The organism is Massilia sp. YIM B02763, from assembly GCF_030412015.1.
Lineage (GTDB): Bacteria > Pseudomonadota > Gammaproteobacteria > Burkholderiales > Burkholderiaceae_D > Telluria.
Map to the genome: position 1 here is coordinate 172,503 of NZ_JASNRD010000004.1, position 56,497 is coordinate 228,999.

At 68.3% G+C, this 56,497-nt stretch carries 52 protein-coding genes (1 of these 52 running past the window's edge); 35 read left to right on the forward strand and 17 right to left on the reverse strand.

Annotated elements, in window-relative coordinates; translation table 11 throughout:
- A protein-coding gene (gene pgmB, locus QPK32_RS08285) for a beta-phosphoglucomutase (RefSeq protein WP_290412320.1) crosses the window boundary here: on the forward strand, positions 1-167 show its end. It extends 487 nt beyond the left edge of the window; only the last 167 of its 654 coding nucleotides appear in the window; its start codon lies beyond the left edge, outside the window; the stop codon is at positions 165-167.
- Positions 168-223: 56 nt separating this feature from the next.
- A complete protein-coding gene (locus QPK32_RS08290) occupies positions 224-1,486 on the forward strand; it encodes a sugar MFS transporter (protein WP_290412321.1) in 1,263 nt (420 codons plus the stop codon).
- A 130-nt stretch (positions 1,487-1,616) separates the two neighbouring features.
- Here the strand turns inward: QPK32_RS08290 and QPK32_RS08295 are convergent, their stop codons facing one another.
- Both QPK32_RS08295 and QPK32_RS08300 read right to left on the reverse strand, forming a co-directional pair.
- Positions 1,617-3,740, reverse strand: coding sequence for an EAL domain-containing protein (locus QPK32_RS08295; protein WP_290412322.1), 2,124 nt, complete (start codon positions 3,738-3,740; stop codon positions 1,617-1,619).
- Positions 3,741-3,882: 142 nt separating this feature from the next.
- Positions 3,883-4,665 carry a hypothetical protein gene (locus QPK32_RS08300; protein ID WP_290412323.1) on the reverse strand — a complete coding sequence of 261 codons (783 nt, stop codon included), beginning with the start codon at positions 4,663-4,665 and terminating at the stop codon, positions 3,883-3,885.
- 257 nt (positions 4,666-4,922) lie between these two features.
- Here QPK32_RS08300 and QPK32_RS08305 point away from each other — a divergent pair, with 257 nt between their 5' ends.
- The 7 genes from QPK32_RS08305 to QPK32_RS08335 all read left to right on the forward strand — a co-directional run bounded on the left by QPK32_RS08305 (position 4,923) and on the right by QPK32_RS08335 (position 14,278).
- Positions 4,923-5,981 (forward strand): aldose epimerase family protein, encoded by a 1,059-nt coding sequence (locus QPK32_RS08305; RefSeq protein ID WP_290412324.1) that lies wholly within the window; start codon positions 4,923-4,925, stop codon positions 5,979-5,981.
- A 111-nt stretch (positions 5,982-6,092) separates the two neighbouring features.
- Entirely contained in the window at positions 6,093-6,971 is an 879-nt protein-coding gene (locus QPK32_RS08310; protein ID WP_290412325.1) for an SMP-30/gluconolactonase/LRE family protein, read from the forward strand.
- A gap of 123 nt (positions 6,972-7,094) precedes the next feature.
- Positions 7,095-8,837: an IlvD/Edd family dehydratase gene (locus QPK32_RS08315; RefSeq protein ID WP_290412326.1), complete on the forward strand. Its 1,743-nt coding sequence runs from the start codon at positions 7,095-7,097 to the stop codon at positions 8,835-8,837.
- A 37-nt stretch (positions 8,838-8,874) separates the two neighbouring features.
- Positions 8,875-9,867, forward strand: coding sequence for an AraD1 family protein (gene araD1 / locus QPK32_RS08320; protein ID WP_290412327.1), 993 nt, complete (start codon positions 8,875-8,877; stop codon positions 9,865-9,867).
- Positions 9,868-9,915: 48 nt separating this feature from the next.
- Positions 9,916-10,683, forward strand: a complete 768-nt coding sequence (locus tag QPK32_RS08325; protein WP_290412328.1) for an SDR family NAD(P)-dependent oxidoreductase — start codon at positions 9,916-9,918, stop codon at positions 10,681-10,683.
- An 80-nt stretch (positions 10,684-10,763) separates the two neighbouring features.
- Complete coding sequence (locus QPK32_RS08330; RefSeq protein ID WP_290412329.1) at positions 10,764-12,692, forward strand: glycoside hydrolase family 97 protein; 1,929 nt, start codon at positions 10,764-10,766, stop codon at positions 12,690-12,692.
- 41 nt (positions 12,693-12,733) lie between these two features.
- Positions 12,734-14,278 carry an alpha-N-arabinofuranosidase gene (locus QPK32_RS08335; protein ID WP_290412330.1) on the forward strand — a complete coding sequence of 515 codons (1,545 nt, stop codon included), beginning with the start codon at positions 12,734-12,736 and terminating at the stop codon, positions 14,276-14,278.
- 15 nt (positions 14,279-14,293) lie between these two features.
- On the opposite strand, the gene QPK32_RS08340 is transcribed toward QPK32_RS08335, so the two are convergent.
- Positions 14,294-15,514, reverse strand: a complete 1,221-nt coding sequence (locus tag QPK32_RS08340) for an SGNH/GDSL hydrolase family protein (RefSeq protein WP_290412331.1) — start codon at positions 15,512-15,514, stop codon at positions 14,294-14,296.
- Between the two features lie 106 nt (positions 15,515-15,620).
- On the opposite strand from QPK32_RS08340, the gene QPK32_RS08345 reads away from it, so the two are divergent.
- The 10 genes from QPK32_RS08345 (at position 15,621) to QPK32_RS08390 (ending at position 26,361) form a co-directional block, all read left to right on the forward strand.
- Positions 15,621-16,550, forward strand: a complete 930-nt coding sequence (locus QPK32_RS08345; protein WP_290412332.1) for a LysR family transcriptional regulator — start codon at positions 15,621-15,623, stop codon at positions 16,548-16,550.
- Between the two features lie 63 nt (positions 16,551-16,613).
- Positions 16,614-17,000 (forward strand): putative quinol monooxygenase, encoded by a 387-nt coding sequence (locus QPK32_RS08350; protein ID WP_290412333.1) that lies wholly within the window; start codon positions 16,614-16,616, stop codon positions 16,998-17,000.
- A gap of 100 nt (positions 17,001-17,100) precedes the next feature.
- The gene (locus QPK32_RS08355) at positions 17,101-18,063 is read left to right on the forward strand and encodes an ABC transporter substrate-binding protein (RefSeq protein ID WP_290412462.1); all 963 of its coding nucleotides are present in this window, start codon (positions 17,101-17,103) and stop codon (positions 18,061-18,063) included.
- Between the two features lie 7 nt (positions 18,064-18,070).
- Positions 18,071-19,600, forward strand: a complete 1,530-nt coding sequence (locus tag QPK32_RS08360; protein WP_290412334.1) for a sugar ABC transporter ATP-binding protein — start codon at positions 18,071-18,073, stop codon at positions 19,598-19,600.
- The gene (locus QPK32_RS08365) at positions 19,597-20,622 is read left to right on the forward strand and encodes an ABC transporter permease (RefSeq protein ID WP_290412335.1); all 1,026 of its coding nucleotides are present in this window, start codon (positions 19,597-19,599) and stop codon (positions 20,620-20,622) included. The genes QPK32_RS08360 and QPK32_RS08365 overlap by 4 nt, the downstream gene beginning before the upstream one ends.
- Complete coding sequence (gene yjfF, locus QPK32_RS08370) at positions 20,619-21,599, forward strand: galactofuranose ABC transporter, permease protein YjfF (RefSeq protein ID WP_290412336.1); 981 nt, start codon at positions 20,619-20,621, stop codon at positions 21,597-21,599. Before QPK32_RS08365 ends, yjfF begins: the two co-directional genes overlap by 4 nt.
- A 92-nt stretch (positions 21,600-21,691) precedes the next feature.
- Positions 21,692-22,633, forward strand: a complete 942-nt coding sequence (locus QPK32_RS08375) for a LysR family transcriptional regulator (RefSeq protein ID WP_290412337.1) — start codon at positions 21,692-21,694, stop codon at positions 22,631-22,633.
- A gap of 160 nt (positions 22,634-22,793) precedes the next feature.
- Entirely contained in the window at positions 22,794-24,530 is a 1,737-nt protein-coding gene (locus tag QPK32_RS08380) for a methyl-accepting chemotaxis protein (protein WP_290412338.1), read from the forward strand.
- A 200-nt stretch (positions 24,531-24,730) separates the two neighbouring features.
- Positions 24,731-25,426 carry a fumarylacetoacetate hydrolase family protein gene (locus tag QPK32_RS08385; protein WP_290412339.1) on the forward strand — a complete coding sequence of 232 codons (696 nt, stop codon included), beginning with the start codon at positions 24,731-24,733 and terminating at the stop codon, positions 25,424-25,426.
- Positions 25,423-26,361, forward strand: coding sequence for a 2-hydroxyacid dehydrogenase (locus tag QPK32_RS08390; RefSeq protein WP_290412340.1), 939 nt, complete (start codon positions 25,423-25,425; stop codon positions 26,359-26,361). The genes QPK32_RS08385 and QPK32_RS08390 overlap by 4 nt, the downstream gene beginning before the upstream one ends.
- A 207-nt stretch (positions 26,362-26,568) precedes the next feature.
- Here the strand turns inward: QPK32_RS08390 and QPK32_RS08395 are convergent, their stop codons facing one another.
- The 4 genes from QPK32_RS08395 to QPK32_RS08410 are packed head-to-tail and all read right to left on the reverse strand — an operon-like array spanning position 26,569 to position 31,210.
- Positions 26,569-27,723, reverse strand: a complete 1,155-nt coding sequence (locus QPK32_RS08395) for an HlyD family efflux transporter periplasmic adaptor subunit (RefSeq protein ID WP_290412341.1) — start codon at positions 27,721-27,723, stop codon at positions 26,569-26,571.
- Entirely contained in the window at positions 27,720-29,174 is a 1,455-nt protein-coding gene (locus QPK32_RS08400) for an efflux transporter outer membrane subunit (RefSeq protein ID WP_290412342.1), read from the reverse strand. The genes QPK32_RS08395 and QPK32_RS08400 overlap by 4 nt, the downstream gene beginning before the upstream one ends.
- Positions 29,175-29,204: 30 nt before the next feature.
- Positions 29,205-30,764 (reverse strand): MDR family MFS transporter, encoded by a 1,560-nt coding sequence (locus QPK32_RS08405; RefSeq protein ID WP_374046712.1) that lies wholly within the window; start codon positions 30,762-30,764, stop codon positions 29,205-29,207.
- The gene (locus QPK32_RS08410; protein WP_290412343.1) at positions 30,761-31,210 is read right to left on the reverse strand and encodes a MarR family winged helix-turn-helix transcriptional regulator; all 450 of its coding nucleotides are present in this window, start codon (positions 31,208-31,210) and stop codon (positions 30,761-30,763) included. The genes QPK32_RS08405 and QPK32_RS08410 overlap by 4 nt, the downstream gene beginning before the upstream one ends.
- 133 nt (positions 31,211-31,343) lie before the next feature.
- Between QPK32_RS08410 and QPK32_RS08415 the strand changes: the two genes are divergently transcribed.
- A complete protein-coding gene (locus QPK32_RS08415; RefSeq protein ID WP_290412344.1) occupies positions 31,344-32,201 on the forward strand; it encodes a hypothetical protein in 858 nt (285 codons plus the stop codon).
- Between the two features lie 34 nt (positions 32,202-32,235).
- On the opposite strand, the gene QPK32_RS08420 is transcribed toward QPK32_RS08415, so the two are convergent.
- Positions 32,236-33,252: an SDR family oxidoreductase gene (locus QPK32_RS08420; RefSeq protein WP_290412345.1), complete on the reverse strand. Its 1,017-nt coding sequence runs from the start codon at positions 33,250-33,252 to the stop codon at positions 32,236-32,238.
- Between the two features lie 424 nt (positions 33,253-33,676).
- Here QPK32_RS08420 and QPK32_RS08425 point away from each other — a divergent pair, with 424 nt between their 5' ends.
- Entirely contained in the window at positions 33,677-34,048 is a 372-nt protein-coding gene (locus tag QPK32_RS08425; protein WP_290412346.1) for a hypothetical protein, read from the forward strand.
- Positions 34,049-34,116: 68 nt separating this feature from the next.
- On the opposite strand, the gene QPK32_RS08430 is transcribed toward QPK32_RS08425, so the two are convergent.
- Positions 34,117-34,974 (reverse strand): pirin family protein, encoded by an 858-nt coding sequence (locus QPK32_RS08430; RefSeq protein WP_290412347.1) that lies wholly within the window; start codon positions 34,972-34,974, stop codon positions 34,117-34,119.
- A 140-nt stretch (positions 34,975-35,114) separates the two neighbouring features.
- Between QPK32_RS08430 and QPK32_RS08435 the strand changes: the two genes are divergently transcribed.
- The 13 genes from QPK32_RS08435 to QPK32_RS08495 all read left to right on the forward strand — a co-directional run bounded on the left by QPK32_RS08435 (position 35,115) and on the right by QPK32_RS08495 (position 48,819).
- Positions 35,115-36,662, forward strand: coding sequence for a dipeptidase (locus tag QPK32_RS08435; protein ID WP_290412348.1), 1,548 nt, complete (start codon positions 35,115-35,117; stop codon positions 36,660-36,662).
- 234 nt (positions 36,663-36,896) lie between these two features.
- Entirely contained in the window at positions 36,897-37,118 is a 222-nt protein-coding gene (locus QPK32_RS08440; RefSeq protein WP_290412349.1) for a sulfurtransferase TusA family protein, read from the forward strand.
- Positions 37,119-37,136: 18 nt separating this feature from the next.
- The gene (locus QPK32_RS08445; protein WP_290412350.1) at positions 37,137-37,499 is read left to right on the forward strand and encodes a DsrE family protein; all 363 of its coding nucleotides are present in this window, start codon (positions 37,137-37,139) and stop codon (positions 37,497-37,499) included.
- Between the two features lie 21 nt (positions 37,500-37,520).
- Positions 37,521-38,405, forward strand: coding sequence for a phosphate/phosphite/phosphonate ABC transporter substrate-binding protein (locus tag QPK32_RS08450; RefSeq protein ID WP_290412351.1), 885 nt, complete (start codon positions 37,521-37,523; stop codon positions 38,403-38,405).
- A 13-nt stretch (positions 38,406-38,418) separates the two neighbouring features.
- Positions 38,419-39,174 (forward strand): phosphonate ABC transporter, permease protein PhnE, encoded by a 756-nt coding sequence (phnE, locus tag QPK32_RS08455; RefSeq protein ID WP_290412464.1) that lies wholly within the window; start codon positions 38,419-38,421, stop codon positions 39,172-39,174.
- 10 nt (positions 39,175-39,184) lie between these two features.
- Positions 39,185-39,940 (forward strand): phosphonate ABC transporter ATP-binding protein, encoded by a 756-nt coding sequence (phnC, locus tag QPK32_RS08460; RefSeq protein ID WP_290412352.1) that lies wholly within the window; start codon positions 39,185-39,187, stop codon positions 39,938-39,940.
- Positions 39,937-41,463, forward strand: coding sequence for a 5-methyltetrahydropteroyltriglutamate--homocysteine methyltransferase (locus QPK32_RS08465; RefSeq protein WP_290412353.1), 1,527 nt, complete (start codon positions 39,937-39,939; stop codon positions 41,461-41,463). The genes phnC and QPK32_RS08465 overlap by 4 nt, the downstream gene beginning before the upstream one ends.
- Before the next feature lie 3 nt (positions 41,464-41,466).
- A complete protein-coding gene (locus QPK32_RS08470) occupies positions 41,467-41,805 on the forward strand; it encodes a DsrE family protein (RefSeq protein ID WP_290412354.1) in 339 nt (112 codons plus the stop codon).
- A gap of 395 nt (positions 41,806-42,200) precedes the next feature.
- Complete coding sequence (gene galT, locus QPK32_RS08475) at positions 42,201-43,289, forward strand: galactose-1-phosphate uridylyltransferase (RefSeq protein WP_290412355.1); 1,089 nt, start codon at positions 42,201-42,203, stop codon at positions 43,287-43,289.
- Complete coding sequence (locus QPK32_RS08480) at positions 43,286-44,413, forward strand: Xaa-Pro peptidase family protein (RefSeq protein ID WP_290412356.1); 1,128 nt, start codon at positions 43,286-43,288, stop codon at positions 44,411-44,413. The genes galT and QPK32_RS08480 overlap by 4 nt, the downstream gene beginning before the upstream one ends.
- Positions 44,410-45,504, forward strand: a complete 1,095-nt coding sequence (gene galK / locus QPK32_RS08485; protein ID WP_290412357.1) for a galactokinase — start codon at positions 44,410-44,412, stop codon at positions 45,502-45,504. Before QPK32_RS08480 ends, galK begins: the two co-directional genes overlap by 4 nt.
- Positions 45,501-47,312: a glycoside hydrolase family 2 protein gene (locus QPK32_RS08490; protein ID WP_290412358.1), complete on the forward strand. Its 1,812-nt coding sequence runs from the start codon at positions 45,501-45,503 to the stop codon at positions 47,310-47,312. The genes galK and QPK32_RS08490 overlap by 4 nt, the downstream gene beginning before the upstream one ends.
- Positions 47,313-47,565: 253 nt before the next feature.
- A complete protein-coding gene (locus QPK32_RS08495) occupies positions 47,566-48,819 on the forward strand; it encodes a glycosyltransferase (RefSeq protein ID WP_290412359.1) in 1,254 nt (417 codons plus the stop codon).
- A gap of 70 nt (positions 48,820-48,889) precedes the next feature.
- Here the strand turns inward: QPK32_RS08495 and QPK32_RS08500 are convergent, their stop codons facing one another.
- The 7 genes from QPK32_RS08500 to QPK32_RS08530 form a co-directional block, all read right to left on the reverse strand.
- The gene (locus tag QPK32_RS08500; protein ID WP_290412360.1) at positions 48,890-49,531 is read right to left on the reverse strand and encodes a hypothetical protein; all 642 of its coding nucleotides are present in this window, start codon (positions 49,529-49,531) and stop codon (positions 48,890-48,892) included.
- Between the two features lie 188 nt (positions 49,532-49,719).
- Positions 49,720-50,151: a VanZ family protein gene (locus QPK32_RS08505; RefSeq protein ID WP_290412361.1), complete on the reverse strand. Its 432-nt coding sequence runs from the start codon at positions 50,149-50,151 to the stop codon at positions 49,720-49,722.
- Positions 50,152-50,208: 57 nt separating this feature from the next.
- Positions 50,209-50,442: a hypothetical protein gene (locus QPK32_RS08510; protein WP_290412362.1), complete on the reverse strand. Its 234-nt coding sequence runs from the start codon at positions 50,440-50,442 to the stop codon at positions 50,209-50,211.
- A gap of 626 nt (positions 50,443-51,068) precedes the next feature.
- Complete coding sequence (locus QPK32_RS08515) at positions 51,069-51,836, reverse strand: SDR family NAD(P)-dependent oxidoreductase (protein ID WP_290412363.1); 768 nt, start codon at positions 51,834-51,836, stop codon at positions 51,069-51,071.
- 59 nt (positions 51,837-51,895) lie between these two features.
- Positions 51,896-52,405, reverse strand: a complete 510-nt coding sequence (locus QPK32_RS08520) for a TPM domain-containing protein (protein WP_290412364.1) — start codon at positions 52,403-52,405, stop codon at positions 51,896-51,898.
- The gene (locus QPK32_RS08525; protein ID WP_290412465.1) at positions 52,405-53,235 is read right to left on the reverse strand and encodes a YgcG family protein; all 831 of its coding nucleotides are present in this window, start codon (positions 53,233-53,235) and stop codon (positions 52,405-52,407) included. The genes QPK32_RS08520 and QPK32_RS08525 overlap by 1 nt, the downstream gene beginning before the upstream one ends.
- A 25-nt stretch (positions 53,236-53,260) precedes the next feature.
- Complete coding sequence (locus QPK32_RS08530) at positions 53,261-53,839, reverse strand: LemA family protein (RefSeq protein ID WP_290412466.1); 579 nt, start codon at positions 53,837-53,839, stop codon at positions 53,261-53,263.
- Between the two features lie 200 nt (positions 53,840-54,039).
- On the opposite strand from QPK32_RS08530, the gene pyrF reads away from it, so the two are divergent.
- Positions 54,040-54,861, forward strand: coding sequence for an orotidine-5'-phosphate decarboxylase (gene pyrF, locus QPK32_RS08535; protein ID WP_290412365.1), 822 nt, complete (start codon positions 54,040-54,042; stop codon positions 54,859-54,861).
- 116 nt (positions 54,862-54,977) lie between these two features.
- Here pyrF and sbcB read toward each other — a convergent pair whose 3' ends face one another.
- Positions 54,978-56,426, reverse strand: coding sequence for an exodeoxyribonuclease I (sbcB, locus tag QPK32_RS08540; protein WP_290412366.1), 1,449 nt, complete (start codon positions 56,424-56,426; stop codon positions 54,978-54,980).
- Positions 56,427-56,497: the final 71 nt, after the last annotated feature.

Genomic DNA, 56,497 nt, shown 5'->3' on the forward strand with positions numbered 1-56,497 from the left:
TCGGCGTGGCGCCGGCCGATTGCCTGGGCGTGGAGGACGCGGCGGCCGGCGTGGCGTCGATCAAGGACGCGGGCATGTTCGCCGTCGGCGTGGGCGACCCCCAGGTGCTGGCGCGGGCCGACCGGATCATCCGCTCGATGGAGGAGTTCGACCTGTTCGCATACTGAAGAGCGCGCCGCTGAAGCCCCGTAACGGTCATCATAAAAACATACTGGAGACACCGTTGAACAAGCATCGCATCCTGCTGGCCCTGTTTCTCATCTACTTCGTGTTCGCCATCCTGCTCAACAGCGTGGGAACGGTGATCCTGCAGATGATCCACAACTACGGCATCGACAAGGGCGCGGCCAGCGTCCTGGAAGGGTTCAAGGACCTGCCGATCGCTGTCGTCTCCTTCTTCGTCGCCGCGAGCCTGCCGCGCTTCGGCTACAAGAAGGCGATGCTGGCGGCGCTGGCCATCGTGGCCTGCGCCACGCTGGCGATGCCGCTGCTGCCCGGCTTTGCCACCGCCAAGCTGCTGTTCCTGTGCGTGGGCGTGGCGTTCGCGCTGGCCAAGGTGTCCGTGTATGCCACCGTGGGCCTCGTCGCGCGCGACCGCAAGCAGCATGCCGGCATCACCAATACGCTGGAAGGCTTCTTCATGGTCGGCGTGCTGAGCGCCTACTGGATCTTCGGCCTGTTCATCGATTCGGCGAATCCGCGCGCGACCGGCTGGCTGAACGTGTACTGGCTGCTGTCGGCCCTGTGCGCCGCCACCTTCGTGCTGGTGCTGGCCACGCCCATCGACGAAAGCGCGGCCGCGGCGCCCGACAGCCGCGGACCGGCCGCCGACTTCGTCGCCATGCTGCGCCTGTTCCTGCGGCCCCTGGTGTGCGTGTTCGTGCTGACCGCCTTCCTCTACGTGCTGGTCGAACAGGCGCTGGGAACCTGGCTGCCCACCTTCAACAACGAGATCCTCAAGCTCCCCACCGCGATGAGCGTGCAGGTCACCAGCATCTATGCGGGCTGCCTGGCGGTGGGGCGGCTGTCGGCGGGCATCGTGATGCGCCGGCTGAACTGGTATCCCGTGCTGTCCTTCTGCATGCTGGCGATGGGGGCGATCGTGCTGCTGGCGCTGCCGCTGGCGCGCGACATCGCCCACGACCCGCACGTGGGCTGGGCGACGGCCCCCGTCGCCGCCTTCCTGTTCCCGCTGATCGGCCTGTTCATGGCGCCGATCTACCCGGGCATCAATTCCGTGATGCTCAGCTCCCTGCCGCGCCACCAGCATGCGCCGATGACGGGCCTGCTGGTGATCTTCTCGGCGCTGGGCGGCACCACGGGCTCCCTGATCACGGGCTATGTGTTCGGCCGCTTCAACGGGCATTTCGCGTTCTACCTGACGCTGGTGCCGGTGGCGCTGATGCTGGGCAGCCTGTACCTGTTCAAGCGGCAGGTCGACAGGGCGCCGGCGCAGGCGCTGGAGGTGGTGGCGGAAACGGCCTGATCGTCGTCCCCGCGCAGGCGGGGACCCATGCCGAGCTGCCGTAGTCCGGATGTGTGAGATTGCACGACTGCGTTGAGGTGTTGACTTCGGATTGTCAGCATGGGTTCCCGCCTTCGCGGGAACGACGGTGTCAAGGGTTATCGCATCCCGGCTCGGCCTGTTGCGGCGTCGCGCTCTGCGCCAGCAGCAGGTCGCTGAAATCCTCCGCCCGCATCGGCTTGCCGATCAGGTAGCCCTGCAGCACGTCGCACCCCGTCGAGCGGATCGCCGTCTTCTGCGCTTCCGTCTCGATGCCTTCGCAGATCACGGACAGCTTGAGCGACTTGGCGAATGCGATCACGCCGTTGACGATGTCCAGGCAGCGCCGGTCCTGCTCGATCTCGGCGACGAAGGAGCGGTCGATCTTGATGGCCGTGATGGGGAACTGGCGCAGGTAGGTCAGGTTCGAGTAGCCGGTGCCGAAGTCGTCGAGCGCGATGTGGAAGCCCTCGTCCTGCAGCGTGCGCAGCACGGCCGCGGCCTTGTCGATGTCCTGCATCAGCATGCTCTCCGTGACTTCGAGCTTGATGCATTCCGGGTCCAGGCCGTAGCGCCCGACCAGGTTCTTCAGCAGGGGCGGCAGGTTCTCGTCGGTGAGCTGGCGCGGCGACACGTTCACGGCCATGCGCAGCCGGTAGCCCAGCAACTCCCATTCGCGCGCCTGGCGGCAGGCTTCCTCGCAGACCCAGGCGCCCACCGCCGAGATGGCGGGCGAGTCCTCCAGCATCGGCAGGAAGGCGTTCGGGCCCAGCACGCCCAGGCGCGGATGGTCCCAGCGCAGCAGCGCCTCGGCACCCACCACGGCGCCGTTGGCGGCGCTGATCTGGGGCTGGTAGTACAGCACGAACTGGCGCCGGTCGAGCGCGGAAAACACTTCCTGGCGCAGCTGCAGGCGCTGCTTGAGCAGCTGCCGCGCGCCGGGCGAGAACACGGCGAAGGTGTGGCGGCCGTTGTCCTTGGCCTCGTACATGGCGGCGTCGGCATTGTTGAGCAGCTCGTCCGGCGTGGCTTCCTCGCCGCTGCCGATCGCGATGCCGATGCTGGCGCCGATCGTCACCTGGTGGCCGTCGACCTGGATCGGCATGGACAGGCGCTGCAGCACGGAGGAGGCGAGGGCGCGGGCGGCGTCGCCGTCGGCATGCTCCAGCACGAACACGAATTCGTCGCCGCTGATGCGCGCCACCGTCACGTCCGGCGCCGCGAAGGCGTGCAGGCGGCGGCCGATCTCCTGCAAGGCCTGGTCGCCGAAGCGGTGGCCGTGGGCGTCGTTGACTTCCTTGAAGTGGTCGAGGTCGACGAACAGCACGCCGACGGCCGCACCGTTGCCGGCGGCCCGCTGCATGGCCGTGTCGAGCGCGCGCATGCAGCTGAAGCGGTTGTGCAGCCCCGTCAGGCTGTCGTGGGTCGCCTCGTGCACCAGGCGCGCCTCGGCTTCCTTGCGCGCCGTGACGTCGGCGAAGAAGATGGTCAGGCCATCCGGCGAAGGATAGGCGCGGCCCTCGATCCAGATGCCCAGCGGTTGGTAGAAGGCCTCGCAGCTGGCCGGTGCGTGGGCCGTCATGGCGCGCACGTAGGCGCCGTGGAACGGCCCCCCGACGGCTTCCGGAAAGGTTTCCCAGATATTCCTGCCGACCAGTTCATCGGCGCTGCGGCCCGCCAGCGCGGCGCCCTTGGCGTTGATGTAGGTGAAGCGCCATTCGCGGTCGAGCGAGAAGCAGCCGTCGGCGATGCTTTCCAGAACGGCGCTGAGGTGTTCGCGCGCCTGCCGCATGGCGCGCTGGGCCTCGACCGTTTCCGTCACGTCCTCCAGGAAGGCCACGAAGCGGGTAACGCCGTCGCCGTCCTCGCGCACGGGGAACAGGTGCATGCGGCACCAGAACATGCTGCCGTCCTTGCGGTAGTTGCGCAGCGTCGTGCAGCAGATCTCGGCTGCCTCGATGCAGTGGCGGATATAGGCGATTTCGGGCTGGCCCCGGTCGTCGCGCTGGAGGAAGCGGCAGTTCCGGCCGCGCACCTCGTCGAGGCGGTAGCCCGTCAGCTTTTCGAAGGCCGGGTTGGCGTACAGGATCGGGTTGTCGTATTCCACGGGGTCCGTGATGAGGATGCCGGTGGTGCTCGATTCGATAACCTGCTTGAAGAAGGCGGGGGGCTCGCGCTCGAAATAGTCAGCGTGTTTAACATTTGATGACACGATTTCCCGGGAATGGTTTCGCATGATCGGCACCTGTACACTGGACGATTCCAGTGTAACGCCGCGCATGCCGCGCACGCTTCAAGCCCGGGTGATCGGCGGGGATTTTCTCCCGCCGCCGCGCTCTTCCTGACGTTGCAGGACCGTTTGCGCGGCAGCGGGGCCTTCAGGGCAGCGCCGCCAGCCGCTCGAGCAGGGCGGCGCGTTCGGCGTCGATGCGCGGGCCGTTGGTGCGGCTCGACAGCGTGGCCCTGTCCTTGCGGCCCAGGAAATAGGCGACACGCTCGGCGTTGGCGCCGGACGGATGCGGGATGCCGTGCAGGATGCGGCGTCCGTCCAGCACCCCGCGCGCGGCCAGCCAGTCCAGCGCCAGGCCGACCTTCGGCCCCATCGGCACGTAGACCGCATCGCCCAGCGGCGCCACCTCGCGCGCGAAATAGCCGAGCATCTGCTCCTGCAGCAGGGGCGTGGTCAGCATGTTCGGCGCCGCGCCGCTGTAGTTCCTGCCGTTCACGAACACGGGATTGCGCAGCACCCCCGTCACGTGCATCAGGTCCGCATGCGCATCGAACAGCGTGGCGCAGCTGGCGATGCCGAGCCAGCGCTGCAGGCCCACGTGGTCGAGCAGGGCGACGAGGTTGGGCCGGATCGCGCCGCTGAAGGCGCCCGTGTACTTGGCGGCGCGCAGCACCTCCGCGCGCGGCGCGCCCGCCATCAACTGGCGCCGCGCTTCGCGCACCGCGTTCTTCCATTGCACGAAGCCGGGCGAAATGCCCACCAGGACCACCCGCGCCGCCGGGTTCACGTAGTCGAACGGGATGTAGTGGGCGCTGACGGCGCCGGCGCGTGCCAGCAGGAAAGCGTCGGGAATCGCTTCCGGCGCGGCGACGGCGTCCGGATCGGTGGCCAGCAGCAGGTCGCGGAAGTCGTCGAAGGTGGCGAGTTGCATATTGTTAATATCGATACGTAAAACGGTATCGACCCAGCGGAAAAATTGATTGGATACTGTCCAGTGTAGCCGCTACCATGCGTGCCGGCATGCCGCGCGAACCGTGCCGGGACACGGCCGGACCGCGCGCCGCCCCATCCGTCCCCGGCCCATGCCGCGTGCATGCTACGATCACGGCATCCACGGCCCGGCGGCGATGGCTGCACCGCGAACGGCATGCCGGTGTTCGGGCCTTCACCCTTTGAGGAAACCATAACGTGCGTATGGACATCACGCAGCAAGCATTCGGGACGCTGCCGGACGGCCGGCAGGTCCAGCAGTACACGCTGAAGAACAAGAACGGCATGGTCGTCAGGATCATCGACTTCGGCGGCATCGTCACCGAGATCCACGTGCCCGACCGTGACGGGAACTTCGCCGACGTGGCGCTGGGCTTCGAGACCGTCGAGCCCTACCTCGAGGACAGCCCCTACTTCGGCGCCCTGATCGGCCGCTACGGCAACCGCATCGGCAAGGGCCGCTTCACGCTGGACGGCAAGACGTACCAGCTGCCGACGAATAACGGCGAGAACCACCTGCACGGCGGTGCCCCGGGCTTCGACAAGGTGCTGTGGACGGCCACGATCCAGGACGACGGCCTGGCGCTGCGCTACCGCGCCGCCGACGGCGAGCAGGGCTATCCGGGCAACCTGGACGCCACCGTCGTCTACAGCCTCACGGACGACAACGAGATCGTGATGCGCTTTTCCGCCACCTGCGACCAGCCGACGCCCGTCAACCTCACCCAGCACAGCTATTTCAACCTGGCCGGCGCGGGGCAGGGCGACATCCTGGCGCACGAGATGACGATCGACGCCGACAAGTTCGTGCCGGTCGACGCGGGCGCGATCCCGCTGGGGCCCCTGGCCCCCGTGACGGGCACCCCGTTCGACTTCCGCAAGCCGCGCCCCATCGGCGAGCGCATCGGCCAGCCGGACAAGCAGCTGCGCCACGGCACCGGCTACGACCATTGCTGGGTGCTGAACAAGCCGGATGCGGGCAAGGAACTTACGCGCGCCGTCCACGTGTGCGAGCCGGCGACGGGACGCGTGCTGGAACTGTTCACGCAGGAGCCGGGCGTGCAGTTCTACAGCGGGAACTTCCTCGACGGCAGCTTGACGGGCAAGGGCCATGCGTATGCCTTCCGCGGCGGGTTCTGCATCGAGCCCCAGCATTTCCCGGATTCGCCGAACCAGCCCGAGTATCCGAATACGATCCTGCGGCCGGGGGAGGTGTACCGGACGGAGTCGCGCTACAAATTCTCGGTGGCGCAATAAAACCACCGTCGCCCCTGCGCAGGCAGGGGCCCAATGTCGCATGAGCCGTCGCGACGCAAGCAGAATTGGGCCCCTGCCTGCGCAGGGGCGACGGTGTTGGAGACAACGACAATGACAATGGAACTGATCCTCGACGCCCGCAACACCCTCGGCGAAGGCATCCTGTGGGACGATCGCCAGCAACGCCTGCTGTGGACCGATATCGAAGGCAGCGAACTATGGTCCTACGTGCCCGAGACGGGTTTTACCAAGCGCTGGGTCCTGCGCGAGCGCCTGTGCTCGATGGCGCTGACCGGCCGCGACGAGCGCCTGCTGCTCGGATTCGCGTCCGGCCTGTCCTTCTTCGACATCGCGACCGGCACCTTCGAGCGCCTCCACGACGTCGAGCCCCACCTGCCCACCACGCGACTGAACGACGGCCGCGTCGACCGCGAGGGCCGCTTCGTGTTCGGCATGTTCAACCAGGCCGAGAATCCGAAGCACCCGGTCGGCGGCTTCTACCGCCTGAACCGCGACCTGTCGCTGGAAGCGCTGCCGCTGGGCGGCGTGGCGATCGCCAACAGCATCTGCTTCAGCCCGGACGGCCGCACGATGTACTACGCCGACTCGGGCACGCGCGCCATCCGCTGCTGCGATTACGCGCGCGACGGCACCGTCTCGCACCAGCGCGTGTTCGCGCAGCCGGATGCCGCCGCGGGCGATCCGGACGGTTCCACGGTCGATGCCGAAGGCTTCCTGTGGAACGCGCGCTGGGGCGCCGGCCAGGTCGTGCGCTTCGCCCCCGATGGCCGGATCGACCGGATCCTGACCTTGCCGGCCCTGCAGCCGACCTGCGTCGCCTTCGGCGGACCGGACCTGGACGTGCTGTACGCGACCTCGGCCACCGTCGGCCTCGCGGACCCTGCCGCCGGCGCGGGCGGCCTGTTCGCGCGCCGGCTGGACGTCAGTGGCCTGCCGGAGGAGCGCTTCGGACGCGCGACCGATGCATAAATCGATATCGATAACGTCAAAAAATTGATTGGAAAGTTATCTGGGCGTTCTTTAGACTTTCCTCATCGCTGAGCTCGACCCCGGCATCCGTCGCTCGGCCAGGAACAACGACGAGGAGATCACGTGTCCGAGACAAAGAAGAAGCCCACCCTGCGTTCCGCGGCGTGGTTCGGTACCCAGGACAAGAACGGCTTCATGTACCGGAGCTGGATGAAGAACCAGGGCATCCCGGACCACGAGTTCCAGGGCAAGCCGATCATCGGCATCTGCAATACCTGGTCCGAACTCACGCCCTGCAACGCCCACTTCCGCAAGCTGGCCGAACACGTCAAGCGCGGCATCCTGGAAGCGGGCGGCTTCCCCGTCGAATTCCCCGTCTTCTCCAACGGCGAGTCGAACCTGCGCCCCACCGCCATGCTGACCCGCAACCTGGCCAGCATGGACGTCGAGGAATCCATCCGCGGCAATCCGATGGACGGCGTGGTGCTGCTGGTCGGCTGCGACAAGACCACGCCGGCCCTGCTGATGGGCGCGGCCAGCGTCGACATTCCCGCCATCGTCGTCACGGGCGGCCCCATGCTGAACGGCAAGCTGAACGGCAAGGACATCGGTTCCGGCACCGCCGTGTGGCAGCTGCACGAGCAGTTCAAGGGCGGCCAGATCACGATGCACGATTTCCTGGCGGCGGAAAGCGGCCACTCGCGCTCGGCCGGCACCTGCAACACGATGGGCACGGCGTCGACGATGGCCTGCATGGCCGAGGCGCTGGGCACCTCGCTGCCGCACAATGCCGCCATTCCCGCCGTCGACGCGCGCCGCTACGTGCTGGCGCACATGTCCGGCATGCGCATCGTCGAGATGGTCAATGAGGACCTGAAGCTGTCGAAGATCCTGACGCGCGCGAATTTCGAGAACGCGATCCGCGTGAACGCGGCCATCGGCGGCTCCACGAATGCCGTGATCCACCTGAAGGCGATCGCCGGCCGCATCGGCGTGCCGCTCGAGCTGGAAGACTGGACGGCCATCGGCAAGGGCACGCCGACCATCGTCGACCTGCTGCCCTCGGGCCGCTACCTGATGGAGGAGTTCTACTACGCCGGCGGCCTGCCGGGCGTGATCCGCCGCCTGGGCGAGGGCGGCCTGCTGCCCCATCCGGACGCGCCCACCGTCAATGGCCGCACGCTGTGGGAAAACACGCAGGACGCGCCGATCTACAACGACGAGGTGATCCGCAAGCTGGACGCGCCGCTGATCGACGACGGCGGCATCTGCATCCTGCGCGGCAACCTGGCGCCGCGCGGCGCCGTGCTGAAACCCTCGGCCGCCTCGCCGCACCTGATGACGCACCGCGGCCGTGCCGTCGTGTTCGAGGACTTCGAGCACTACAAGGAGCGCATCAACGATCCGGACCTGGACGTCGACGAGAACTCGGTGCTGGTGATGAAGAACTGCGGCCCGAAGGGCTATCCGGGCATGGCCGAAGTGGGCAATATGGGCTTGCCGCCCAAGCTGCTGGCGCGCGGCATCAAGGACATGGTGCGCATCTCGGACGCGCGCATGAGCGGCACCGCCTACGGCACCGTCGTGCTGCACGTGGCGCCGGAGGCGATGGCGGGCGGCCCGCTCGGTATCGTCAAGGACGGCGACTTCATCGAACTCGATTGCGCCAACGGACGCCTGCACCTGGACGTCCCGGACGAGGAGATCAGGACGCGCCAGGCCGACCGCGCCGAGAACCAGCCGGCGCTGCCGAAGACGGGGTATGCCGGGCTGTACATCGACCACGTGCTGCAGGCGGACGAAGGATGCGATTTCGATTTCCTCGTGGGCTGCCGCGGGTCCGCCGTTCCGAAGCATTCGCATTGATGTCGGCCGCATGAAAACACGCACAACGGAGACACCCATGCTGCTCATCCAATACACTACCGCCGGCGGCGAGCGCCGTGTCGGCATCCTGAACGGCGACACCGTCACGCCCATCGATGGCTACGCCACCACGCTGGAACTGGCCAGGGCGGCCATTGCCCAGGGCAAGGGCCTGGCCGCGCTGGCCGATGCCGGGGCCGGCAAGGACGCCGAATCCTACGAGGCGATCGCCGCGCAAGGCCGCGTGCTCCCGCCGCTGGACCACCCCGATCCCGCCCATTGCTACGTCACCGGCACGGGCCTCACGCACCTGGGCAGCGCCGACACGCGCGACGCCATGCACAAGAAGATCGGCGGCGACGTCGAGAACCTGTCCGACTCCATGAAGATGTTCCGCATGGGCGTCGAAGGCGGCAAGCCGCAGGCGGGAACGGCCGGCGTGCAGCCGGAGTGGTTCTACAAGGGCGACGGCTCGATCGTGCGCGCGTCCGGCCAGGCGCTGGACATGCCGGCATTCGCGCTGGACGGCGGCGAGGAGCCGGAGATCGCCGGCCTGTACGTGATCGGCGACGACGGCCAGCCCTGGCGCGTCGGCTTCGCCCTCGGCAACGAGTTCTCCGACCACGTGACGGAGCGCCAGAACTACCTGTACCTCGCGCATTCGAAGCTGCGCAGCTGCGGCGTCGGCCCGGCGCTGCTGGTGGGCGAACTGCCCGCCCACGTCGAGGGCGTCTCGCGGGTGCTGGACAAGGACGGCCGCGTGCGCTGGGAAAAGGCCTTCGTGTCGGGCGAACAGAACATGTCGCATACCATCGCCAACCTGGAGCACCACCATTTCAAGTACGGCCTGTTCAAGCGGCCCGGCGACGTGCACGTGCACTTCTTCGGCACGGCGACGCTGAGCTTCGCCGACAATGTGCGGGTGGAGGCGGGCGAGACCTTCGAGATTGCCTCTCCCCAGTTCGGGCCGGCGCTGCGCAATCCGCTGGCCATCCACCCGGCCCCGTACGCGCAGGTGAGGACGCTGTAGGCCGGGCCGCGCAAGGCACCATAAAACATAAACGAGACGGAGACACGCATGACAAAGTGGGCCAAGTACCCGAGCCTGGAGGGGCGGCGGGTATTCGTGACGGGAGGCGGCAGCGGTATCGGCGAGGCGATCGTGGCCGCGCTGGTGGAGCAGGGCGCCGTGGTCGGATTCGTCGACATCATGGTCGAGGCGAGCGAGGCGTTGGTCGCGCGCCTGTCCACGGCCGGCCGGCGGGCGCCGCTGTTTCGCCGCTGCGACATCACCGACATCCCCGCGCTGCAGGCCGCGATGGCCGAGATGGCGGCGGAACTGGGCGACTTCGACGTGGTGGTGAACAACGCCGCCAACGACCAGCGCCACCGGATCGACGACGTCACGGTCGACTACTTCGACGAGCGCATCGCCATCAACCAGCGTCCCATGTTCTTTACCGTGCAGGCCGCGCTGGAAGGCATGAAGCGGCGTGGCGGCGGCTCCGTCATCAACTTCAGCTCGATGTCCTTCCACGCCAAGAATCCGGGCTACCCGGTCTATGCGGCCACCAAGGCCTCCGTCATCGGCCTGACGCGCTGCCTGGCGCGCGACCTGGGCAAGTTCAACATCCGCGTCAATACCGTCACGCCGGGCTGGGTCATGACGCAGCGCCAGATCGACCTGTGGCTGGACGAGGCCGGGGAGGCCGAGATCGCGCGCGCCCAGTGCCTGCCCGGCAAGCTCATGCCCGACGATATCGCGGCCATGGTGCTGTTCCTGGCCGCCGACGACAGCAAGATGTGCACGGGCCAGGATTTCGTCGTGGACGCCGGTTGGACCTGACGGCATCGCGCCGAGCCGTACCCGTCGCCGTCGTCCCGCGCAAGCGGGGCGTCGGGATTCAACCATGTCGCGGAGCCGCCATGACCAAATTCGTTCCGATCGTCCTCGCATTCGCCCTACCCGCCGCCGTCGCCGTTCCCTTCGACGCTCCCCTCGCGAGCCCCGACCGCCACTTGAGCGTCGACGTGCGCGTGACGCCCGCCGGCACCCTGGAATATGCCGTGCAACGCGACGGCAAGCCCGTCATCCTGCCGTCCCCGCTGGGCCTCGTGCTGGAAGGCGCCGACCTCGCCAACGGATTGACGCTGGCGCAGGCGTCGCCCGTGCGCGCCATCGCCGACGACTACGAGCTCGCCGCCGGCAAGAAGCGGCACATCCGCTACCGTGCCAACGAACGGGTGGTCACGGTGCGCAACCCGAAGGGGCAGGCGATGGATGTCGCGTTCCGCGTCTCGAACGACGGCGTCGCCTTCCGCTACATCGTCGCCGATGCCGGCTTGCCGCTGAAGACCTTCGTCAGCGAGTCGACCGGTTTCGCGTTCGCCCAGGACGCGAAGGCCTGGCTGCAGCCGGTCGCCGTGGCGCAAGTCGGCTGGGGCCGCGCCAATCCCTCGTACGAAGAGCATTACCAGCGCGGCATTCCCGTCGGCACGCCGTCGCCGATGGCGGGCTGGGTGTTCCCCGCGCTGTTCCGCACGGGCGACACCTGGGTCGCGCTGACCGAGGCCGGCATGGACGGCAGCTGGCATGCGTCGCGCCTGGATGCGCGCTCGCCGGGCGGCGTCTACCGCCTGGGCACGCCGATGGCCCCGGAAGTGGCCGAGGCGAGGATGGGTGGCGGGCTGCTGGCCTCGGCCCGCGGCACGCTGACCTCGCCCTGGCGCGTCGTTGCCATCGGCAGCCTGGGCACGCTGGTCGAATCGACCCTCGGCACCGACCTCGCACTGCCCGCGATCGCGTTCGACCGCGCCAAGGCGGTACCCGGCCACGCGTCCTGGAGCTGGGCGCTGCTGAAGGACGATGCCACCGAGTTCGACACGCAGAAGCGCTTCATCGACTACGCCGCCGACATGGGCTGGAACTACACGCTGGTCGATGCCGAGTGGGACAAGCGCATCGGCTACGAACGGATGGCCGAGCTGGCGCGCTACGCGCAGTCCAAGCGGGTCGGCCTGCTGGCCTGGTACAACTCCTCGGGCGACTGGAACGACGTCCCGTTCACACCGAAGAGCAAGCTGCTGACGCACGCGCAGCGCAAGGCGGAGTTCGCGCGCATCGCAGGGATGGGCATCAAGGGCATCAAGGTCGATTTCTTCAACGGCGACGGCCAGTCGATGATCCGGTACTACGTCGACATCCTGAACGATGCGGCGGCGGCCGGCCTGCTGGTGAACTTCCACGGCGCGACGCTGCCGCGCGGCTGGGCGCGCACCTATCCGAACCTGATGACCGCGGAAGCCGTGCGCGGCTTCGAATACACGACCTTCGAGCAGAAGGACCAGGATGCCGTGCCGGCCCACGCGGCCATGCTGCCCTTCACGCGCAACCTGTTCGACCCGATGGACTTCACGCCCATGGTATTCGGCGACATCCCGAAGATCCGCCGCGTCACGCGCAACGGCTTCGAGCTGGCCGAGTCCGTGCTGTTCCTGTCCGGGATCCAGCACTACGCCGAGATGCCCGAGGGCATGGCCAAGGCGCCGCCCTACGTGAAGGCTTTCCTGCGCACGCTGCCGCGCAGCTGGGACGACGTGAAGTTCGTCGCCGGCGACCCAGGCCGCCACGCTGTCGTCGCCAGGAAGGCGGGCAGCGCGTGGTACATGGCCGGCTTCAACGGCACGGACGAGGACGCGACGCTCGACCTCGACCTGTCCTTCCTCGCCGGCCGCACGGGCCAGCTGATCACGGACGGCGCCGGCCCGCGCGACTTCGCGCAGGGCACGCTCGCCGGCGGCAGGCAGAAGATCGTCGTCAAGGCGCGCGGCGGCTTCGTCGCGCGCTTCGAGTAATCCAGTCACATGAACATATCAACAACAAGGGAGACCCATCGATGAAAGCATTCCGACCCGCCATCCTCGCACTCGGCATCCTGGCCGCGTTCCCCGCCTTCGCGCAGGTGAACGTCACCGTCGACGCCGGCAAGCCCGGCGCCACGATCAACAAGAACGTCTACGGCCAGTTTGCCGAACACCTGGGGACGGGCATCTACGAAGGCATGTGGGTCGGTCCGGAGTCGAAGATCCCGAATACGAAGGGCTGGCGCAACGACGTCGTCAAGGCACTGAAGGAACTGCACGTGCCGCTGGTGCGCTGGCCGGGCGGCTGCTTCGCCGATGAATACCACTGGCGCGACGGCATCGGCGCGCGCAACAAGCGGCCCGTGAAGGTGAACACGAACTGGGGCGGCGTCCCGGAGAGCAATGCGGTCGGCACCCACGAGTTCTTCGACCTCGTCGAGATGCTGGGCGCGGACGCCTATGTCAACGGCAACCTGGGCACGGGCACGCCGCAGGAGATGGCCGAGTGGATCGAGTACATGACCTCGGAGGGCGATTCCTCGCTGGCCCAGCTGCGCGCGAAGAACGGCCATCCGAAGCCGTTCAAGGTCGACTATTTCGCCGTCGGCAACGAGACCTGGGGCTGCGGCGGCAATATGCGGCCCGAATACTACGCGGACCTGTACAAGCACTACACGACGTTCATGAAGGCGCCCAAGGAGCGCCTGCCTAAATTCATCGCCAGCGGCGGCCACGACGACGACACCACCTGGACCGACGTCCTGAGCCGCGAGGCCGCCCGCGGCACCGACGCCATCAGCTTCCATTACTACACGCTGCCGACGGGCGTATGGGAAAGGAAGGGCGCCGCCGTCGGCTTCCCGGAATCCGAGTGGTTCTCGACGATGGCCAGCACGCTGCGCATGGACGACCACATCAAGCGCAACGTCGCCGTCCTCGACAAGAACGACCCGCAGAAGAAGATCGGCTTCTACGTGGACGAGTGGGGCACCTGGTACGACGTGGAAGCGGGCACCAACCCGGGCTTCCTGTTCCAGCGTAATACGATCCGCGACGCCGTCGTGGCCGCCCTCAACTTCAACATCTTCCACCAGTACGCCGACCGCGTGCGCATGACGAACATCGCGCAGATGGTCAACGTGCTGCAGGCCATGATCATTACCGACAAGGACCGGATGCTGCTGACGCCGACCTACTACGCCTTCCAGATGTACGTGCCGTTCCAGGATGCGACCTCGCTGCCGGTGGCGCTGTCGAACAACGCGACCTACGCCGTCAACGGCCGGGGCGTGCCGGGCATCAGCGCCTCGGCGGCGCGCGGCAAGGACGGCAAGACCTATGTCGCACTGGTGAACACCAACCCGCACGATGCGACCGACGTGGTGTTGAACGTCGCCGGCCGGTCCGTGAACGGCGTGCGCGGCCAGGTCCTCACGGCCGACGCGATGGACGCCCACAACACCTTCGAGCGCAAGGACGCCGTCAAGCCGGCCCCGTTCAGCGCCGCCGCCGCCGGCGGCAAGCTGACGATCAAGGTGCCGGCGAAGTCCGTCATGGTCGTGGCCGTCGAAGGCTGATCCACGCGGGCGGCATCAGCGGCGCCGTGCGAACACGCGGATGTCGATCGCATTCGCCATCGCCGCATAGCCGCTGTCGCCCGGATGCAGGTGGTCGCCCGAATCGTAGGCGGGCAGCAGGCGCCGCGGATGCCGCGGGTCGCGCAGCAGGGCGTCGAAGTCGACGACGGCATCGAACGGCGCGCTGCCGCGTATCCACGCGTTGACCCGCTGCCGCAACGCTTCCTTCGCGGCGCTGTAGTGGCCCGCGTAGGGCGTGCCTTCCAGCGCATGCTCGAACGGCGGCACGGTGGCGCCGGTGACGCGCAGGCCGCGCGCGTGGGCCGCCGCGACCAGCTGCGCATAGCCGTCCGCGAGTTCATCGAAGGACATCGGTGCCTCGTTCGGCGCGAACGGGCTGCCCGGCCAGCCGATGTCGTTCGTCCCGAGCAGCACGACCAGGTCGGTGGCGCCGGGCAGGCCGAACACGTCCTGCTCCAGCCGCGCCAGCGCATGCACGCCCATGCCGTCGCGCAGCAGGCGCGCGCCGGAGATGCCGGCATTGGCGACGGCGATGCCGTGCGGCGCCAGCCGCCGCGCCAGCGCGTCGGGCCAGCGCCGGTCGCGGTCCGCGGTCGAGCCGTTGCCGTCGGTGATCGAGTCGCCCAGCACGACGACCGTGCGCGCTTGCGCCGGCGGCGTCTCGACCAGCACGGCGTTCAGGAACAGGCGTCCCGGGATCCGCGTGTCCGCCGCGAAGCCGGGCGTGCCGGTCCGGTCGCCGCCCGCGATGGCGACCGTCTGCTGGGCGCCCCAATGGAAGCTGTCGACGGCGACCGGTCCGGGAAACCAGGTGAGGACATCCAGCCGCGACAGCGGCGCCACCGCGAACGCGACGGGATCGCTGACGAGCTGCGCGCCGGGCCGGATGACGGCCGCGGCCTGGCCGGCGAAGGTCACGCCGGCGCTGCGGCCGTCCTGCGCGATGCCGATCTTGCCGATGGCGACGGGCGCATGGCCGTAGCGGTTGGAGAAGACGAGGCGCAGGCGCGCGCCGCCCGTGCTGAGGCGCACCGTCTCGCGCGTCGTCTGCCGTTCCAGATGGGATGGAACGCCCGTGGGAAGGATGAAGTCCGGTCCCCAGGCCGGCTGCGGACTGGCGTGCCAGGATGTCGCCCAGCTTTCCTGGGCCGCCGCGTTGGCTCCCAGTGCCATGGCCAGTGCGAACAAGACCGTCTTCGTCAACGATGTACTCATGTGCTGCTCCTTTATCGATGGAGCGGCCACGATATCTTCTTCCCGAGTGACATGGAACGGCCCGGAATCGACTCTAGTTCATGCCATTTCGGAATGAAGGGCCGGCATGGATACCTTGAGGGCGATGCAATTCCTCGTGCGGACGATCGAGCTCGGCAGCCTGACGGCCGTCGCGCGCGAGTTCGGGACGACGCAGCCGACCGTGAGCAAGGTCATCGCCCAGCTGGAAGCGCAGCTGCAGGTGCGACTGCTGGAGCGCAGCACCAAGGGGCCCGTCGCGACCGAGCACGGCCTGCGTTTCTACGACCACGCCAAGGTCATGACGGAACAGTACGAGGCGGCCGTCGGCGAGATCCAGGGCGCGAGCGGCCAGCCGGCGGGCTTCCTGCGCATCCATGCGCCGGTCGGCCTGGGGCAGTTCCGCGTCAACGCGCTGGTACAGGAATTCATGCGGCTGTATCCGGGCGTCGAGGTGGAGCTCATCCTCGATGACCGCTTCGTCGACCTCGTGGCGGAGGGCGTCGACGTCGCCCTGCGGCTGGCGGCGCCGGGGCCGGTCCAGCATCTTTCCCAAACCGCAGTGGGACGGCACCTGGCCGTGGTGCCGCGCTTCCTCGTCGCGGCCCCGGCCTACTTGGCCCAGCATGGTGTGCCGCTGCAGCCGGACGACCTGGATGCGCACGACTTCGTCCGCTTCGCCACGGGCGCCGCCGGTGCCGGCGCGGCGCTCGACCTGACGCGATCCGGAGAACACGTCCGCGTGGAGACGCGCAGCCGCTACCGCATCAACAACGCGCTGGCGATCCGGGACGTGCTGGCGTCGGGCGGCGGCATCGGCCTGTGCCCCGAGTGGCTGGTGCGCGACCTGCTCGACGGGGGAGGGCTCGCGCGCGTGCTGCCCGACTGGTGGGCCACGCCGCAGGACCTGTACCTGCTGTATCCGTCGCGCCGCTACCAGCCGCTGCGCGCCAAGCTGTTCGTGCAGTTCGTGGCCGACCGGTTCCTCGCCTTGCCGGGGTTTTGCAAGCCTTTCTGAAATCGTTGCCCCGCGCTTGTTCCTGTGACAAGATGGAACGTCTTCAACCCACGTCCACCCGCCATGCCCGCAGACCGCCGTGACTTCATGATCGCCGTCGCCGCGACCGGCGCCGCCGCCTTGTCGCTGCCCTTGCCGGGCCTGGCCCAACCAGGAAACGCCATGTACGGATTGATTGGAAAGATGCGCACGGCGCCGGGCAAGCGCGATGCCGTCGTCGCACTGTTGCTGGAAGGTACGAAGGACATGCCGGGCTGCCGCAGCTACATCGTCGCCCGCGACCCGGCGGACGCCGATGCGATCTGGATCACGGAAGCCTGGGACAGCAAGGAGAGCCACAAGGCCTCGCTGGCGCTGCCCGGCGTGCAGAAGGCCATCGGCCAGGCGCGGCCGATGATCGCCGGCTTCGGCGAGCGCTTCGAGACGATGCCCGTGGGCGGCCAGTTCTGATATCGAAACGCGTATTACATACATCAAAAAATTGATTGGTTGAGCATCACTTTCTGTCATAGTATCTCGACACTAGACAGAAAAAATCGGAGACAACGTGATGACCCTCACCCGCAGGACGTTCCTGGGTGCGGCGGCTGCCGCATCGTGCGCCGCCGCCCTCCCGGCCATTGCCGCCAAACCCCTCACCATCGGCTTTTCGCAGGTCGGCGCCGAAAGCGAATGGCGTACCGCGAACACCGCCTCGATCAAGGACGCGACCAGGCGCGCCGGCATCAACCTGAAATTCGCGGACGCCCAGCAACAGCAGCAGAACCAGGTCAAGGCGATCCGCTCCTTCATCGCCCAGCGCGTCGACATCATCGCGTTTTCCCCGGTCGTGGAGACGGGCTGGGAGACCGTGCTGCGCGAAGCGAAGAACGCGAAGATCCCCGTGATCCTGACCGACCGCGCGGTCAAGGTCAGCGACCCGTCGCTGTACGTCAGCTTCATCGGCTCCGACTTCGTCGAGGAAGGCCGGCGCGCCGGCAAGTGGCTGCTGGACTACGCGAAGAAGAACGGCGACAAGCCCCTGAATATCGTCGAGCTGCAGGGCACGACGGGGGCGGCGCCGGCGAACGACCGCAAGAAGGGTTTTGCGGAAGCCATCGCGTCCAATCCGAAGCTGAAGATCATCCGCTCGCAGACGGGCGACTTCACCCGCGCCAAGGGCAAGGAGGTGATGGAAGCCTTCCTGAAATCCGAAGGCAAGCATATCAACGTGCTGTACGCCCACAACGACGACATGGCGATCGGCGCGATCCAGGCGATCGAGGAAGCGGGCCTGAAACCGGGCAAGGACATCGTCATCGTCTCGATCGACGGCGTGCGCGGCGCGTTCGAGGCGATGAAGGCCGGCAAGCTGAACGTCACCATCGAGTGCAATCCGCTGCTCGGGCCGATCCTCGTGCAGACCGCCCAGGAGGTCGCGGCCGGCAAGCCCGTCTCCAAGCGCATCACCGTCAACGAGGGCGTGTTCCCGGCGGAGGTGGCGGCCAAGGAACTCCCGAACCGCCGCTACTGAGGCGGCCATGGTCGCCGCCAGCCAGCCGGTCCTCGAGGTCACCGGCATCCACAAGCAGTTCCCCGGCGTGAGGGCCTTGTGCGACGCCGGCCTGCGCCTGTTCCCAGGCGAAGTCCACACGCTGATGGGACAGAACGGCGCGGGCAAGTCCACGCTGATCAAGGTGCTCACGGGCGTCTACCAGCCCGACGCGGGCGGCATCGTGCTGGACGGCCGGGCCATCCGGCCGCGCTCCACGCAGGACGCGCAAGACCTGGGCATCAGCACCGTGTACCAGGAAGTGAACCTGTGCCCGAACCTGTCGGTCGCGGAAAACATCTTCATCGGCCGCTATCCGCGCCGCTTCGGACTGGTCGACTGGCGCACGATGAGAGCGCAGGCAAGCGCGCTGCTGGAACGCCTGCAGATCCGCGTCGACGTGGCCCGGTCCCTGGCGGATTATCCGCTGGCGATCCAGCAGATGGTCGCCATCGCGCGCGCCCTGAACACGCGGTCGCGCGTGCTGATCCTCGACGAGCCCACGTCCAGCCTCGACGAAGCCGAGGTGCAGACGCTGTTCGCCGTGCTGCGCCGCCTGCGCGAGGAGGGCATGGCGATCCTGTTCGTCACCCACTTCCTGGACCAGACCTATGCGATCTCGGACCGCATCACGGTCATGCGCAACGGCGAGCGCGAAGGCGAGTACGCATGCACCGAACTCTCGCGCCTGGCGCTGGTGAACAAGATGATCGGCGCCCCGGCCGACGGCGCCGGGCCCGAAGCGGAGGAAGCGGCGCCCACCGGACATGAGGCGGGCGAGGTGTTCCTGGCCGCGCGCGGCATCGCGCGCAAGGGCGTGCTGTCGCCCGTCGACCTGGACGTGCGGCGCGGCGAGCTGCTGGGCCTTGCGGGCCTGCTGGGCTCCGGCCGCACGGAGACGGCGCGCCTGCTGTTCGGCGCCGACCGGCTCGATGCCGGCGCGATCCACGTGGGCGGCAGGGAGCGCGGCTTTTCGAATCCGCGCGACGCCATCGCCGCGGGCATCGCCTTCTGTTCGGAAGACCGCAAGCACGAAGGCGCGATCCTGCCGCTGTCCGTGCGCGAAAACGTGGTGCTGGCGCTGCAGGCCAGGCAGGGCATCTGGCGCGCGATCCCGATGAAGCGCCAGCAGCAGCTGGCCAGCGACTACGTCAAGCGGCTGGGCATCAAGACGGCCGGCATCGAGACGCCGATCGGCCTGCTGTCCGGCGGCAACCAGCAGAAGGTATTGCTGGCGCGCTGGCTGGCGACGGATCCGTCCCTGCTCATCCTCGACGAGCCCACGCGCGGCATCGACGTGCGCGCCAAGCAGGAGATCATGGACACCGTGAGCGCGCTGTGCCGCAAGGGCATGGCCGTCCTGTTCATCTCGTCCGAGCTGCCCGAGGTGCTGCGCGTGTCCGACCGCATGGTCGTCATGCGCGACCGCAAGGCCTGCGGCGAGTACCGCCGCGGCGAGCTCGACGACAAGTCCGTGCTGCAGGCGATCGCCGGCGACGCGGCGGGGGAGTGCGCATGACGACCCGCGTCCAGCAATCCCTGCCGTCGCAGGCCAGCGCCGGCGCCGCGCGCCGCGCCTGGCTCGCGCATCCGCTGCTGCGTCCCATCGGCGCGCTGCTCGTGCTGCTCGTGCTCGACGCCTTCCTCGTGCCCGGCTTCTTCCGCCTCGAGATCAAGGACGGCCACCTGTACGGCAGCCTGGTCGACATCCTCAACCGCGCGGCGCCGCTGATGCTGGCCGCGCTGGGGATGACCCTCGTGATCGCCACGCGCGGCATCGACATTTCCGTCGGCGCCGTCGTCGCACTGTCCGGCACCGTCGCGGCCATGCTGGCCAAGGACGGCATGGCGAGCGCCTTGCTGGCCGCGTTCGGCACGGCCCTGCTGTGCGGACTGTGGAACGGCGTGCTGGTGGCGGGCATCCGGCTGCAGCCCATCGTCGCCACGCTGATCCTGATGGTGGCGGGACGCGGGCTTGCCCAGCTGCTGACGGACGGCCAGATCGTCACCGTCTACCACGAACCCTTCTTCTTCCTCGGCGGCGGCTACCTGCTCGGCCTGCCGTTCTCGGTGTTCGTGGCGACCGCCGTGTTCCTGGCCACGCTGCTGCTGGTGAAGAAGACGGCACTGGGCCTGTTCATCCAGGCGGTGGGCATCAATCCAGTGGCGGCGCGCCTGGCGGGCCTGCGCACGGCGACCCTGACCGTGTTCGTCTACGTGTTCTGCAGCGCCTGCGCTGGGCTGGCGGGCATGCTGGTCACCTCCAACATCAAGAGCGCGGACGCCAACAATGCCGGGCTGGCGCTGGAGCTCGACGCCATCCTCGCCGTCACGCTGGGCGGCACGCTGCTGTCCGGCGGCCGCTTCAGCCTCGTGGGCAGCATGATCGGCGCGCTGATCATCCAGACGCTGACCTACACGATCTATTCGCTGGGCGTGCCGCCCGAGGTGAACATGGTCGTGAAATCCCTCGTCGTGTTCGCCGTCTGCATCTCGCAGTCGAGCGAACTGCGCAACCTCGTTCGCCGGAGGCCCGCATGAGCGCCATCGCAGGCAACGGGCGCGGCATCCCGGCCGCGCCCTGGTTCACGTCCCTCGTCACCGTCGTGCTGCTGGTGGCGATGCTGGGCATCGGCGGGGCCGCCTATCCGGGCTTCCTGTCGCTGCAGGTGCTGTTCAACCTGCTGATCGACAATGCCTTCCTGCTCGTGCTGGCCATCGGCATGGGCTTCGTGATCCTGTCCGGCGGCATCGACCTGTCGGTGGGCGCGGTGCTGGCCCTGTCGACGATGGTCACGGCCTGGCTGCTGCAGACGGCGCACTGGCATCCCGCGCTCGTCATCGCCGCCGTGCTGGCCATGGGCGCGCTGTTCGGCGGCGCGATGGGCGCGATCATCCACCTGTTCAAGCTGCAGCCCTTCATCGTCACGCTGGCCGGCATGTTCCTGGCGCGCGGGCTGTGCTACCTGATCAGCGTCGATTCGATCACCATCGACGAGCCGTTCTTCGCCGCGGTGTCGCAGACGCAGATCCCGCTGGCGGGCGGCTTCGTGTCGCCCGGCGCCGTCGTCGCGCTGGTCGTGCTGCTGCTGGCCGTCTGGCTCGCGCACTTCACGGCGTTCGGCCGCGCCATCTACGCCATCGGCGGCAACGAACAGTCGGCCGCGATGATGGGCCTGGACGTGGGCCGCACGAAGGTGGCCGTGTATGCCTTGTCCGGCCTGTGCGCGGCGCTGGGCGGCGTGCTGTTCTCGTTCTACATGCTGTCCGGCTACGGCCAGCACGGGCAGGGCATCGAGCTCGATGCCATCGCGGCCGTCGTCATCGGCGGCACGCTGCTCACGGGCGGCTACGGCTATATCGCGGGGGCGCTGTCGGGCGTACTGGTGCTGGGGGCGATCCAGACCCTGATCGCCTTCGACGGCACGCTCAGTTCCTGGTGGACCAGGATCGTGATCGGGACGCTGCTGTTCGTCTTTTGCGTGGTGCAGCGGGTCGTGGGTGGAAGGGCGACGTAGTTCATGCAAGAATCAGGTCCCTGCACCTTTTGCGACAGCCTCGCGGGCAGGACCCGATTTCGCGTGCACACGAATAACAAGATGAGACAACGATGGATGCCACCAACCCTAACTGGTTCCTGAAGGCGCGCCTCAAGACGCGCCAGCTGCTGCTGCTGATCGCCCTCGACGACTACCGCAATATCCACCGCGCCGCCGACGAGCTGCACATGACTCAGCCGGCCGCCTCCAAGCAGATCAAGGATCTCGAGGAGATGCTCGACGTGAAGCTGTTCGAGCGCCTGCCGCGCGGCATGGAGCCGACCATCTATGGGGAGACGATGATCCGCCACGCGCGCATGGCCTTGACGAGCCTGGCGCTGGCGCATGACGACATCGTCACGCTGAAGGCCGGCCTCACGGGCCAGGTCGAGGTCGGCGTCATCATGACGCCGGCCATGGCCTTGCTGCCGCGCGCTATCGCACGGGTGAAGGAAGAGGCGCCGCTGCTGCGCATCGGCGTGCAGCTCGAGACCAGCAACGTGCTGCTCGACAAGCTCCAGCACGGCACGCTGGACTTCATGATCGGCCGCATCTTCGAGACGAGCGACACTTCCGGCCTGATCTACGAGGAACTGACGGAGGAGCCGGCCTGCGCCGTCGTGCGGCCCGGCCATCCGTTGCTCGACCGGCGCCAGCTGGCGCTCGGCGACATCGCGCCGCTGCCGTGGATCCTGCCGCCGCACGGCAGCATCCTGCGCTACCGCTTCGACATGATGTTCCGCCGCGCTGGCCTGGCGCCGCCCGCCAACGTGGTCGACACCACCGCCATGCTGATGATCACGGCACTGCTGCAGCAGACGGATTCGCTGCACGTGATGCCGCTCGAAGTGGCGCAGTACTACGCCTCGCTGAACGTGATGCGCGTACTTCCCATCGAGCTGCCCTGCAAGATGGATGCCTTCGGCATCATCCGCCAGCAGGACCACCTGCTGTCGCCCGGGGCGGACATGTTGTTGCGTGCCGTAAGGGCTGCCGCGCATGAAATTTACTAAACAATAAGGAACCGCCGGGTTTTGTTGCGTAGAAAACTCATCATCTAAAAAAACTTCTTCAGATTATTTTTTCTCCATCGACATGTAATGACGGCCGCCTTAACCTGTTGCCGACGGTTAATACCGCAAAAACGATACGTTGTCGGACGACGGAGAGAGAATGAAAATTGCAAATCTGAAAATTGGTACCCGCCTGACGATGGGTTTCGGCTTCCTGTGCGTCGCGCTGGTCTTCATGGTCGGGCAGGGGACGGTCATGCTCGGCCGCATCAACGAAGGTACCGATACCATCGTCAACAAGCGCCTTCCGCGGGTGGACTTGAGCAACCGGCTGCAGAAGGAAGTGACCGATGTGGCGCTGGCGCTGCGCAACATGATGCTGAACGACGATGCGGCGGACCGTGCCAGGCAGCATGAGGAAATCGCTTCGTCGCGCCGCGAGATCGATGTCCTGTTGGGCGAACTCGACAAGACGCTGACGAGCGAGCAAGGCCGTGAGATCCTGCGCCGCCAGCAGGAGTCGCAGGAGAAATACACGAGCCGTGCCCAGGAGCTGCTCAAGCTGGTCGAGGCCGGCGACGACGCCGGCGCGCGCGCCTACCTGGCCAAGGAACTGCGTCCCGTGCTGGCCGCCTACCTGGTGGCGATCGGCGAGCAGATCAAGATGCAGAAGGACCTGAGCGCCGCCGATGCCGAAGCCGCCGCCAAGCTGTACCAGGAGACGCGCATGTTCATGGTCGTGCTGGGCCTCGTCGTGCTGGCCCTGGCCGGCGCCATCGGCTGGTGGATCACCCGCTCGATCACCCATCCGCTGAAGAACGCGCTGGACGTGGCGACCGCCGTCGCCGCCGGCGACCTGACCACGAAGGTCGAGGTGTCGAGCACCTGCGAGGTCGGCCAGCTGCTGGGCGCGCTGAAGACCATGAACGAGAACCTGGTCGCCACCGTCACCACGGTACGCACGGGCACGGATGCCATCGCCACCGCGTCGAGCCAGGTCTCGGCCGGCAACCAGGACCTGTCGGCGCGCACCGAGCAGCAGGCCAGCTCGCTGGAAGAGACGGCGTCGTCGATGGAAGAACTGACGGGTACCGTGCGCCAGAACGCGGACAACGCGCGCCAGGCGAACACGCTGGCCGAGACCGCGTCCGGCGTGGCCACGCGCGGCGGCGAGGTGATCGCCGAGGTGGTCGACACGATGGCGCAGATCCATGCCGCCTCGGGCAAGATCACCGACATCATTTCCGTCATCGACGGCCTCGCGTTCCAGACCAATCTCCTGGCGCTGAACGCGGCCGTGGAAGCGGCCCGCGCGGGCGAGCAGGGCCGCGGCTTCGCCGTCGTGGCGGGCGAGGTGCGCAACCTGGCCCAGCGCTCGGCCGCCGCCGCCAAGGAAATCAAGACCCTCATCGACGATTCGAGCGGCAAGGTCGAAGCGGGCACGCGTCTCGTGCAGCAGGCCGGCACGACGATGACGGACATCGTCGACAGCGTGCGCCGCGTCACCGACATCCTGGGCGAGATCTCGTCGGCCAGCCAGGAACAGAGCGCCGGCATCGAGCAGGTCAACCAGGCCATCACGCAGATGGACGACGTGACCCAGCAGAACGCCGCCCTGGTCGAGGAAGCCGCCGCCGCCTCGCAGGCGCTGCAGGAACAGGCCAGCCGCCTGGCCGAGGCCGTGGCCGTGTTCAAGCTGGATGGGGCGAGCGTGCAGGCTGCCGCGCCGGCCGAGCCAGCCGCCAGGGCCGCCGTCGCGAAGCCGGCACCGGCTGCACTGCCGGCCGCACGCCCGGCGCTCAAGCCCGTGGTCAAGCCCGCGGTCAAGCCAGTTGCGGCGGCCGCACAGCGCGCCGCGGCGCGCCAGCCGACCGCCGACGAGTGGGAAGAGTTCTGACGCCTGCCTGACCGGCATGCGATGAGGGGGCCCCGGCCGTGCGACAGCGCGGACCGGGGCCTTTGTCTTGTGCCCTGTCTTGTCGGTACGCCGCCTGTATTGCACCTTGATCAATAATGTGATTGTGATACGCTGTTCGATGCGCTGCGCCCGCACTACGTGCATATGCGCATCCTGCAACCGTCTTTACAAGGATTAGCATGACTGGCTTTGTCATTACCCCTCCGTCCGTCCCCGCGCTCGCCGTAGCCGCCTCCGACCAGGTATTTCCGCTGCGCCGCGTGTTCTGCGTCGGGCGCAACTACGCCGCCCATGCCCGCGAGATGGGTTCCGATCCGAACCGCGAACCGCCGTTCTTCTTCACCAAGCCGGCCGACGCCGTCGTTCCGGCCAGCGGCGCCGTCCCGTATCCGACGGCCACGAAGGAACTGCACCACGAAATCGAGCTGGTGGTGGCGCTAGGCGCCGGCGGCACCAATATCGCGCCCGAGAAGGCGCTGGACCTCGTGTGGGGCTACGGCGTGGGCCTGGACCTGACGCGCCGCGATTTGCAGGCGATTGCCAAGAAAGACGGCAGACCCTGGGACATGGCCAAGGGTTTCGACGCCTCGGCCCCGGTAAGCCCGCTGCTGCCGGTGGCGAGCATTGGCCATCCGCGGCAGGGCCGCATCTGGCTGGAAGTGAACGGTCAGCTGAAGCAGGAAGGTGACTTGAACGAGATGATCTGGCCGGTGGCCGACGTCATCGCCTCCCTGTCGCGCCTCGTGACGCTGCAGCCGGGCGACCTGATCTTCACGGGCACCCCGTCCGGCGTCGACGCGCTGGTGCCGGGCGACCGCGTGCGCGGCGGCGTCGACGGCGTGAGCACCTTCGAGCTGACGGTAGCGGGCCAATGACGGGCAAGCTGGCGGGCCTGCTGCAGATCGGGGCGTTCGCGCCCGAAGTGCAGGTCCAGATCGACGCCGACTTCGACCGGGTCGGCATCGCCGATATCGAAGGCGATCCGTCGCGCGCCGGCGGGATCCGCGGCATCATCACGCGCAGCAACCTGGTCGTGCCGGCCGAGCTGATCGCGCGCCTGCCGAACCTGGAGATCATCTCGACCAACGGCGTCGGCTACGACGGCATTCCCATGGACGTGGTGGCCGAGCGCAGGATCGTGGTGACCAACACGCCGAACGTGCTGAACGCGGCGGTGGCCGAATTGTGCGTGGGTTCCCTGCTGGCGCTGCTGCGCCGCCTGCCGCAGGCCGACCGCTACGTGCGCGAGGGACGCTGGACGCAGGCCCAGTTCCCCTTGAGTACCAGCCTGGCCGGCAAGCACGTGGGCATCGTCGGCCTGGGCCGCATCGGCAAGGACATCGCGCGCCGCCTGGAAATGTTCGGCGTGGCCCTGGCCTACCACGGCCGCACCGACCAGGGCCTGGCGTGGCGCTACGAAGCCGACCTGGTCACGCTGGCGCGCGACTCCGACATCCTCGTCGTGGTGGCGCCGGGCGGGCCCGAGACGCAGCACATGATCGACGCGTCCGTGCTGCAGGCGCTCGGTCCGCAAGGGTACCTGGTGAACGTGTCACGCGGTTCGCTGGTGGACGAGGAAGCGCTGATCGCGGCCTTGTACCAGGGCGGCATCGCCGGCGCGGCGCTGGACGTGTTCGACGACGAGCCGGACGTGGACGAGCGCCTGTTCGGCTTCGACAACGTGCTGCTCACGCCGCACATCGGCAGCGCCACCGTGGAGACGCGCGCGGCGATGGCGCAGCTGACGCTCGATAACCTGCGGGCGTGGTTCAGGAGCGGGAGGGCGTTGACGGTGGTGGAGGGGAAGTAGGGAGGCAGTGCTGCGCTAGTGCTGCGCGCGATGGCACGCAGTACCTGCACCCCTGAAACCGTCGTCCCTGCGAAGGCAGGGACCCAAGCATAGCTACCGAAGTTGGTAGCGCTGTCGATGACGCGACGCTTGCGGCTTCGAATAGTCAGCTTGGATCCCTGCCTTCGCAGGGACGACGTGCATACGGCGCGTGATTCGGTTGGCCACTCAGTTCGCCATATTCTTCGCCACGATCGCATCCGTCGCCGCCCGCGCCTGCTGCAGCGGCTGGTCCAGCACCCTGGTGGCGTAGGCCGGCACGGGCGCCGCGACCATGCCCAGCGCGCTGCCTTCCTGGTGGCTGATGTCGACGTCCACCTGGGTCGACAGGCCCACGCGCAGCGGATGCGCCGCCAGTTCCTTCGGATCGAGCGAGATGCGCACCGGCACGCGCTGCACCACCTTGATCCAGTTGCCCGTGGCGTTCTGCGCCGGCAGCAGCGAGAACGCGCTGCCCGTGCCGGCGCCCAGGCCCACCACCTTGCCGTGGTAGGTGACCTTGCTGCCGTAGATGTCGGCCTCGATCGTGGCCGGCTGGCCCACGCGGATGTCGCGCAGTTCCGATTCCTTGAAGTTGGCGTCGACCCACAGCTGGTCCAGCGGGACGATCGACAGCAGCGGCGCGCCCGGGGCGATGCGGCTGCCCACCTGCACGCTGCGCTTGGCGACGTAGCCGCTGACGGGCGCCACGATGGCGTTGCGGCGCGCGGCCAGCCAGGCCGCCAGGTAGTCCGCTTTCGCCGCGAGCACGTTCGGGTGCTCGGCCGGGGCCACGCCGGCCACGGACACGCGCGCGGCGGCCAGCTGCTTCTCGGCCACGTCCAGCGCCGCCTTCGCGTCGTCGACGGCGCGCCGTGCGTGCGCCACGTCCTCGCCCGACACCACGGCGTCCGCCGCCAGCGGGGCACGGCGCGCCAGGTCTTCCTGCGCCGTCCTGAGCGCCACGCGGCGCTGCGCCACCAGCGCGTCGTACTGGCCCACGTTCGAATAGCGTTCGCGCTGCTGGCGCACGGCGGTGCCCAGCCTTGCCTCGGCCTGGGCCAGCGCGACTTCGGCGTCGGCCGGGTCGAGCCTGACGATCTCGCTGCCGGCCTGCACCAGCTGGGTCTCGTCGCCGCGGATCTCGACGACGCTGCCCGTGACCTGCGAGGACACGTTCACCAGGTTGCCGCCGACGTAGGCGTTGTCCGTCTCGACGCGCTTGGACGCGACCAGCAGGTAGTAGGCGCCATAGGCCGCGCCGGCGGCGAGGAAGGCGGCGGTGATGCCGGCCAGGACGGCGCGGCGCTTGTTCGGGTTGGGGGCGGTGGTCTCGGTGCTCATCGTTGGGCGGTATCGGAATGCGAAGAGGTCGGCGCTGCGGCATCGGCATGGTAGCCTCCGCCCAGCGCCTTGATCAGGGCGACCTGCGTCTGCAGGCGCGCGTCGAGCAGCTGCAAATCGACGTCGCGCTGGCGCAGCACGGCCTGGCGCGCCTGCAGCACGGCGCCGCGGTCGGCCAGGCCGCGCGCCAGGCGCGCCCGGGCATTGGCGGCCAGGCGGCCGGCCGCCTCGGTGGTGGCGGCATGGGCCTGCGCCTCGGCCTGGATGCCCTGCAGCGTGGCCGCTTCCATCGCGACGTCGCGCACGGCGGCCAGCACGGCTTCGTTGTACTCGGCCAGCAGCTCGTCGCGCCCGGCGCGCGCCTGGCCCAGCTGGGCCGTCAGGCGGCCGCTGTCGAACAGCGGCAGGTCGAGCGTGGCGCCGAGCAGCGGCGTGCGGCTGGGCCAGCGCAGCAGCTTGCCCAGCGAGACGGCGTCCAGGCCGAAGGCGGCGGCCAGGTTGATGTCGGGACGGAAGGCGGCTTCGCTGGCGGCCACGCGGCCCAGCTGCGCTTCCACGCGCCAGCGCGCGGCCTGCAGGTCGGGACGGCGCGCCAGCAGTTCCAGGCCCAGCGTGCGCGGCAGGGCATCCGGGCCCGGCGTCGGCTGGAAGCGGGCCAGGTCCGCGAGGGCGTCGGCGTCGCCGCCGATCAGCGCGCGCAGCGCCTCGCGCTCGCGCGCCGCATCGGTATCGTGGCGCGCGGACTGTTCCTGCAGCTGTGCCAGTTCCAGCTCGGCTTCGCGCAGCGCGTCGCCGCTGGCCAGGCCATGGGCGATGCGCGCCTTGCGGTCCGCCACCAGCTCGCGCTGCACCTGCGCCAGCGCGTCAAGATTGTCCCGCCGCGCCCACAGCAATTGCAGGCGCTGGTAGCGCTGCACGACGGCGGCCGCCAGCAGCTGGCGCGCCTGCGCCTCCTCGGCGCGGCCGGCCTGCTCCTCGCCCAGCGCCGCGGCGATCAGCGAACGGTGCCGGCCCCACCAGTCGACCTCGTAGGAGGCGCGCAGCTGGACCGAGGCGTCGTTGTAGTAGGCGCCGCCGATCGGCGCCGGGAAGAAGCCGTTGGTCGAATAGCGCTGGCGGTTGATGCCCGTCGCCAAATCCACGCGGGCGCCTTCGGCCGCCCGTTCGGCGCGGGTGGCGGCGCCGGCCGTGGCCACGCGCGCGGCGGCCGTGGCCAGCGTCGGGTTGGACTGCAGCGCGCGCGCCACCAGCGCGTTCAGCTGCGGGTCGCGGTAGTCCAGCCACCACTGCTCGGCGGGCCAGGCGTCGGCCGGCAGGACGATGGCGGGGGCCGTGCGGGCCCGGGCGAAGTCGGGCGCGGCGGCGCGGCCGTCGTCCTTCGGCACGGCCACGCAGCCGGCCAGCAGGGCCAGCGCGGCGGCCGCGATAGGAAGCAAAGTAGGTTGTCGCATCGGGGTCTTTCGGTCAATCGAGGTGCGCGGTCAATCGAGGTGCGCGGCTTCAGCCGGGGTCGGTGCGGCGGACGCCTTGGGCGGGCGGATCAGCAGGAGTAGGGGGATCACGGCGGCGGTCATCAGCATCATCAGCCAGTAGTCGTCGACGTAGGCGATCATCGAGGCCTGGCGGGTGACTTCGCTGTCGATCATCGCGGCCCCGGCCTGGGTCGCCAGGCTGTACGGGCCGGCCGGGTCGAGCAGCGCGGGATTGGCTTGCGTGACGTGGGTCGCCAGCGCGGCGTGCGCCGTCGCGGTATTGCGGACCAGCAGCGTCTGCACGAGGGCGATGCCGATCGAGGAGCCGATATTGCGCATCAGGCTGTACAGCGCCGTGCCTTCGGCGCGCATCTGCGGCGACAGCGTCGCGAAGGTGGCGGCCGACAGCGGCACGAACACGAGGCCCAGGCCGATGCCCTGCACGATGCCCGGCCAGACGATGTCCGACTGCGACAGCACCAGCGTGTACTGCGTCATCTGCCACAGCGAGAACGCGGTGACGGCGAAGCCGATGCCCAGCAGCACGCGGAAATCGACCTTGCCCGTCAGCCTTCCGACCACCAGCATCGCCAGCATCGTGCCCAGGCCGGACGGCGCCGTGACGAGGCCTGCCAGCGCGGCCGGATAGCCCATCAGGCCCTGCAGCATGGTCGGCATCAGCGCGCGCGTGGCGAACAGCACCATGCCGACGATGAAGATCAGCACCAGGCCCGTGACGTAGTTCGGGTTCAGCAGCAGGCGGTAGTCGACGAAGGACTGGCCGGCCGGGCGCGTGGCCGTGTGGCCGATGAAGTAGGCGGCGGCCAGCAGCATCAGCACCAGCTCGACCCAGGTCTCGGTGGAGCCGAACCAGTCGTTCTGCTCGCCGCGGTCGAGCAGCATCTGCAGCGCGCCGATGGCGACCGACAGCGTGACGAAGCCGAACATGTCGAAGCGGATGCGGCGCGCCGGCACGGCGGCGTGGATGTAGCGCCAGATGCCGTAGAAGGCCACGGCGCCGATGGGCAGGTTGATGAAGAAGACCCAGCGCCAGCTGTAGCTGTCGGTCAGCCAGCCGCCCAGCGTGGGGCCGAGGATGGGGCCGATCATCACGCCCATGCCCCACACGGCCATCGCGGAGCCGTGCTTCTCGCGCGGGTTGATGTCCAGCAGGACCGACTGCGACAGCGGCACCAGCGCAGCGCCGAACACGCCCTGCAGCATGCGCGCGACGACGATCTCGGTGAGCGTCATCGACAGGCCGCACAGGGCCGAGGCGATGGTGAAGCCGGCCACGGAAACGAGGAACACGTTCTTCAGGCCGAAGCGGTCGACCAGCCAGCCGTTCAAGGGCGTGGCGATGGCGGCGGCCACGATGAACGAGGTCAGCACCCAGGTGATCTGGTCCTGCGACGCCGACAGCGCGCCCTGCATGTGCGGCAGGGCCACGTTGGCGATGGTGCCGTCCAGCGCCTGGATGATCGTCGCCAGCATGATCGATACCGTGATCATGGTGCGGTTCAGCGGCCGCGCCGCCGGTACCGCGATGCCGTCCGCCGCAGCGCTCACAGGGTGTCCTCGACGCGCTTGCGCAGGCCCTCCAGCAAGCGCGTGGCGACGGCGATGTCATCCGGGGCGACGCCCTCGAGCAGGTGGGCGCGGAAGGCGTTGGCCTCCTTCTTCACCTCGGCGAACACGTTGCGGCCCGCGTCCGTCAACTGCACCAGCTTGACGCGGCGGTCGGTGGGCGAGGGGATGCGCTCGACCAGGCCGTCGCGTTCCAGGCGGTCGAGCATCGACACCATCGACGGCCCTTCGACGCCGACCATGTCGGCCAGCGCCCGTTGCGACAGCGCTTCGGGGGCCTTGGCCACCATGGCGATCGTCATCCAGCCGGACTGGCCGATGCCCAGGTGCTTCAGGCGCTTGTCGATGGCCAGTCGCCAGACCCGCGCGCAATTGTGTACCGCGACCGTGAAGCGCTCGTCCATCGTGGATTCGGGTAGTCCGCTCATTATTAGGTGTTAAATGGATAGGAATCTATCGAGTTTAGTTCATGCAAACAATCCTGGCAAGCCGGCTTGTGCCAGAATGGTCCTGTATGCCATCCGAGTTGCCCTCATTGGCCTTGCCGCTGTTGGAGATTCCATGCCGCAAACCGCACTGCTGACCGTCCACGGAATGGGCGAGACCCCGCGCGACTACGCCGTCGAGATCATCCGGCGCCTGGGCGAACGCCTGGCCGACGTGGCCGAGCGCATCGATTTCCGTTCGATCTACTACCAGGACATCCTCAAGCCGAACCAGGAAACGGTGTGGGCCAGGATCGACGGGGCCACCAAGGTCCACTACGACGACCTGCGCCGTTTCCTGCTGTTCGGCTTCGGCGACGCCGCCGGGCTGGAAAACCGCAAGGAAGACGACGGCTCCGTGTACGAGCTGGCCCAGGACGCCATCGCGCGCCAGTTGCTGGGCGTGTACCGCAACGCGCCCGATGCCTCGATCGTGTTCCTGGCCCATTCGCTGGGCTGCCAGGTGCTGTCCAGCTACCTCTACGATGCGCAGAAGGCGCTGGCGGGCGGCGTCGTGGCGGCCGGCGTGTGGAAGGACATCGGCGCCTGGTCGCGGCGCGCGCTCGGCCACGTGCTGACGGACCAGGAACGGCGCTTCGTCGCCGGCGGCAGCTGCGCCGCCCTCGTCACCACCGGCTGCAACATCCCGATCTTCGTGGCCGCGCACAAGCAGATGGACATCAAGCCGATCGCCCGCCCGACGCCGCGCTTTACCTGGACCAATATCTACGACCCGGACGACGCCCTCGGCTGGCCCTTGCAGCCCCTGTCGCCCGGCTACGCCGCGCTGGTGCAGGACCGCGTCATCAATGCGGGGCAGGGCATGGTCAACTGGATCGTCAAGAGCTGGAACCCGTGGTCGCACACGGTCTACTGGAGCGACGGCCAGGTGCTCGAGGCCATCGCCGCCATCCTGCGCCGCGAGGCCGGCTGATTCTGACCCCGAATTTGCTGACGCGAATGTACGGTCAGTCGTTCTTGCGCGTGGCGTCTTCGCGCTCCATGCGGGCGCGCACGCCGCCGTCGACGCCCGTGCCGGCCTGCATCGGCTGGTGCAGGGAGCCGCTCGTGGGCGGCTGCGTCGGCGGGGCGCTTTCCATCTGCGATGCGTGGGCGATATTGGCGGAGATGCGTTCGGTCAGGTCGGGGGCGACGTGGTGCGACCAGATCGCGCCGCGCGCCTTCCAGCCGGTCGGCACTTCCTCGCGCGGATACAGCGAGGTGTAGACGATGTAGTCGACGACCTTGCCGGCATCGTCCATCGCCGGCATGCGCGCCGTGCGGCCCGTGTAGTTGGCGGCATGGTCGAAGAACGGCGTGTCGGTGGCCCAGGGCATCACCGTCGCCACCTCGATCGGGCCGCGCAGGCCGGCCAGGCGCAATTCCTCGTTGAGGGCGCGGCCCAGGCCCAGCACGGCCGCCTTGGAGGCCGAGTACGAGGCGTGGTAGGCCAGCGGGACTTCGCTCTCGACCGAGCCGATATTGATCAGCACGCCGCGCCCCTGCTTGCGGAACTGCTGCAGCGCCACGTGGCTGCCGAAGACGACGCCCTTGACGTTGACGTCGATGACGCGCGCATGGTCCTCCACGGGCACCTGCTCGAAGGGGCCGATCGCGCCGACCGCGGCATTGTTGATCCACACGTCGATGCGGCCGAAGCGCTGCACGGCGCCGTCCGCCAGGCGCTGCACGTCCTGCAGGCGCGAGACGTCGGTGGTGACGACGAGCGCCTTGCCGCCGGCCGCTTCCAGCTCGCGCGCCACCTCGTTCAGCACCTCGGTACGGCGCGCCGCCAGCACGACGTTGGCATGCATGCCGCCCAGCTTGACGGCGACGCCGCGCCCGAAACCGCTCGACGCGCCCGTGACGACATAGGTCTTGCCCGCCACTTGCTGCCGCTCGCTGGTCGACAGCGTCGTGGTGCAGCCGGTCAGGATCACGACGGCAAGGGCGACGATGCACTGCTGGACGATGCGAAGCGGCATGGGGAACTCCGTGGCGAGAAAGGATGCGATGCAGCCCATGCTAGCGGCATCGCCGCCGTCGTCGCCGTTCGATACCTTGTAGAACGAATTTGTCCCCGTGACCATTGCCAAAAATCGGGCTCCGACCCCGGCTCCGACCCCGGTTTGATGGTTTTCAGGGAAGGCGGATGAGGCCGGAAATCTTGTCAAAAACTGTATGCATTCGCTGCAATTCGGCGCCGGATTTCGACGTTTCATCCCGCTTTTTCGACGCTCCAGCACATGCCGGATGACGCTACGGACAGCACTTCCTACACTGTCATCACTCGCCGCACATTCGCAATGCGGCGAAATGAAAACCGGTGGACATTGAGGGCTGTCATTGAATGTTTTTGGAAATGGCTCTTGGTCCGACTTTTATTTCGTATCGTAAATAGGAGCAATCATGCGCATCCAACACATCCTGGCATTCGCCGCCGCCGCCACCCTGTCGCTGACAGCCTGTGCGGACCCGTCGGTAGCGCCGTCGGCACTGTCGACGAACCAGGTGACGGTGCAGGGCAGCCAGGCCCCGGTCTACCGCCTGAGCCCGGACGAAGCCGCGGGCATGAAGGGGCTGTTCCGCCTGGACGACGGCCGCGTCATGAAGGTGACGAACCAGAGTGCCAAGCTGTTCATGGAATTGGACGGCAAGCGCGAAGAATTGGTGGCGACCGGATCGAACAAGTTCGTCGGGCGCCACAGCGGCACCAAGGTGGCGTTCAACCAGGTGCCGTTCGCGGACGAGGTCGTGGTCGGCCAGGTCGCCGGCCGTTGATGCGCACGCGCCGCCGGGCACGCAGGACACGCGCTGGCCGGCCCCAGGGCCCGGCCGGCCTTCTTTGCTCAGATCGGCGCGCCGAACTTGCCCGCCTGGTAGTCGACGATCGCCTGGTTGATTTCCTGGCGCGTGTTCATCACGAACGGGCCGTGCGCGACGACGGGTTCGCGGATCGGCTCGGCATGTCCCAGCAGCAGCACCGTGGTGCCTTGCGCCACGATTTCCAGCGTATCGCCTTGCGGTTCGAACTCGGCCAGGTGCATCGCGTGCACCGTGTCCGGCGCCACGTTGATGCCGCCCTTGACGACGTACACGAACGGATTGCGTTCCAGCAGGTTGTCGAGCATCAGGCGGCCGCCGTCCTGCATCTCGACCGTGCTCATGAACACGCCCGTCAGCGATGCGATGGGACCGGTGACGCCCTGGTAGGTCCCGGAGATCAGGTTCACGCGCACCTTGCCGCCGTCGCTCTCGACGACGGGGATCGCATCGCGCTGCAGGCCCGTGTAGCGCGGCGCCGTCATCTTCAGCGCCGGCGGCAGGTTCACCCACAGCTGCAGGATCTCGAGCGGACCGCCGCGGTCCATGAATTCCTGGGGCGACACCTCGGCGTGCACGAGGCCGCTGCCCGCCGTCATCCATTGCACGCCGCCCGGACCGATGATGCTTTCGTGGCCGGCGCTGTCGCGGTGCGCCAGCAGGCCGTCGAGGATGAAGGTGACGGTCTCGAAGCCGCGGTGCGGATGGGGGCCGAAGGGCAGGCCGCGGTTGTGCGGCGGGTAGACCTGCGGGCCGTGGTGGTTGAGGAAGAGGAAGGGATCGATCTGGTCGAGGTGGGCGCTCGGCACCGGACGGTGCGTGATCAGGTCGCCGATGTCGTCGCGCAGGGCGGGATGCACCCGCTGGATGATTTTCTTGGTCATGCTGTCTGTCCTGTCGTTTTACACGCCCATACGATAGCCGATCCGGCGCGCACGCGCTCATGGCTGGCCTCGTGCTCGCCTTCCTGCCGCCAGGCAAGCCTGCTAGACTCCTCGTGCTTTTTGCATAGGGGAGACGTGGTGTGAACGAGAACAACAGGAAGACCCTGCGCGCCGTGCCGGCCGCGCTGGCGCTGGCGTGCGCGCTGGCCGCCGCCTTCGGCCCTGCCCGGGCCGCCGTGCCGGTCGACATGCCGGGCGACGCCGCCGTCAAGGCCGCCAAGCATGCGGCCACGGCCTACCGCGACGACGTGGTCGACACGCTGGCGAAGCTGGTCAGCTTCAACACGGTGGCGGCCAAGGACGTGCCGTGCGAGCAGAATCCGACCCACATCGCCTTCAAGAAGGCGCTCGCAGGGGAAGCGCGCCGCCTGGGCCTGGATTTCGCCGACCACGGTTGCGTGGCCATCGTCGGCTTAGGGCAGGGAGAACAACGCGTGGGCCTCATCGCGCACGGCGACGTGCAGCCGGTCGACCCGTCCAAGTGGAAGAAGTCGCCGTTCGAACTCGATCGCACGAGCGAGGCGGGGCGCCTGCTGGCACGCGGCGCCGAGGACGACAAGGGCCCGATCGCCACCGCGCTGTATGCGATGAAGTCGCTGAAGGACTTGCAGCTGCCGCTGTCCAAGCGCATCGAGCTGTACGTGTACATGGCCGAGGAATCGGACTGGGCGCCGCTGGAGCGCTTCGTCAAGGAATACCCGCTGCCGCAGGTGAATGTGACGCTGGACGCCGAGTATCCGGCCGTGACGGCCGAGAAGGGCTATGGCTCGGTCGCCGTGACGGTGCCCGCGACGGCGCCGGCGGCCGGGACCGACGGCCCGTGGATCGGCGCATTCAAGGGAGGCTTCTTCGAGAGCCAGATTCCCGAGGATGCGCAAGCGCTCGTGATGGGTGCGACGCCGGCGCTGGAAGCCCAGATCCGCCAGCGCGGCGCGAAGCAGGCCGGCATGCGCTACGAGTTCGCCTGGCAAGGGCAGGACCTTCGCGTGACGGCGAAGGGCGTGTCCGCCCATTCCTCGAAGCCGGAAGACGGCGTGAACGCGATCGCCATGCTGGCCGACGCGCTGGCCGTGCGGCCCTGGCCGGATGCCGGCGCCGGCGCGCTGGTGAACTTCCTCAACGAGATGGTCGGCACCGGCTACTACGGCGAGAAGTTCGGCAGCATCGCCTACCGCGACGCCTTCATGGGGCCGATGACGTTCGCGCCGACGGTGATCCGCGAACAGGCCGGCGGCCTCGCACTGTCGATCAACATCCGCCGGCCGCAGGGCAAGACGGGCGAGCAGCTGTCCAACGAGATCAATGCCGCGCTGGCCCAGTGGCAGGGCGCCCACGTGCAGCTGGCAAAGATCGGCATGGACATCGGCGACCCCTGGGTCCAGACCGATGCGCCCCAGCTGCCCACGCTGCTGGGCGTGTTCTCCTACTTCACGGGCGTGAAGGATCCGAAGCCGGTGGCCATCGGCGGCGGCACCAATTCGCGCCTGTTCCCCCACGCCGTCAGCTTCGGCCCGGCGATGCCGCATACCGTTTATACGGGGCACTCGGAGCACGAGTTCATCACGGTCAAGCAGTTGCTGCTGAACCTGCAGATGTACACGGCGGTGATGGCGGAGCTGGCCAAATAATGGTTACTGGCGATCTACATGCGTCGCCCCTGCGAAGGCAGGGGCCCAATGTCATGTTTGACCGGTAGTGCATGCAGCATTGGGTCCCCGCCTTCGCGGGACCGACGTGCCAGCGTTGTCGGCCGTAGCATTCCACATCCCTCCATTCCCGCCATCCCACCCCTCCGGCTGCTTGTCCCGTTCCAGATCTTGTCGTAGACTGCGCGACAATATTTCATTTCTGAAACATTCCACATGCATCATGACATCGAATGGGACGCCGGCGATCTCGCCTGCGGCGATCTCGTGCTCGAGCTGCGCCGCCGCGTGCGCGCCGATCCGGGCAAGGTCTTCCGCGTGATCGCCCTCGATCCCGGCGCCCCGGCCGACATCCCGGCCTGGTGCGCCATGACGGGTCACGCGCTCGTCGGCCACGATCCCGATGCGTCGGCCTTCTTCATCCGCGCCAAAGACTAACCACCCAAGGAGAACCACATGTCCGGCAAGTTCCTGGTCAACCTGACGAGCAGCCTCGACAACACCGACAAGGCCACCGTCGCCTTCGTCGTCGCCAATGCCGCCGTGGCATCGGACAAGGACACCGTCGTGTTCCTGTCGATCGAAGGCGTGCGCCTGTCGCAGAAGGGTTTCGCCGACAGCATCCACGAAGAAGGCTTCGCGCCGCTGAAGGAGCTGATGGACAACTTCGCGGCCGCCGGGGGCAAGATGTACGTGTGCTCGCCGTGCTTCAAGAAGCGCAAGCTGGACGAGGACAAGCTGGTCGCCGGCGCCGCCGTCGTCGGCGGCGCCAAGCTCGTCGAGTTCATGAGCGACGGCTGCCCGAGCGTCAGCTACTGATCCACCGATACGGAATACGGAATGACTTCGAACCGCAGGACCATCCTCGCCGCCGGCCTCGCCGCCGCCGGCACCCTGGCGCTGGGCGCCGCACCCGCGCTGGCGCAGGGAAAACGCAAACTGCGCTTCGGCGTCGGCCCGCTGCTGCCGACCGCCGAGGACACCAGGAAGGCCTACACGCCGTTCTTCGCCCACCTGGCCAAGGAGCTGAACGCCGACTTCGAACTGTTCGCGACCACCGACTGGGCCGGCATGGCCGTGGCGATGGGTTCCGGCCAGCTCGACCTGGCCTGGATGGGCCCGTGGGGCTACATCATCGCCAACAACAGCACCGGCTGCGTGGCGCTGGCGACCGTCAAGTACGACGAGAAGCCGTTCTACCACGCCATCGTGATCGGCAAGCCGGACCTGAAGGTCGCGAAATTCCCGGACGATACCAGGGGCCTGACGATGTCCTTCGCCGACGTCGGCTCGACCTCGGGCTGGCTGGTGCCGACCTGGTATGCGAAGGAAGTCTGGAAGATCGATCCGAAGGCATTCTGGAAGTACGGCGAGGGCGCGACCCATGCCGCCAACGAGATGGCCGTGCAGGCCGGCCAGGCGGACATGGCCACCGACTTCGACCGCAACCGCAACGCCATGATCGAGTCGGGCAAGGTCAAGCCGAACGCCAACAAGATCCTGTGGACCTCGGCGCCGCTGCCGAACGACGCCATCGCCGTCCCGAAGGGCACGCCCCAGGCCTTCATCGACCAGGTGCAGAAGATCCTCGCGTCGATCACCGTCGAACAGGCCAGGACGCTGCTGCCGCCGCACTACACGGGCTTCGTCAAGGCCGACCACGCCGCCTACGAATCGATCGAGAAGGCCGGCATCGCGGTCGGCAAGATCAAGCGCAAGTCCTGACGGACCGGCCGTGATGCGTTCTCCGCTGCGCTGGCTGGCGTGGGTGCTGGCCGCCGTGTTCTACGTCGCCTGCTGGCGCGTCGCCCAGATCGACCCGGGCAAGCTGGCCACCGGCCTGCCCAAGCTGGGTCACTGGATCGCATCCGCCTGGCCGCCGGCGCTGGACGAACTGCCGCTGTTCGGCGAGCGCATCATGGAGACGGTGGCCATGGCGGCCATCGGCACCACGGCCGCCATGCTGCTGGCGCTGCCGATGGCGGTACTCGCGAGCCGCAACGTCACGCCGCTGCCGCGCCTGTACCGCCCCGCGCGCTGGCTGCTGAACGCCTTGCGCGGCATCGATTCCTTCGTGTTCGCGCTGCTGTTCGTGGCGGCCGTCGGCCTGGGGCCGTTCGCCGGCGTGATCGGCATCGCGCTGCATACCTGGGGCAGCGCCGCCAAGCTGCTGGCCGACCACGTCGAGAACATGCCGACCGGTCCGTTCCACGCCGTGCTCGGCACGGGCGCCGGCCGCTTCACGGCGATCTGCTACGCCGTGCTGCCGGAGATCCTGCCCGTGCTGCTCTCGAGCGCCTTGTACTGGTGGGAGTTCAACGTGCGCGCCTCCACGGTGCTGGGCGTCGTCGGCGCCGGCGGCATCGGCCTGGAACTGAAGAACAGCATGGACTTGCTGGATTTCCCGCGCCTGTTCACCATCATCGCGCTGATCCTCGTCGTCGTCACGGTGCTCGATGCGGTGAGCGGCTGGATCAGGAAGCGTCTCGTATGAAGGCCGCACCATGAATGACCTGTTCATCGCGGAAGGCGTGGTGCGCCGCTACGGCGAACGCACGGTGCTCGACGGCGTCGGATTCGCGCTGGGACGCGGCGAGATGCTGGCGCTGCTGGGCCCCAGCGGCGCCGGCAAGACCACGCTGCTGCGCTGCCTCGCGGGCCTGGAACGGCCGGACGGCGGCAAGGTGGCGCACCAGGGCCTGGACGTGGCGCTGCTGCGCGGGCGCGAACGGCGCCGCATCGCCATGGTGTTCCAGCAGTTCAACCTGGTCGGCCGCCTGTCGGCGCTGGACAATGTGCTGGCCGGGCGGCTCGGCCACGTGCCCGCATGGCGCGGCTGGCTGCGCCGCTTCGCGCCCGAGGACGTCGCGCTGGCGCGCCGCTGCCTCGCCAGGGTGGGGCTGGCCGGCGTCGAAGCGCAGCGCGCCGACACGCTGTCCGGCGGCCAGCAGCAGCGCGTGGCGATCGCGCGCGCGCTGGCGCAGCAGCCGGACCTGATCCTCGCCGACGAACCGGTGGCCAGCCTCGATCCTGGCACCGGCGCCGGCATCCTCGACCTCCTGACGTCCATCTGCCACGCCGACGGCGTGGCCGTCGTCTGCAGCCTGCACCAGCCGGACTTCGCGCGCCGCTATGCCGACCGTGCGATCGGCCTGCGCGCGGGCCGCGTCGTCGTCGACGTGCCCGCGTCCCTGCTCGGGGACGCCGAACTGCGGGCGTTGTACGATGGCGCCATCCACTCCACGGAACCACTTCCATGAGCTTCCAGCATCCCCACCAGCCGGACGTCGGTTTCGACGGCGGCGACCTCGATTGCGGCAACGGTTTGCTGCTCCTGATCCGCAAGCACATCGACCCGCTGCCGCGCGGCGGCCTGCTCGAGATCCGCTCCACCGAGATCTCGGTGGACGAGGACCTGCCGGCCTGGTGCCGCATGACGGGCAACGAGCTGGTCTCCTTCCTGCGCGACGGAAAACAGCGCAGCTTCCTCGTCGCCAAGGGCAAGCTGGCCGAACGCACGGCCGTGGCGCCGGTGCCGGTGCAGTCGCGCGGCGGCGTTGAGCTGATTACCGTGAAGCCGATGACGGCGTTCCCGCCGGTGGCGCCGGCACCCGCCGTGCCGCCCCTGTCCGTGATGGGCATCGGCAGCTGGCCGCGTCCGCGCTGGATGCTGCAGGCCGTGCACGAGCACATGGAAGGGCGCCTGCCGGATGCCGAGTTCCACGCCACCGCCGACGATGCCGTGCGCCTGGCCGTCACGGCGCAGCTGCGCGCCGGCGCCGACGTGGTGTCGGACGGCGAACAGCGCCGCGACAGCTATTCCAGCTTCGTCGCCTCGCGCCTGGACAATACGCAGCTGATCCCGTTGACCGACCTGCTGCCCCTGGTCGACGACCCGGAGGAATTCGAACGCGAACTGCGCGCCCTCGACGTGCCGGCCGGCGACGTGCGCCATCCGGCCGTGTTCGGGCCGCTGGGACGCTCGCGCGGCATCGCCGTGCACGAGGTGGAATTCGCCAAGTCCCTGACGCGGCAACCCGTCAAGGTGGCGCTGCCCGGTCCCTACCTGCTCACGCGCACCATGTGGATGGAGTGCATTTCCGACCGCGCCTATGCGAACCGCGAAGACCTGGCGAACGACATCGTGCGCGTGCTGCGCGAGGAAATCGCCTGCCTGCTGGCGGCCGGCACGGCGCTCGTGCAGCTGGACGAGCCGGTGCTGTCGGAAGTCGTGTTCAGCGGCCCGGCCACGCAGCGCAGCTTCATGTGCGGCGCGCTGTCGGAGAAGGGCGATCCGGCCGTCGAACTTGCGTTCGCGCGCGACCTGGTGAATGCCGTCGTGGCCGGTTTCCCGCGCGAGCGCCTGGCGCTGCACATGTGCCGCGGTAACTGGACGCCCGACGAGACCAAGGCCCTGGCCGGCGACTATCGCCCGCTGGTGGACACGCTGGGCCGGCTGCAGGTCGGCACGCTGTTCCTGGAACTGGCCACGCCGCGCGCCGGCGAAATGGAGGTGCTCAAGTCGCTGCCGGACGACATGCGCATCGGCGTGGGCGCCTGCAACCAGAAGCATGCGCACGTCGAAAGCGTGGAGCACGTGCTGCACCATGCGGAACACGCCGTGCAGATGTTCGGCGCCGGGCGCGTGCTGCTCACGCCGGACTGCGGCTTCGCCACCTTCGCCGACAATCCGCTGAACTCCGCCGCCACGGCGGAAGCCAAGCTGGCGGCGCTGGCCGGCGCCGCGCGCATCCTGCGCGAACGCCATCGCATTGCGGTGTAAGCGATGCCGCGCCTGATCGTCGTCGTCAACGACGTCCCCGAAGCGCAGGCCGAGGTGCCGCTGCGCTATGCCGCCACGGCCGCGGCGCTCGACGCGGACGTCGAACTGCATTGCGTTGGCGCCAGCGTCGCCTGGCTGGCCCGCGGCGCCGCGGGCCAGGCGCTGCTCGATCGCCTGCGCGACGCCGTCGATGCCGGCGCGCGCGTGTATGCCTGCCCGCAGGCGCTGGCCGTGCACGGCGTGGCGGCCGATGCGCTGCTGCCCGAAGTTGCGGGCATCCGCGGCGCTGCCGCCTTGCTGGCGGCCGGATTCGCGCCCGACGCCCGCTTCATGAATTTCTGACCCCAGTCGTCTTTCCTCCATTTAGTTTTTACAGTGGCCCGGCCCGTTTGCTGCGCTGCGCCACGCTTGCCGCCGCCTGTCCTCCATGTAGGCCGAGGCCTTGCGGCTACCTGTAAATGCGTCCAATCGATTTGTAGTCTTGTTCCTACGGCAACGCCTGCCTCATAGGGAAAATCGTTCCTGTTTTCGTCCTTTCCCTCGGAGAGAAGGCGGGCAGGGCATGCTGTCCTTACAGCAGGTGATCCAGCGTCATTGATTGCTGGAAAGACAAGTGCTGACATGCAGAAAATGTGGCGAAAACGCCATGATAGGATCGATTCCTGACCACGGCCGCAGGCGAAACTTGCACTGCGCAACCGTATTGCCTGACATAAAAAGCCATGCACAGCGAAGACTTGATCAAACCTGACGGACGCCAACTTACCCTGTACAGCAACCAGCCGATCCCGGCCGGCCTGGCCGCGACCAGCCCGTTCGCCGAGCCGCAGCACGCCAACCCGCACCTGCGCTGGCATCCGCTGCGCGGCGAGTGGGTCACCTACGCCGCCTATCGCCAGAACCGCACCTACCAGCCGCCGCCGCAATACAACCCGCTGGCGCCGACGAGCGATCCGGCGCACCCGACCGAGATGCCGGCCGGCGACTACGAGATCGCCGTGTTCGACAACCGCTTTCCCTCGCTGGCCCTGGATTCGCACGATCCGCCCGCGCTGACGGTGCCGAGCGCGCCCGCCAACGGCAAGTGCGAAGTCGTCGTGTTCACCCAGGACGCCCAGGCCTCGCTGGGCCGCCTGCCGCTGTCGCGCATCGAGCTGCTGCTGCGGGTATGGGCCGACCGCACCGAGCGCCTCAAGGGCCAGCACCACATCCAGTACGTGCTGCCGTTCGAGAACCGCGGCGCCGAGGTCGGCGTCACGCTGCACCATCCGCACGGCCAGATCTATGCCTATCCCTTCGTGCCGCCCGTGCCGGCGCGCCAGCTGGCGCAGGAGCGCGAGTACTACCTGCAGCACGCGTCCAGTTTGCTGTGCGACATGGCGCGCGACGAGGCCGCGGACGGCAAGCGCGTGCTGTACCGCGACGAGGAGGCGATCGCCTTCGTGCCCGCCTGTGCGCGCTACCCGTACGAAGTCTGGGTGATGCCGACCGAGCCGTGCCAGGACTTCGCCTCCCTGAGCCCGTCCCAGCGCCGCAGCCTGGCGCGCGCGCTCAAGACCGTGCTGCTCAAGTTCGACACCCTGTGGGAGCGGCCGTTCCCCTACCTGATGGCGTGGTACCAGGCGCCGCTCGACGGCGCCGCCCATCCGGAGACCCAGCTGCATGCCCAGTTCTATCCGCCGTACCGCACGCGCGACCGCCTGAAATACCTGGCCGGCACCGAGCTGGCGGCGGGCATGTTCGCCATGGACGTGCTGCCCGAGACCACCGCCTACGAGCTGCAGCAGGTCGAGATCCTGCTGGACGACCCGCGGGAGGCCGCATGACGCTGCAAGCAACCGATGCCGGCCGCGCCGCCGAGGTGGCCGCCAAGCTGCGCCTGCTGCGCGACGCGCTGGCCCAAGGCGCGGGCGGCGGCCATGCGGGGGCCATCCGCCTGCGCGGCGCCGACTGGTTCGCCTGGGCCACGGCCGGTGCCGACGCCTCGCCGCTGCTGGCCGCGGATGCGAACGGCGCCGAGCTGCTCGTCACGGCCGACGAAGCCTGCGTGCTGGCCGACGCCGTCGAGGCCGAGCGCCTGCGCGGCGCGGGGCTGCCGGACGGCTTCTCCTTCCACATCGCGCCCTGGGCCGAGCCCGAGCTGCACGACCGCTACGTGCTGGGCACGGCCGGCGCCGGTATCGTGCTGTCGGACCGCCCGCAGCGCGACGAGGCCGCGCTGCCGCACAACCTGCGCCTGCGCCGCACCGTGCTGACTCCGGACGAGCAGGAGCGCCTGCGCCTGCTGGGCCTGGATGCCGCCGCGGCCGTCGGCGACGCGTTGCGCGCCGCGCGGCCCGGCTGGACCGAACACGCGCTGGCCGCGGCCGCCGCGGAGGCGATGATGCGGCGCGGGATCCAGCCGGCGCTGGTGCTGGCGGCCGGCGCGCGGCGCCTGCCCCTGCAGCGCCGTCCGGCGCCGACGGCGGAGCCGCTCGGCAGCCGCGCGCTGCTGGCGGTGAGCGCGCGCCGCCACGGCCTGCATGCGAACCTGGCGCGCTGCGTGAGTTTCGGGCCGCTGCCCGACGATCTGCGGGCACAGCATCAGGAGCTGCTGCAGGTCGAGGCCACGGGCCTGGACGCGGTCCGCCCCGGCCAGTCGCTGGCAGCCGTCATCCACGCGCTCGACGCCGCCTACCGCCATGCCGACCGGACCGATGCGATCCAGGCCTGGCACCAGGGCGGCCCCACCGGCTACCTGCCGTACGAGATGCTCGCCAGCCCGAGCACGGCGACGGGTATCGAGACGGGCATGGCATTCGCATTCGCGCCGGGCCTGCCCGGCATCGCCGTCCAGGACACCTTCCTGCTCGGCGCCGGAGGACTGGACAACCTGACGGTCGATCCCGCCTGGCCGTCGAAGACCGTCGGCGGCCGCGTGCGGCCGCTCTGGCTGGAGGCCGCACCATGACGACACCCGAGATCTTCTTCGGCGGCGCGCCCGAGGCGTCCGCCACGGCGCCCGGCCGCGTGAACCTGCTGGGCGAGCACACGGACTACAACGACGGCTTCATGCTGCCGGTGGCCACGCCGCAGGCGACCACGGTGGCGCTGGCGCGCAGCAGCGACGACCAGCACCACCTGTATTCCGACACCCTCGACGGCAACGTCACCTTCGCGGCCAGGGGCGGCAGCGCGCCGCAGGGCTTCGGCAGCTATATCGAAGGCTGCATCCGGTTGATGGAGGCGCGCGGCGTGGACGTGCCGCCGCTGCGCGTGTTCGTCACGACGGACCTGCCGGTCGGCTCCGGCCTGTCGTCCTCGGCGGCGCTCGAGGTGGCGATGCTGCGCGCGCTGCGCGCGCTGCTGGGCATCGAGCTCGACGACGTCGAACTGGCCCGCATCGCCCAGCGCGCCGAGATCGACTATGCGCGCGTGAACTGCGGCATCATGGACCAGATGGCCTCGAGCCTGTGCGACGAGCGCAGCATGCTGTTCGTCGACGCGCGCACGCTGGAGCACCGGCTGGTGGCGCTGCCCGAGGGCGCCGAACTGATCGTCGTCGATTCCGGCGTGCCGCGCACGCTCGCCGCCAGCAAGTACAACGAGCGCCGCGCCGAGTGCGAGGAAGCGGCGCGCAAGCTGGGCGTGAAGGCGCTACGCGACGTGACGGATCCGGCCGCGCTGGACGGCTTGCCCGAGCTGCTGCGCCGCCGCGCGCGCCACGTGGTGCTGGAAGACCTGCGCGTGCTGGAGGCGGCGCAGGGCGTGCCGGCCGAGCGCTTCGGCGCACTGATGAACGCGTCGCACGACAGCCTGCGCGACGACTACGAGGTATCGATTCCCGAACTCGACCAGCTGGTGGCGCAGTTGCGCGCCGCCCCCGGCGTGTTCGGCGCGCGCCTGACGGGCGCCGGCTTCGGCGGGGCCTGCGTGGCCCTGTGCGCGACCGGCACCGCGCGCGCGGCAGCAGAAGCAGCACTCTCCACCTACAACAAAGCCGGACGCCAGGGACGCATGCTGATCCCGGTGCCGACCCAAGGAAAGGAACAACAAGAATGAGTCAGTTCGAGTATCCCCGTCCCCAACTGGTCCGCGACAACTGGATCAACCTGAACGGCAAGTGGCGCTTCCGCTTCGACGACGCGCTCGAATGCAGCATGCCCGGCGGCGTCGGGGGCTGGACCCACGAGATCAACGTGCCCTACGCGCCCGAGACGGAGATGAGCGGCATCCAGGATACGGGCTTCCACCGCTTCTGCTGGTACGAACGCGACTTCGAGCTGGCGCGGTCCGAGCAGCGCACGATCCTGCACTTCGGCGCCGTCGACTACTTCGCCCGGGTCTGGGTCAACGGCCAGCTGGTGGCCGAGCACGAGGGCGGCCATACGCCGTTCTCGGCCGACATCACGTCGGCACTGAAGGCCGACGGCAAGCAGACGGTGACCGTGTTCGTGGAGGACGATCCGGCCGACCTGGCCAAGCCGCGCGGCAAGCAGGACTGGCTGCTGGAGCCGCACTCGATCTGGTATCCGCGCACCACCGGCATCTGGCAGACCGTGTGGGTCGAGCAGGTGTCGCGCTCCTTCATCCGCACGCTGCGCTGGACCCCGATCTTCGAGACCTTCGAGATCGGCTGCGAAGTGTTCGCCGGCGGCGACATCCAGGAAGACATGTTCGTCGAGGTCAAGATCTGGCACGGCGAGCAGCTGCTGGCCGACGACCACTACAAGCTGCTGGCGGGCGAGGCCAACCGCAAGATCGCGCTGTCCGACCCCGGCATCGACGATTCGAGGAACGAGCTGCTGTGGAGCCCGGAGCGTCCGACGCTGCTCGACGCCGAAGTGATCCTGCGCTGCGGCGACAAGGTGGTCGACCATATCAAGTCCTACACGGCGCTGCGCGCCTTTCACATCAACCGCGACCGCCTGCTGCTCAACGGCCGCCCGTATCCGCTGCGCCTGGTGCTGGACCAGGGCTACTGGACCGAATCGTTCATGACGGCGCCGTCCGACGAGCACCTGAAGCGCGACGTCGAACTGGCCAAGCTGATGGGCTTCAACGGTGTGCGCAAGCACCAGAAGATCGAGGATCCGCGCTACCTGTACTGGGCCGACAAGCTGGGCCTGCTGGTATGGGAGGAGATGCCGTCGGCCTACCGCTTCTCCTCGCGCGCCATCACGCGCCTGGTGCAGGAATGGACCGAAGCCATCGAGCGCGACTACAGCCACCCCTGCATCATCGTGTGGGTGCCGTTCAACGAATCCTGGGGCGTGCCGAACCTGACGCTGACCCAGGCCCACCGCAATGCCGTCGAGGCGTTGTACCACCTGACGCGCACGCTCGACGCGACGCGCCCCGTGATCGGCAACGACGGCTGGGAAGCGTCGGCCACCGACATCCTGGGCATCCACGACTACGACGGCGACCCGGAGAAGATCAAGGCGCGCTACGAGGTCAGCGACCCGGTGCGCACGCTGTTCGACCAGCGCCGTCCGGGCGGACGCATCCTGACGCTGGACGGCTTCCCGCACCGCGGCCAGCCCATCGTGCTGACGGAATTCGGCGGCATCGCCTTCGATCCGGAGGCGGTTCCCGAGGACGGCACCTGGGGCTATACCCGCGCCCATACGGCCGAGAGTTTCCACGCCTTGTACGAAAGGCTGCTGAAGGTGGTCAACGAAACCTTCATGTTCAGCGGCTTCTGCTACACCCAGTTCGCCGACACCTTCCAGGAAGCCAACGGCCTGCTCAATGCCGACCGCACGCCCAAGCTGCCCTTCGAGATGATCAGCGCGGCCACGCGCAACGTTCCGCTGGTAACCAAACCGGTGGACGCAGAAGGAGACGAAGGACAGGCCAAGGCCTGACGCATCGCCGGCGCGATGGCGCCGGCCACGGCGGCGCGTGCCCGGACCCGAGCGATCCGGGTGGCGCGCCGCCCATCGCCACACGGCTGCGCGGCGGCGCCGTGCCTTGCATGTCACGCCGCGGCCACTGAGGCGGCCAATGAGGCGGCCAATGAGGCGGCCGTCCCGGACGAGCCGCATGCAGCAGCCGTCCCGCGGCAACGCGTTTTTTCGATCAACCGACCGCCCGGCAGCGGGCGAAAAAGGAGTCATCATGCCTACGATCGTCGTTTTCAGTCACCTGCGCTGGGATTTCGTGTTCCAGCGGCCGCAGCATCTGCTGTCGCGCCTGGCGCAGCATTATCCGGTCCTGTTCGTGGAGGAGCCGGAATACGATGCCGGGGCACCGTTCATGCAGCGCTCCAATCCCGCACCGAACATCACCGTGTGCCGCGCGCACACCCCGATCCACGCGCCCGGTTTCCATGACGAGCAGCTGCGCCTGCTGCAGCCGATGATCGCGGAACTGGCACCGCCAGGAGAAGAGGTCATCGCCTGGTTCTATACCCCGATGGCGCTGCCGCTGCTGCAGGCGCTGCAGCCGGCGCTGGTCGTGTACGACTGCATGGACGAGCTGGCATCGTTCAAGAACCCGCCGAAGCAGCTGCTGCAGCGCGAGGGCGCGCTGCTGAACATTGCCGACCTCGTGTTCGCCGGCGGCCCCAGCCTGTACGAGGCGAAGAAGAACCGCCACCCCAGCGTGCACTGCTTCCCCAGCAGCGTCGACGTCGACCACTTCCGCCAGGCGCTCGACCGCAGCCGCAGCCATCCGCTGCAGGAAGGGATCCCGCATCCGCGCCTGGGCTTCTACGGCGTGCTGGACGAGCGCTTCGATCCGGAACTGGTCGACGCGGTCGCGGCAGCGCGGCCCGAGTGGCAGATCGTGCTGGCCGGCCCGATCGTCAAGATCGACCATGAACGCTTGCCGCGCCGTCCGAACATCCATTACCTGGGCCAGCAGCCGTACGAGGCGCTGCCCGACTTGCTGGCCGGCTGGGACGTGTGCCTGATGCCGTTCGCCATCAACGAGGCGACCAAGTTCATCAGCCCGACCAAGGTGCTCGAATACATGGCGGCCCAGCTGCCCATCGTCGGCACGCCGATCGCCGACGTCGTCAAGCCCTACGGCCATGTCGTGAAGATCGCCGACGGGCCCGAGCAATTCGTCGCCGCCTGCGACGCCGCGCTGGCGATGACGCCGGACGAGCGTGCCCGCATGGTCGAGGCCATGCGGGCGATCGTCGCCGCCACCTCCTGGAACACGACGGCATTGCGCATGCGCGAGCTGATGGAAGCGGCGCCGCCGCATACGGAACGGCGCGCGTCGCCACGCACGGGCGAGGCGGCACCGGCCATCGCCATCGATGCCGGCGCCCAGCGTGCGGGCAAGGTCAATCCGCTGCGCAACCACGAAGCGGGAGCGGGGACGGACAAGCCGGCCACCCAGCGGCCGGCGCGGCTGGGCTGACGGCCTGCAGCGCTGGGCTCGGCGCCGGCCACGGTGCCACCCAGGGCTGCTCGCTGCTGCTTGGTGCTGCTCAGTGCTGGATCGAGCCGCCCGACAAGTTGACGCGGTCGCCGCTGCGGAAGTCGGGCACGGACTGCTGGGTCACGACCTGAGTGCTGCCGTCGTCCATGCGCAGCGTGACGCGATAGGCGTTTTCGCCACCGGAGCTGCCGGTGGCGCCGGCGCCGCTGCTGCCGACGGCGCCGGTCTCGGTGCCCGTGGCGCTCGCCCCGCCGGACAGCACCTCGATCGCGGCGACGGTGGCGTTCGCGCTCGTGCTTCCACTCGCGCTCGAGGCCGTGGCACCGCCCGACGAGCCGCCCATGCTGCTTTCGGTGGCGGTGCCCGTGGTCATGCCCTGATCCTGGCTGCTGGTGCCGGAGGTTCCCGAACTGCCGGAGCTGCCCGAACTACCCGAGCTGCCGGAACTGCCCGAGCTGCCCGAACTACCGGAGCTGCCCGAACTGCCGGTGCCGCCGCCCCAGCCGCCGGTGCCGCTCGAGCCCGTTCCTCCGCCCGTATCGGACATGGTGCTGCCGCTGCCGCTACTTCCAGTACTGCCGCTGCCGCCGCTGCTGTCCGAGCCGCCGCCGCGCCACTGGGCACAGCCGGACAAACCGACCGCCAGTGCCAGCGCGCCTGCCAGCAACACGCTCTGGTGTTGTTGCTTCATGTTCGACTCCTTCTGATGGGATAGTGTCAAGGGCACCTCGAAAAAGCTGCTGCGCGTTCGCGGTTCCCGCTGCGATGTCGAGTTACGTGACGATGCCGCGCGCCACTTCGCTAAGAGGCGCGCGCAGGGCGTGCGTTCAGGCTGACTCGGGTTAGGCATGAGCCACGTCAACGACGTGGCGTGCACCGTCAACGCTTGCCGGTGGCGAGCTTGAGTTGTGCGGACAGCAGTAGGGACAGCAGGGCGCAGGCGACGATGGCCGAGATGCAATCGACGGCCCAGTCGCGGATGTCGGACCCGCGGTAGGGGAAGAAGCTCTGCACGAATTCGTCGCCGGCCCCCATCAGGGCGACCGCCAGGATCGCCTTCCACGAGCGCGCGCCGGCGCTGCCGCTGCTGCCGACGTACCACAGGCAGGCCAGCACGCCGTAGGCGGTGGAGTGCAATTGCGCGCCGGAAGCGTAGGCGCCGATGTCGGCGCGCGCTCCCGGGATCGAACCGATCACGACGATGGCCACGTACATCAGGAGGGCACTGGCCAGGCACAGGCGTTGCAGGCGCGGATGGGTCAGCAGCTTATGCGGCGGCACGTTCATGAACAGGTGTGGACGAAAAAGCACACCTTATCATGACGCAAGAGTCGGCGCACGCAGGCGTGCGCACGTGGTGTACGCAGATCAGATGGTGAGGGCCGGAGCGCCATCCGGGTAGTGGGCGTCGAAGCAGCTGGCGCAGTCGGCGCAGAACAGATGGGCCATGCGCACGGTCGACTGGCGCAGGACGAGTTTCAGGTGGCCGCTCTGGCACTTGGGGCAGGTTTCCCTAACGGTGCCGAAGGTCATGACGTCGATCGGCTGGCCTTCGTCGTCGAGGTGGTCGATGACCATGCGCGGGTTGAGCTCGCTGAGCACCAGGCAGTCATCGGATTCGGCACGCCGCCGCGATGGGCCGGCGTGCCCGGATGGCGACCGCGTCGCGGATACAGGTGAAGTCATTGGACCGGCTCCCGTGCGATAGGTTGTCGTCCCACGCGCATCGAAAAACAAGCGCGAGGTATGCGTTTCATCATAGCGGAATCACGCAATGCTGCAACCCCGTCCGGGACATATTTGTGCACTGCGGCCGCACGCGGCGTCAGGAAGAGGGGACAAAAAAATGCCCGCCAACGGAGGACGGGCACAACCCAAGATCGGGCCAAGAGACGCGGTAATCGGTGCGGTGTGCGGCGCAGGGCGCGGCACACCTTTCTGCGATCACGCATATCGGTTGCGTGTATGCAGATGGGCTCAGTATAGGCAGGGAATGTGACTAGGACATGACAGATCTCAAGCGAACCGATTTTACAAATTGAACGCTTGAGAACGGATGCTGTCGCGTGCGCGGGCAAAAAAAAGCCCGCTTGCTGTGCGGGCTTCAAACTATTTTCTTGGAGGAGAATAGTGGAGACAGGTGCATTATGTTGCACCGCCAGATGACTGTCCAATTTCCATTTCGGATACCAGATATTGATTGTGACAATAATGGCTGGGACAGGCGCTTATTCGCGTACCGGGACCGTGTAGTTCAGCGCCAGGCGGCCGCCGTCCGCGTACAGCGTCTGGCCGGAAATGTAGGAAGCGTCATTGCTGGCCAGGAAGGCCACGATGGACGCGATCTCTTCCGGTTCGCCGCAGCGGCCCAGGGGCGTGCGCGACAGGATCGTGCGGCGCGCCTCCGGGCTGGCCAGCACGGCTTCCTTGGCCAGTTCGGTCAGGATGGTGCCGGGCCCGACGGCGTTTACGCGGATGCCGTGCTCGGCCAGCGCGATGGCGGCGACCCGCGTCAGCTGGTTGACGCCGCCTTTCGAGATCACGTAGGGCACCTGGTTCGGGATCGTCAGTTCGGCGTTCACGCTCGACATGTTGACGATGCTGCCGCCGCCTCCTTGCGCGACCATCGCGCGCGCCACCGCCTGGCTGCACAGGAACATCGATTTCAGGTTGATGCGAAGGACGCGGTCGAAGTCGTCCTCGGCCAGGTCGAGGAAGGATGCCGCATGGGTGACGCCGGCATTGTTGACCAGGATGTCGACCCGGCCGAAGGCGTCCAGCGTGGCGGCCAGCATGGCGTCGACGTCCGCCTTGACGCCGACGTCGGCCTGGAAGAAGCGGGCGGCGTCGCCGAGCGTTGCGGCCGCCGCCGCCCCTTCGGGACGGACGTCGACCAGCATCACGCGCGCGCCTTCCTGCACGAGGCGCTGGGCGCAGGCAAGGCCGATGCCCTGGGCGGCTCCGGTGACGATGGCGACTTTGGCGGCGAGTTTCATGGGCTTCCCCTGCTGGTTGAAAACGAAGCCGCCATTCTACCCATCCGCCGCGGCCATGCCTACAGCATCAGCGGGCGATCCGGCAGCTCGTTGGGCCGTGCGCCGTCGGCCGGGAAGTGGCGCCGCAGCAGGGCGTTGACCTGGGCCACCGCATCCAGCGTCGCGTCGTGGAAGGCACCGCGGGCGAAGCCGCGCGTGAGCGTGTCGCACACGGCCTGCCAGGTGGCGGCGTCGATCCTGCGGTCGATGCCGCGGTCGGCCACGATGTCGACCTTGTGCTCGGCCAGGTTGACATAGATGAGGACGCCGCAGTTGTCCTCCGTATCCCAGATGCCGTAGTCGGCGAACAGGGCCAGCGCGCGCTGGCGGTTGGTGACGCCATCCCAGGCGGCGGCCAGCGGCAGCGCCTTCTCGACGATCAGGCGCACTTCGCCGCGGTGGGTCTGTTCGCCGGCCGTGATGGCGTCGGCGATGGCGGCCAGCGTGGCGGGCGGGAAGGCGCGCTGGGCTTCGGCGCGGGTGCTGAGCAGGTGGCGCAGCGTGCGCCGGAAACGGTTCTGTGCAGCCATCACCAGTCTCCCGAGGCGCCGCCGCCGTCGAAGCTGCCGCCTCCTCCCGAGAAGCCACCGCCGGAAAATCCGCCGCCGCCGCTCGAGAAGCCGCCGCCGCGATGGCGGCCGCTCTCCATATTGCTGAGGATGCTGCCCAGCACGAAACCGGCCGCGCCGCTGTCCCAGCCATTGTTCGCGCCGGGCCGGGCCAGGCGGTTGCCGCCGCCGCGGAACGCCGAGCGCACGACCAGCACGCCCATCACCAGCAGGAAGATCGCGACGATGATGCCGGGGCCCGTGACCTCGTCGGATTCCGCTTGCGCCTTGGCCTGCGGGGCCGGAAACTTTTCCTGGTTCAGCAGCGTGGCGATGGCGCCCACGCCCGCGACCAGGCCGCCATACCAGTCCTTCTGGCGGAAGTGCGGGGCGATCGTGTCCTGCAGGATGCGCTTGGACTGGGCATCGGTCAGCACGCCCTGCACGCCGCGTCCGGCCTCGATGCGCAGGCGGCGCAGCGAGCTCGGGTTGTCGGGCGCGACCAGCAGCAGTACGCCGTCGTCGACGCCCTTGCGGCCCAGCTTCCAGGCATCGGTGACGCGGATGCTGTACTGCTCGATGGCTTCCGGTTCGGTCGACCTGACGATCAGCACGGCGATCTGGCTGCCCGTCCTGGCTTCGTAGTCGGCCAGCACGGATTCCAGGCGCAGGCGCTCGTCCGCCGTCAGCATGCCGGCCTGGTCGGTGACGCGGGCCTCCAGCGCCGGCACGTCCTTCAAGGGCTGCGCCAGCGCCTGTCCGGCGAGCAGGGCAGCCAGGGCGCAGGCCCACAGCAGGCGCAGGAAAGGCATCGTGGCCGGCTTGGTCATGGCGCGCTTATTTGCCGAAGTTGACCGTCGGCGCCGTCGAGATCGATTTCTCGTTCTCGACCGTGAACGAGGGCTTGGGCTGGTAGCCGAACGCCATCGCCGTCAGGTTGGTCGGGAAGCTGCGCGCCAGCACATTGTATTCCTGGACCGAGGCGATGTAGCGCTGGCGCGCCACCGTGATGCGGTTTTCCGTGCCTTCCAGCTGCGACTGCAGGTCGCGGAAGCTGGTATCCGCCTTCAGCTGCGGATAGTTCTCCGACACGGCCATCAGGCGCGACAGCGCGCCGGACAGCTCGCCCTGCACCTGCTGGAACTTCTGGAAGGCTTCCGGATTGTTCAGCACTTCCGGCGTGATCTGGAAGCTGGTGGCGGCGGCGCGCGCCCGGGTGACGGCTTCCAGCGTATCCTTTTCGTGCGAGGCATAGCCCTTGACCGTGTTGACCAGGTTCGGGATCAGGTCGGCACGGCGCTGGTACTGGTTGACCACTTCCGACCAGGCCGCCTTGGTGGCTTCGTCCTTGGCCTGGAATTCGTTGTAGCCGCAGCCCGAGAGCAGGACGCAGGCGAGGAGGCCGCCGAGCAGCATGCCGGTCCAGCGCGTGATAAAGGTTGGCTTCATGGGTACATCCGGTGCGAGTTGTCGAATGGCTAAAAATATACAGTAAATAACACGGGGATGGCGTGTGATCGCGCCGGGAGTTGCTCGTAAGACACGTCGATAACGATGGTGGGGAGGCGAGGGAGCGCGCTACAATAGCGGGTTTGCAATCAGAGACGAGGCTAGCCGTGAATTTCATTGATCAATTGAGCGCCGCCTGGCGCAGCAACGATTCCCTGCTGTGCGTGGGCCTGGACCCGGACGTCGCGCGCCTGCCCGCCCACCTGCAGGGCAAGCCGGACGGCATCGTGGAATTCTGCAAGGCCATCATCGACGCAACGGCCGACCTGGCCTGCGCCTTCAAGCCGCAGATCGCCTACTTCGCCGCCCTCGGCGCGGAAGACCAGCTGGAAGCCGTCTGCCGCTACTTGGCGGACCGCTATCCGCACATCCCGCTGATCCTGGACGCCAAGCGCGGCGACATCGGCGCCACCGCCCGCCAGTACGCGCGCGAAGCCTTCGACCGCTACGGCGCCCACGCCGTCACCGTCAACCCCTACATGGGCTTCGATTCGGTCGAACCGTACATGGAGTGGGAAGACCGCGGCGTGATCGTCCTGTGCCGCACCTCGAACGCGGGCGGCTCCGACCTGCAGTTCCTCGACGTGGGCGGCCAGCCGCTGTACCAGCACGTGGCGCGCCTGGTGGCGGACAAGTGGAACAAGAACGGCCAGTGCGCGCTGGTGGTCGGCGCCACCTTCCCGGAAGAACTGGCGCAAGTACGCCGCATCGTCGGCGACATGCCGCTGCTGGTGCCGGGCATCGGCGCCCAGGGCGGCGACATCGAAGCGACCGTCAAGGCGGGCCGCACGGCCGGCGGCACGGGCATGATGATCAACTCCTCGCGTGCCATCCTCTACGCGCAGCCGCAGGGCGGCGAGGATTTCGCCCAGGCCGCGCGGCGCGTGGCGCTGGAGACGCGGGATGCGATCAACGCGCATCGCGCGTAAGCGTCAAACGGCGGAATAAGCCGTCGCCCCTGCGAAGGCAGGGGCCCAATTTGCGTGCACCGCCGATATGTAACATTAGGCCCCTGCCTTCGCAGGGGCGACGTTGTAGCGGCTGTTCAGTACCTGCTCGGCGCGATCGCTTCCGCATAGTCGTACAGGGCCCCCAGGATTTCCTCCGCGCGTTCGTCCGCCGTCTCCGACAGCGCATCGATCTCCCCGAACAGCTGGTCCACCGTGCGCGCGCCGCCGTCGCCGTCGAACAGGCGCGCGGCGCGGTGTTCTTCCCAGGCTTCCATTTCTTCCGGCGCCAGCGAATCGGGGAAGTTGCGCGCGCGGTAGCGGAACAGGATGTCGCCCAGGCGCTTGTCGTCGAAGCCGGGACGGGCGGCGGCAAGCCGGACCGGGTCTTCCAGGCGCAGGCTCTCCAGGCGGCGGCGGTCGGCATTGCCGACGAAGCCGCCGTACAGGTCTTCGTCGACGTCCACCGGTTCCGTCCCCGCATCGCGTTGGAACACTTCCTGCCACACGGCCGCCATGTCGGGACCGCCGGCCGCCAGGCGCGCGTGGGCCAGGCCTTGTTCGATATCGAGTTCCCAGCGCTGGGCCAGCGCCGGCGACAGCGTCTTCAGGTTCCCGACCAGCATCGGTGACTTGTTCAGGTGCACGCTCTTGATGGGCAGGCGCGCCACGCCCTCGGGCAGGTCGGCGCTGCGCGTGAACATGCGCAGGCGGATCGTCTCGACGTCCAGCGCGAACAGTTCGGACGGGTCGTGGCGGCAATCCCAGACCAGCACCTCGTTCTTGTTGGTCGGGTGCGTGGCCAGCGGCCACACGAGGCCGATGCAGCCGCGCTCGGCCGGGAACATGCCGGACACGTGCAGGAAGGGCTGGCGCAGCGCCGGGTCCAGGTGCAGGCCCATCTCGGCCGCCACGCGGTCCTTGCGGCGCAGTTCGAGGCAGAAGTCGAACAGCTTCGGCTGCTTGTCGCGCAGCAGGCGCGCCAGCGCGATGGTGGCGCGCACGTCGGACAGCGCGTCGTGCGCCGCTTCGTGGACGAGGCCGTTATCGCGGCTCAGGTGCTCGAGCTTGAAGCTGGGGCGGCCGTCCTCGTGGCACGGCCAGACGATGCCGTCCGGGCGCAGCGCATAGGCCATGCGCACGACGTCGAGCAGGTCCCAGCGGCCGCAGCCGTTCTGCCATTCGCGGGCATACGGGTCGATCAGGTTGCGCCAGAACAGGAAGCGCGTGACTTCGTCGTCGAAGCGGATGGTGTTGTAGCCGACGCCGATGGTGCCCGGCTCGGAGAATGCTTCGCAGATGCGGGCGGCGAACGCGTGTTCCGGCACGCCGTGTTCCAGGCAGTGCTGGGGCGTGATCCCCGTGATCAGGCAGGCTTGCGGATCGGGCAGGTAGTCGGGCGCCGGCTGGCAGTACAGCATGATCGGCTCGCCGATCTCGTTGAGCTCGGCATCGGTGCGGATCGCCGCGAACTGCGCCGGGCGATCGCGGCGCGGGACGGCGCCGAAGGTTTCGTAGTCGTGCCATAGCATACTGATTTGAGTCATATGTAAACAAATCCTTTCGGTGTCATAGGAGAAGTTGAGTTTTTCCTTGTTGACACTCTGTCTAGAAGGAT

What these genes read in the sequence shown, in the direction of transcription:
- QPK32_RS08295 (WP_290412322.1), bottom strand. Translation starts at nt 3,740, where the DNA reads ATGCGAAACCATTCCCGGGAAATCGTGTCATCAAATGTTAAACACGCT.
- QPK32_RS08300 (WP_290412323.1), bottom strand. Translation starts at nt 4,665, where the DNA reads ATGCAACTCGCCACCTTCGACGACTTCCGCGACCTGCTGCTGGCCACC.
- QPK32_RS08310 (WP_290412325.1), top strand. Translation starts at nt 6,093, where the DNA reads ATGACAATGGAACTGATCCTCGACGCCCGCAACACCCTCGGCGAAGGC.
- araD1 (WP_290412327.1), top strand. Translation starts at nt 8,875, where the DNA reads ATGCTGCTCATCCAATACACTACCGCCGGCGGCGAGCGCCGTGTCGGC.
- QPK32_RS08325 (WP_290412328.1), top strand. Translation starts at nt 9,916, where the DNA reads ATGACAAAGTGGGCCAAGTACCCGAGCCTGGAGGGGCGGCGGGTATTC.
- QPK32_RS08330 (WP_290412329.1), top strand. Translation starts at nt 10,764, where the DNA reads ATGACCAAATTCGTTCCGATCGTCCTCGCATTCGCCCTACCCGCCGCC.
- QPK32_RS08335 (WP_290412330.1), top strand. Translation starts at nt 12,734, where the DNA reads ATGAAAGCATTCCGACCCGCCATCCTCGCACTCGGCATCCTGGCCGCG.
- QPK32_RS08340 (WP_290412331.1), bottom strand. Translation starts at nt 15,514, where the DNA reads ATGAGTACATCGTTGACGAAGACGGTCTTGTTCGCACTGGCCATGGCA.
- QPK32_RS08345 (WP_290412332.1), top strand. Translation starts at nt 15,621, where the DNA reads ATGGATACCTTGAGGGCGATGCAATTCCTCGTGCGGACGATCGAGCTC.
- QPK32_RS08350 (WP_290412333.1), top strand. Translation starts at nt 16,614, where the DNA reads ATGCCCGCAGACCGCCGTGACTTCATGATCGCCGTCGCCGCGACCGGC.
- QPK32_RS08355 (WP_290412462.1), top strand. Translation starts at nt 17,101, where the DNA reads ATGACCCTCACCCGCAGGACGTTCCTGGGTGCGGCGGCTGCCGCATCG.
- QPK32_RS08360 (WP_290412334.1), top strand. Translation starts at nt 18,071, where the DNA reads ATGGTCGCCGCCAGCCAGCCGGTCCTCGAGGTCACCGGCATCCACAAG.
- QPK32_RS08365 (WP_290412335.1), top strand. Translation starts at nt 19,597, where the DNA reads ATGACGACCCGCGTCCAGCAATCCCTGCCGTCGCAGGCCAGCGCCGGC.
- yjfF (WP_290412336.1), top strand. Translation starts at nt 20,619, where the DNA reads ATGAGCGCCATCGCAGGCAACGGGCGCGGCATCCCGGCCGCGCCCTGG.
- QPK32_RS08375 (WP_290412337.1), top strand. Translation starts at nt 21,692, where the DNA reads ATGGATGCCACCAACCCTAACTGGTTCCTGAAGGCGCGCCTCAAGACG.
- QPK32_RS08380 (WP_290412338.1), top strand. Translation starts at nt 22,794, where the DNA reads ATGAAAATTGCAAATCTGAAAATTGGTACCCGCCTGACGATGGGTTTC.
- QPK32_RS08385 (WP_290412339.1), top strand. Translation starts at nt 24,731, where the DNA reads ATGACTGGCTTTGTCATTACCCCTCCGTCCGTCCCCGCGCTCGCCGTA.
- QPK32_RS08390 (WP_290412340.1), top strand. Translation starts at nt 25,423, where the DNA reads ATGACGGGCAAGCTGGCGGGCCTGCTGCAGATCGGGGCGTTCGCGCCC.
- QPK32_RS08395 (WP_290412341.1), bottom strand. Translation starts at nt 27,723, where the DNA reads ATGAGCACCGAGACCACCGCCCCCAACCCGAACAAGCGCCGCGCCGTC.
- QPK32_RS08400 (WP_290412342.1), bottom strand. Translation starts at nt 29,174, where the DNA reads ATGCGACAACCTACTTTGCTTCCTATCGCGGCCGCCGCGCTGGCCCTG.
- QPK32_RS08410 (WP_290412343.1), bottom strand. Translation starts at nt 31,210, where the DNA reads ATGAGCGGACTACCCGAATCCACGATGGACGAGCGCTTCACGGTCGCG.
- QPK32_RS08415 (WP_290412344.1), top strand. Translation starts at nt 31,344, where the DNA reads ATGCCGCAAACCGCACTGCTGACCGTCCACGGAATGGGCGAGACCCCG.
- QPK32_RS08420 (WP_290412345.1), bottom strand. Translation starts at nt 33,252, where the DNA reads ATGCCGCTTCGCATCGTCCAGCAGTGCATCGTCGCCCTTGCCGTCGTG.
- QPK32_RS08425 (WP_290412346.1), top strand. Translation starts at nt 33,677, where the DNA reads ATGCGCATCCAACACATCCTGGCATTCGCCGCCGCCGCCACCCTGTCG.
- QPK32_RS08430 (WP_290412347.1), bottom strand. Translation starts at nt 34,974, where the DNA reads ATGACCAAGAAAATCATCCAGCGGGTGCATCCCGCCCTGCGCGACGAC.
- QPK32_RS08440 (WP_290412349.1), top strand. Translation starts at nt 36,897, where the DNA reads ATGCATCATGACATCGAATGGGACGCCGGCGATCTCGCCTGCGGCGAT.
- QPK32_RS08445 (WP_290412350.1), top strand. Translation starts at nt 37,137, where the DNA reads ATGTCCGGCAAGTTCCTGGTCAACCTGACGAGCAGCCTCGACAACACC.
- QPK32_RS08450 (WP_290412351.1), top strand. Translation starts at nt 37,521, where the DNA reads ATGACTTCGAACCGCAGGACCATCCTCGCCGCCGGCCTCGCCGCCGCC.
- phnE (WP_290412464.1), top strand. Translation starts at nt 38,419, where the DNA reads ATGCGTTCTCCGCTGCGCTGGCTGGCGTGGGTGCTGGCCGCCGTGTTC.
- phnC (WP_290412352.1), top strand. Translation starts at nt 39,185, where the DNA reads ATGAATGACCTGTTCATCGCGGAAGGCGTGGTGCGCCGCTACGGCGAA.
- QPK32_RS08465 (WP_290412353.1), top strand. Translation starts at nt 39,937, where the DNA reads ATGAGCTTCCAGCATCCCCACCAGCCGGACGTCGGTTTCGACGGCGGC.
- QPK32_RS08470 (WP_290412354.1), top strand. Translation starts at nt 41,467, where the DNA reads ATGCCGCGCCTGATCGTCGTCGTCAACGACGTCCCCGAAGCGCAGGCC.
- QPK32_RS08480 (WP_290412356.1), top strand. Translation starts at nt 43,286, where the DNA reads ATGACGCTGCAAGCAACCGATGCCGGCCGCGCCGCCGAGGTGGCCGCC.
- galK (WP_290412357.1), top strand. Translation starts at nt 44,410, where the DNA reads ATGACGACACCCGAGATCTTCTTCGGCGGCGCGCCCGAGGCGTCCGCC.
- QPK32_RS08490 (WP_290412358.1), top strand. Translation starts at nt 45,501, where the DNA reads ATGAGTCAGTTCGAGTATCCCCGTCCCCAACTGGTCCGCGACAACTGG.
- QPK32_RS08495 (WP_290412359.1), top strand. Translation starts at nt 47,566, where the DNA reads ATGCCTACGATCGTCGTTTTCAGTCACCTGCGCTGGGATTTCGTGTTC.
- QPK32_RS08500 (WP_290412360.1), bottom strand. Translation starts at nt 49,531, where the DNA reads ATGAAGCAACAACACCAGAGCGTGTTGCTGGCAGGCGCGCTGGCACTG.
- QPK32_RS08515 (WP_290412363.1), bottom strand. Translation starts at nt 51,836, where the DNA reads ATGAAACTCGCCGCCAAAGTCGCCATCGTCACCGGAGCCGCCCAGGGC.
- QPK32_RS08520 (WP_290412364.1), bottom strand. Translation starts at nt 52,405, where the DNA reads ATGGCTGCACAGAACCGTTTCCGGCGCACGCTGCGCCACCTGCTCAGC.
- QPK32_RS08525 (WP_290412465.1), bottom strand. Translation starts at nt 53,235, where the DNA reads ATGCCTTTCCTGCGCCTGCTGTGGGCCTGCGCCCTGGCTGCCCTGCTC.
- QPK32_RS08530 (WP_290412466.1), bottom strand. Translation starts at nt 53,839, where the DNA reads ATGCTGCTCGGCGGCCTCCTCGCCTGCGTCCTGCTCTCGGGCTGCGGC.
- sbcB (WP_290412366.1), bottom strand. Translation starts at nt 56,426, where the DNA reads ATGACTCAAATCAGTATGCTATGGCACGACTACGAAACCTTCGGCGCC.